51 protein-coding genes, 4 tRNA genes and 1 pseudogene (1 of these 56 only partly in view) are annotated in these 57,671 nt (G+C 38.9%); 40 read left to right on the forward strand and 16 right to left on the reverse strand.

What is annotated here, in order from left to right; translation table 11 throughout:
- Positions 1–1,002 (forward strand): putative pilus assembly protein FilE (gene filE / locus ACT53H_RS17565; RefSeq protein WP_476009767.1); only part of this gene is annotated, 1,002 nt, incomplete at its 5' end.
- Positions 1,003–1,014: 12 nt separating this feature from the next.
- Positions 1,015–3,015 (forward strand): putative pilus system protein FilF, encoded by a 2,001-nt coding sequence (filF, locus tag ACT53H_RS17570; RefSeq protein ID WP_476009768.1) that lies wholly within the window; start codon positions 1,015–1,017, stop codon positions 3,013–3,015.
- A 56-nt stretch (positions 3,016–3,071) separates the two neighbouring features.
- On the opposite strand, the gene ACT53H_RS17575 is transcribed toward filF, so the two are convergent.
- Entirely contained in the window at positions 3,072–3,620 is a 549-nt protein-coding gene (locus ACT53H_RS17575) for an NUDIX hydrolase (RefSeq protein WP_002115876.1), read from the reverse strand.
- A gap of 114 nt (positions 3,621–3,734) precedes the next feature.
- Between ACT53H_RS17575 and ACT53H_RS17580 the strand changes: the two genes are divergently transcribed.
- The 6 genes from ACT53H_RS17580 to fghA all read left to right on the forward strand — a co-directional run bounded on the left by ACT53H_RS17580 (position 3,735) and on the right by fghA (position 8,915).
- Positions 3,735–4,364, forward strand: coding sequence for a CoA pyrophosphatase (locus tag ACT53H_RS17580; RefSeq protein ID WP_476009769.1), 630 nt, complete (start codon positions 3,735–3,737; stop codon positions 4,362–4,364).
- Positions 4,365–4,383: 19 nt separating this feature from the next.
- Entirely contained in the window at positions 4,384–4,911 is a 528-nt protein-coding gene (locus ACT53H_RS17585; RefSeq protein ID WP_476009798.1) for a gamma carbonic anhydrase family protein, read from the forward strand.
- A 135-nt stretch (positions 4,912–5,046) separates the two neighbouring features.
- Positions 5,047–5,712: a tRNA (adenosine(37)-N6)-threonylcarbamoyltransferase complex dimerization subunit type 1 TsaB gene (gene tsaB / locus ACT53H_RS17590; RefSeq protein WP_353157944.1), complete on the forward strand. Its 666-nt coding sequence runs from the start codon at positions 5,047–5,049 to the stop codon at positions 5,710–5,712.
- 9 nt (positions 5,713–5,721) lie between these two features.
- Positions 5,722–6,513 carry a class I SAM-dependent methyltransferase gene (locus ACT53H_RS17595; RefSeq protein WP_353157946.1) on the forward strand — a complete coding sequence of 264 codons (792 nt, stop codon included), beginning with the start codon at positions 5,722–5,724 and terminating at the stop codon, positions 6,511–6,513.
- 136 nt (positions 6,514–6,649) lie between these two features.
- A complete protein-coding gene (locus ACT53H_RS17600; RefSeq protein WP_174758402.1) occupies positions 6,650–8,101 on the forward strand; it encodes a C13 family peptidase in 1,452 nt (483 codons plus the stop codon).
- Positions 8,070–8,915 carry an S-formylglutathione hydrolase gene (gene fghA, locus ACT53H_RS17605; RefSeq protein WP_353157948.1) on the forward strand — a complete coding sequence of 282 codons (846 nt, stop codon included), beginning with the start codon at positions 8,070–8,072 and terminating at the stop codon, positions 8,913–8,915. Before ACT53H_RS17600 ends, fghA begins: the two co-directional genes overlap by 32 nt.
- Here the strand turns inward: fghA and ACT53H_RS17610 are convergent, their stop codons facing one another.
- Positions 8,916–9,188 carry a DUF2218 domain-containing protein gene (locus ACT53H_RS17610; protein ID WP_004794449.1) on the reverse strand — a complete coding sequence of 91 codons (273 nt, stop codon included), beginning with the start codon at positions 9,186–9,188 and terminating at the stop codon, positions 8,916–8,918.
- A gap of 184 nt (positions 9,189–9,372) precedes the next feature.
- On the opposite strand from ACT53H_RS17610, the gene rpe reads away from it, so the two are divergent.
- The 14 genes from rpe (at position 9,373) to ACT53H_RS17680 (ending at position 19,546) form a co-directional block, all read left to right on the forward strand.
- Complete coding sequence (gene rpe / locus ACT53H_RS17615; protein WP_004794447.1) at positions 9,373–10,059, forward strand: ribulose-phosphate 3-epimerase; 687 nt, start codon at positions 9,373–9,375, stop codon at positions 10,057–10,059.
- A 355-nt stretch (positions 10,060–10,414) separates the two neighbouring features.
- The gene (locus tag ACT53H_RS17620) at positions 10,415–11,236 is read left to right on the forward strand and encodes a Cof-type HAD-IIB family hydrolase (RefSeq protein WP_476009770.1); all 822 of its coding nucleotides are present in this window, start codon (positions 10,415–10,417) and stop codon (positions 11,234–11,236) included.
- Between the two features lie 103 nt (positions 11,237–11,339).
- Entirely contained in the window at positions 11,340–11,735 is a 396-nt protein-coding gene (locus ACT53H_RS17625; RefSeq protein ID WP_476009771.1) for a hypothetical protein, read from the forward strand.
- A 41-nt stretch (positions 11,736–11,776) separates the two neighbouring features.
- Positions 11,777–13,714 carry a copper resistance system multicopper oxidase gene (locus ACT53H_RS17630; RefSeq protein ID WP_476009772.1) on the forward strand — a complete coding sequence of 646 codons (1,938 nt, stop codon included), beginning with the start codon at positions 11,777–11,779 and terminating at the stop codon, positions 13,712–13,714.
- Positions 13,701–14,456: a copper resistance protein B gene (locus tag ACT53H_RS17635; protein ID WP_001980129.1), complete on the forward strand. Its 756-nt coding sequence runs from the start codon at positions 13,701–13,703 to the stop codon at positions 14,454–14,456. Before ACT53H_RS17630 ends, ACT53H_RS17635 begins: the two co-directional genes overlap by 14 nt.
- A 28-nt stretch (positions 14,457–14,484) precedes the next feature.
- A complete protein-coding gene (locus ACT53H_RS17640) occupies positions 14,485–15,480 on the forward strand; it encodes a cation efflux transmembrane domain-containing protein (RefSeq protein WP_476009773.1) in 996 nt (331 codons plus the stop codon).
- Between the two features lie 149 nt (positions 15,481–15,629).
- A complete protein-coding gene (locus ACT53H_RS17645; RefSeq protein ID WP_174723966.1) occupies positions 15,630–15,950 on the forward strand; it encodes a DMT family transporter in 321 nt (106 codons plus the stop codon).
- A 12-nt stretch (positions 15,951–15,962) separates the two neighbouring features.
- Positions 15,963–16,442, forward strand: a complete 480-nt coding sequence (locus ACT53H_RS17650) for a methylated-DNA--[protein]-cysteine S-methyltransferase (RefSeq protein ID WP_016139173.1) — start codon at positions 15,963–15,965, stop codon at positions 16,440–16,442.
- A gap of 133 nt (positions 16,443–16,575) precedes the next feature.
- Complete coding sequence (gene argJ, locus ACT53H_RS17655; protein ID WP_476009774.1) at positions 16,576–17,796, forward strand: bifunctional glutamate N-acetyltransferase/amino-acid acetyltransferase ArgJ; 1,221 nt, start codon at positions 16,576–16,578, stop codon at positions 17,794–17,796.
- A gap of 144 nt (positions 17,797–17,940) precedes the next feature.
- Complete coding sequence (nadA, locus tag ACT53H_RS17660; protein ID WP_004794428.1) at positions 17,941–19,005, forward strand: quinolinate synthase NadA; 1,065 nt, start codon at positions 17,941–17,943, stop codon at positions 19,003–19,005.
- 142 nt (positions 19,006–19,147) lie between these two features.
- Positions 19,148–19,224: transfer RNA gene (locus tag ACT53H_RS17665), tRNA-Pro, on the forward strand.
- 56 nt (positions 19,225–19,280) lie between these two features.
- A tRNA-Arg gene (locus ACT53H_RS17670) sits at positions 19,281–19,357 on the forward strand.
- 32 nt (positions 19,358–19,389) lie between these two features.
- Positions 19,390–19,465 (forward strand) — tRNA-His (locus tag ACT53H_RS17675).
- A gap of 4 nt (positions 19,466–19,469) precedes the next feature.
- Positions 19,470–19,546, forward strand: a tRNA-Pro gene (locus ACT53H_RS17680).
- Between the two features lie 195 nt (positions 19,547–19,741).
- Here the strand turns inward: ACT53H_RS17680 and add are convergent.
- The gene (gene add / locus ACT53H_RS17685; protein ID WP_476009775.1) at positions 19,742–20,737 is read right to left on the reverse strand and encodes an adenosine deaminase; all 996 of its coding nucleotides are present in this window, start codon (positions 20,735–20,737) and stop codon (positions 19,742–19,744) included.
- Between the two features lie 402 nt (positions 20,738–21,139).
- Here add and ACT53H_RS17690 point away from each other — a divergent pair, with 402 nt between their 5' ends.
- On the forward strand, positions 21,140–22,315 hold the full coding sequence (locus ACT53H_RS17690) for a zinc-binding dehydrogenase (RefSeq protein ID WP_476009799.1): 1,176 nt from the start codon (positions 21,140–21,142) through the stop codon (positions 22,313–22,315).
- A 103-nt stretch (positions 22,316–22,418) separates the two neighbouring features.
- Here the strand turns inward: ACT53H_RS17690 and ACT53H_RS17695 are convergent, their stop codons facing one another.
- Complete coding sequence (locus ACT53H_RS17695; protein WP_476009776.1) at positions 22,419–23,366, reverse strand: LysR substrate-binding domain-containing protein; 948 nt, start codon at positions 23,364–23,366, stop codon at positions 22,419–22,421.
- Positions 23,367–23,611: 245 nt separating this feature from the next.
- Here ACT53H_RS17695 and ACT53H_RS17700 point away from each other — a divergent pair, with 245 nt between their 5' ends.
- From ACT53H_RS17700 to ACT53H_RS17710, 3 genes are all read left to right on the forward strand, one after another.
- Entirely contained in the window at positions 23,612–24,832 is a 1,221-nt protein-coding gene (locus tag ACT53H_RS17700) for an acyl-CoA dehydrogenase (protein ID WP_009390606.1), read from the forward strand.
- Between the two features lie 226 nt (positions 24,833–25,058).
- The gene (locus ACT53H_RS17705; protein WP_476009777.1) at positions 25,059–26,381 is read left to right on the forward strand and encodes an MFS transporter; all 1,323 of its coding nucleotides are present in this window, start codon (positions 25,059–25,061) and stop codon (positions 26,379–26,381) included.
- Positions 26,382–26,432: 51 nt separating this feature from the next.
- Positions 26,433–27,662 (forward strand): CaiB/BaiF CoA transferase family protein, encoded by a 1,230-nt coding sequence (locus ACT53H_RS17710; RefSeq protein ID WP_476009778.1) that lies wholly within the window; start codon positions 26,433–26,435, stop codon positions 27,660–27,662.
- Positions 27,663–27,702: 40 nt separating this feature from the next.
- On the opposite strand, the gene ACT53H_RS17715 is transcribed toward ACT53H_RS17710, so the two are convergent.
- Positions 27,703–28,254, reverse strand: a complete 552-nt coding sequence (locus tag ACT53H_RS17715) for a TetR/AcrR family transcriptional regulator (protein WP_002061576.1) — start codon at positions 28,252–28,254, stop codon at positions 27,703–27,705.
- Positions 28,255–28,351: 97 nt separating this feature from the next.
- Between ACT53H_RS17715 and ACT53H_RS17720 the strand changes: the two genes are divergently transcribed.
- On the forward strand, positions 28,352–28,885 hold the full coding sequence (locus ACT53H_RS17720) for an HPP family protein (RefSeq protein ID WP_476009779.1): 534 nt from the start codon (positions 28,352–28,354) through the stop codon (positions 28,883–28,885).
- Between the two features lie 77 nt (positions 28,886–28,962).
- Here the strand turns inward: ACT53H_RS17720 and tcuB are convergent, their stop codons facing one another.
- The 6 genes from tcuB to ACT53H_RS17750 all read right to left on the reverse strand — a co-directional run bounded on the left by tcuB (position 28,963) and on the right by ACT53H_RS17750 (position 36,061).
- Positions 28,963–30,096: a tricarballylate utilization 4Fe-4S protein TcuB gene (gene tcuB, locus ACT53H_RS17725; RefSeq protein ID WP_057068002.1), complete on the reverse strand. Its 1,134-nt coding sequence runs from the start codon at positions 30,094–30,096 to the stop codon at positions 28,963–28,965.
- On the reverse strand, positions 30,086–31,492 hold the full coding sequence (gene tcuA / locus ACT53H_RS17730; RefSeq protein ID WP_476009780.1) for an FAD-dependent tricarballylate dehydrogenase TcuA: 1,407 nt from the start codon (positions 31,490–31,492) through the stop codon (positions 30,086–30,088). The genes tcuB and tcuA overlap by 11 nt, the downstream gene beginning before the upstream one ends.
- 103 nt (positions 31,493–31,595) lie before the next feature.
- The gene (locus tag ACT53H_RS17735) at positions 31,596–32,525 is read right to left on the reverse strand and encodes a LysR family transcriptional regulator (protein ID WP_327742481.1); all 930 of its coding nucleotides are present in this window, start codon (positions 32,523–32,525) and stop codon (positions 31,596–31,598) included.
- Positions 32,526–32,657: 132 nt separating this feature from the next.
- Positions 32,658–33,452: a substrate-binding domain-containing protein gene (locus ACT53H_RS17740; RefSeq protein ID WP_476009781.1), complete on the reverse strand. Its 795-nt coding sequence runs from the start codon at positions 33,450–33,452 to the stop codon at positions 32,658–32,660.
- A gap of 91 nt (positions 33,453–33,543) precedes the next feature.
- On the reverse strand, positions 33,544–34,854 hold the full coding sequence (gene tcuC, locus ACT53H_RS17745) for an MFS transporter (protein ID WP_017387501.1): 1,311 nt from the start codon (positions 34,852–34,854) through the stop codon (positions 33,544–33,546).
- Between the two features lie 277 nt (positions 34,855–35,131).
- Positions 35,132–36,061, reverse strand: coding sequence for a LysR family transcriptional regulator (locus ACT53H_RS17750; protein WP_000403821.1), 930 nt, complete (start codon positions 36,059–36,061; stop codon positions 35,132–35,134).
- 791 nt (positions 36,062–36,852) lie between these two features.
- On the opposite strand from ACT53H_RS17750, the pseudogene ACT53H_RS17755 reads away from it, so the two are divergent.
- The 6 genes and pseudogenes from ACT53H_RS17755 to ACT53H_RS17780 all read left to right on the forward strand — a co-directional run bounded on the left by ACT53H_RS17755 (position 36,853) and on the right by ACT53H_RS17780 (position 43,962).
- Positions 36,853–37,904 (forward strand): annotated as a pseudogene (locus tag ACT53H_RS17755) (Bug family tripartite tricarboxylate transporter substrate binding protein).
- Between the two features lie 54 nt (positions 37,905–37,958).
- Positions 37,959–38,405, forward strand: a complete 447-nt coding sequence (locus ACT53H_RS17760; protein WP_005803309.1) for a tripartite tricarboxylate transporter TctB family protein — start codon at positions 37,959–37,961, stop codon at positions 38,403–38,405.
- 12 nt (positions 38,406–38,417) lie between these two features.
- Positions 38,418–39,917, forward strand: coding sequence for a tripartite tricarboxylate transporter permease (locus tag ACT53H_RS17765; protein ID WP_000382837.1), 1,500 nt, complete (start codon positions 38,418–38,420; stop codon positions 39,915–39,917).
- Positions 39,918–39,966: 49 nt separating this feature from the next.
- On the forward strand, positions 39,967–41,013 hold the full coding sequence (locus ACT53H_RS17770) for an AbrB family transcriptional regulator (protein WP_476009782.1): 1,047 nt from the start codon (positions 39,967–39,969) through the stop codon (positions 41,011–41,013).
- Between the two features lie 162 nt (positions 41,014–41,175).
- A complete protein-coding gene (locus ACT53H_RS17775; protein ID WP_476009783.1) occupies positions 41,176–42,561 on the forward strand; it encodes a long-chain fatty acid transporter in 1,386 nt (461 codons plus the stop codon).
- Positions 42,562–42,594: 33 nt separating this feature from the next.
- Positions 42,595–43,962 carry an amidohydrolase gene (locus ACT53H_RS17780; protein WP_476009784.1) on the forward strand — a complete coding sequence of 456 codons (1,368 nt, stop codon included), beginning with the start codon at positions 42,595–42,597 and terminating at the stop codon, positions 43,960–43,962.
- A 58-nt stretch (positions 43,963–44,020) separates the two neighbouring features.
- Here ACT53H_RS17780 and ACT53H_RS17785 read toward each other — a convergent pair whose 3' ends face one another.
- Positions 44,021–45,028 (reverse strand): AraC family transcriptional regulator, encoded by a 1,008-nt coding sequence (locus ACT53H_RS17785; protein WP_476009785.1) that lies wholly within the window; start codon positions 45,026–45,028, stop codon positions 44,021–44,023.
- A gap of 216 nt (positions 45,029–45,244) precedes the next feature.
- Between ACT53H_RS17785 and ACT53H_RS17790 the strand changes: the two genes are divergently transcribed.
- On the forward strand, positions 45,245–46,270 hold the full coding sequence (locus ACT53H_RS17790; RefSeq protein ID WP_476009800.1) for a fatty acid desaturase: 1,026 nt from the start codon (positions 45,245–45,247) through the stop codon (positions 46,268–46,270).
- Positions 46,271–46,371: 101 nt separating this feature from the next.
- Here the strand turns inward: ACT53H_RS17790 and ACT53H_RS17795 are convergent, their stop codons facing one another.
- Positions 46,372–46,980: a LysE family translocator gene (locus ACT53H_RS17795; protein ID WP_476009786.1), complete on the reverse strand. Its 609-nt coding sequence runs from the start codon at positions 46,978–46,980 to the stop codon at positions 46,372–46,374.
- A 255-nt stretch (positions 46,981–47,235) separates the two neighbouring features.
- Between ACT53H_RS17795 and ACT53H_RS17800 the strand changes: the two genes are divergently transcribed.
- From ACT53H_RS17800 to ACT53H_RS17820, 5 genes are all read left to right on the forward strand, one after another.
- Positions 47,236–48,108: a LysR family transcriptional regulator gene (locus ACT53H_RS17800; protein ID WP_476009787.1), complete on the forward strand. Its 873-nt coding sequence runs from the start codon at positions 47,236–47,238 to the stop codon at positions 48,106–48,108.
- A gap of 366 nt (positions 48,109–48,474) precedes the next feature.
- A complete protein-coding gene (locus ACT53H_RS17805) occupies positions 48,475–49,461 on the forward strand; it encodes a DUF1852 domain-containing protein (protein ID WP_238612661.1) in 987 nt (328 codons plus the stop codon).
- 21 nt (positions 49,462–49,482) lie between these two features.
- Positions 49,483–50,526, forward strand: coding sequence for a methionine synthase (locus ACT53H_RS17810; RefSeq protein WP_476009788.1), 1,044 nt, complete (start codon positions 49,483–49,485; stop codon positions 50,524–50,526).
- Positions 50,527–50,713: 187 nt separating this feature from the next.
- Complete coding sequence (locus ACT53H_RS17815; RefSeq protein ID WP_004794389.1) at positions 50,714–51,205, forward strand: flavin reductase; 492 nt, start codon at positions 50,714–50,716, stop codon at positions 51,203–51,205.
- Between the two features lie 692 nt (positions 51,206–51,897).
- Positions 51,898–52,455, forward strand: a complete 558-nt coding sequence (locus ACT53H_RS17820) for a TetR/AcrR family transcriptional regulator (protein WP_476009789.1) — start codon at positions 51,898–51,900, stop codon at positions 52,453–52,455.
- Between the two features lie 126 nt (positions 52,456–52,581).
- Here the strand turns inward: ACT53H_RS17820 and ACT53H_RS17825 are convergent, their stop codons facing one another.
- From ACT53H_RS17825 to ACT53H_RS17835, 3 genes are read right to left on the reverse strand one after another with little or no spacing between them, the layout of a single operon-like run.
- A complete protein-coding gene (locus ACT53H_RS17825) occupies positions 52,582–54,954 on the reverse strand; it encodes an AAA family ATPase (RefSeq protein ID WP_476009790.1) in 2,373 nt (790 codons plus the stop codon).
- A complete protein-coding gene (locus ACT53H_RS17830) occupies positions 54,951–55,664 on the reverse strand; it encodes an ABC-three component system middle component 1 (protein ID WP_476009791.1) in 714 nt (237 codons plus the stop codon). Before ACT53H_RS17830 ends, ACT53H_RS17825 begins: the two co-directional genes overlap by 4 nt.
- Complete coding sequence (locus ACT53H_RS17835) at positions 55,661–57,094, reverse strand: ABC-three component system protein (protein ID WP_476009792.1); 1,434 nt, start codon at positions 57,092–57,094, stop codon at positions 55,661–55,663. The genes ACT53H_RS17830 and ACT53H_RS17835 overlap by 4 nt, the downstream gene beginning before the upstream one ends.
- Positions 57,095–57,355: 261 nt before the next feature.
- On the opposite strand from ACT53H_RS17835, the gene ACT53H_RS17840 reads away from it, so the two are divergent.
- Positions 57,356–57,671, forward strand: the 5' portion of a protein-coding gene (locus tag ACT53H_RS17840; RefSeq protein ID WP_476009793.1) for a PD-(D/E)XK nuclease domain-containing protein. 422 nt of this gene lie beyond the right edge of the window; the window shows 316 of its 738 coding nt (coding positions 1–316); the start codon lies at positions 57,356–57,358; its stop codon lies off the right edge, out of view.

Consider the following 57,671-nt stretch of genomic DNA (forward strand, 5'->3'; position numbering starts at 1 on the left):
GCACCAACTGCACCAACTGCACCAACTGCACCAACTGCACCAACTGCACCAACTGCACCAACTGCACCAACTGCACCAACTGCACCAACTATCTCGATAAATAAACAATCTACAGTTTCAAAACAAGTAAAACTCATTAAAGAAAAATCAGAAGTTATTGGTCAAAAGTCCACTTTAGAAACTAGTAAAGAAAAAACAGTAATAAAGGATTCTGCTTCCCAACAAAAGATTGAAGAAAAAGCAGAATCGAATTCAGTTCAAACCTTGTCTAAGAATGTCGTTACTTCAATAACACCAGTAGCACCAAAAAAGGATGAGACGAAGTACACTACCATTGATGGAGTGGAATACGTCAATAATGAATATTTAGAAAATCAAGAATTTAATCTAGAAGGTAAAAAACGTTTTTATATTATGCCTGATGGGTTAGGCCGAACCGAATCTATTGAGCGCAAAAAAGGTGTTAGTCAGTCTATCCTCGATAATGTATTAAACCGATCACGAGAAGATCAAATTTCCCCTGTTGTATTGGCACCTACATATTTACGACTTTCACAACAAGAATTGGCAAATACTTTTGAAAATGATTTGTGTTTTATTAAAGGTTATAACAAATCAATTAAAAAGCTAAGCCAGAATAAAGAAGTTGGGTTATGGCCGAGAAAACCTCTTAAAGAAAAATTTGAATATGAAGTCGTAAAAGTAGATTCTTCTATTAAGAATATACAGGTAGCTTCCTATGCTACAACCAATGATAAGCCTGTATATTATTGGCCCCTCGCTGTTTTCTTGGACGATAAGGGGTGTGTTATAGAAGGTGCTAGTGGTTTTAAAAGTAAGTCGTATCCTGCGACAATTTTACAACATGCATCGATTTTAGGTGTTTTACAGCTGCCGGAACGTACACACTATATTATGTTAACGCCTTTATCTTCTGCTGTGGATATGCCGGATCAAGAACTATCTAATCAGGGACAAATTAAAATTTCGGTATTACGTTAAAAATAAATAGGAATGATGATGAGTAAAAATTTTTTATTACCTTTTGCATTATCCACATTGGCAATTGTATTAAATGGTTGCGGTGGTGGTGGCTCAACAATTAATGAAGATCCTACCCAAGGTGGTGGTACGATTCCGACCACTAATTTGGATTGTAAAGCAACAGATGAAACCTGTCTGAATTTTGAATTAAATTATCCAATAGCAGGTTTGAATTTCGACTGTAGTTTATCTCCGAATCAGCGTTATATTACTAAATTGGTTGGTAACTCGGTTGGCGGTGCTTGTAGTATTAGTGGCAGTAAATCAGATGAAACAATTACGCTTTATCTACAAGGTAGCAATACTCACAAGATTGCGTTAGGTACGATAAAACTTGATACATTAGGAAAATACGGAACAACACATTTAACAGTTTTGGATATGGCAACGGCATTAACTGGTCAGCCTCCTGCTTCAATGAGTAACGCTGATCCAACTATTAAAGTAGCTATGGCTTTAGTTAAGTTATTCCAAAGTATTGGTGTTGAACGTGGCGATAATGTGGTAGGTGATTTACAACCAACCCAATTTACTCAAGATAAGAAAAATCTGTTGACTAGTTTGACACAAGATATAACTGCAACAGAATGGAAGAATGGGCAATATGTAACCCTTCTAAAACCTTGGTTAGATGTAAGTAAAGTGTCTGATGCTCAAGCTTATGCACTCGTAGCTCAAGTCACAAACTTAGCAAATGCTGCATTATTTCAAGCAAATGAAGCGACTTATGCGGGTATTGTAGATCCTACTAGTTCACCGTTACCGCTGGGTTTTTATGGCTGTAATCAGGCATTAGCAGATTGCTTTAATAAATCTACCACTAATTTACGTCATATGATGGCTAACATGTTCATGTTGACTGACCGTGAAGGTTATGCAATGGGTTACGGTCTGCAATGGCGTGGTGATGCTACTTTATATAAAGATAAGGACGGAAACGTGACTGGTGTTGCTCCACCAGTTTTATTGTGGACTAAAGCAAAACCAATGCAAATGCTTGTTGCTCCCCAACAAAATGGTTGGCTTAACCCAATTTCAAAAGATATTCAATCGACTCAACCCTTACGTTTAAGCGTTGATAGCAATGCAAATAATGATTTGCAAATCTATCAAGGTAAGTTTATGAACGATTATGCTGTTGCGGGAAGTGAAGGTTTTTATAAACAGCTAACACGCTCGACGACAGGAAATATTCAGCATTATGGTTTATGGCGTCAAACAGTAGGCACAGAAAACTATAAGGGTTCACTTGATATTATTAAAGCCAATCCTATTAGTTATCTTGGAAAAGAAATTTTTAAAACAGCAGCTAACGTGAGTTCTGGTCAACGCTATGTCTTCCCATTATATGCGACTTTGACATTCCGATTTGATACTACTGGGATAGCTCCTATCGATTTAGGCATTGTCGTTGATGAAAAAGGAAATATTCGTACGGATATTAAACCAAATGCAACTGCAACCGATATGTCTGGTCAATGTGCAACAGTAACAGACAACAGCTTAATTGATAGTAATGGTGTGCAACAATACCGACTTGGTACTACTGGCGGAACAGAGTCATCGGATAGTGATAGCTCTATTACTGTTCGTATGATTTTATCGAATCCTCAGCTAGGTAACCTTAATGGGATTTTGATGGGGCTTAACTCTGTGGTGAGACAGGATACTAATCCGGATGATAATGTAAATGATTCAATTTCGGTAAATGGAGCCAAGATTAACCTCTATAACTTATTAGCAGGTCAAAACAGCAGTAATAGTATTAATTTAAGTGATTATGAAAACAAGACTGCACGTTGGATTAACCTTTATGCTTTCTATCAAGCTGTTTATAATAATATTAAGGATATTAGCCCAGCACCAACAGATGCAGAAAAAGCTTTGGCTCAACGCTTGTCTGGCACGGTGTCTATTAAACTAGCCAATCAGTCTATTCCAGCTTGTAATGCGATTAAGACCAAGTCTTAAAAATAAAAGACAAATAAAAAAGACCGCTTAGCGGTCTTTTTTATTTGTTTAATTGATTAACCCGTATGGTCTAAACGCGTACCCAAAGTTTCAAGATGTGTTGGGAAAACTTGTTTCTTACGATCTTCAAAATAGTGTCTCAATGTATGTTCGACACTAGGGAAGGCAAGTTCACCCCATGGAATTTCATGCTCTTCAAACAGACGACTCTCGATACTTTCTTCACCTGCACCAAAAATGCCATCTTTCAGCTGTGCTTTGAAAAGTACATAAATTTGACCAATGCGAGGAATATTGTACATACAGTACAGTTGTTCTATTTCTATCTCGGCTTCTGCTTCTTCACGAGTTTCGCGTGCTGCACCTTGTTCCATGGTTTCGAACAATTCCATATAGCCAGCAGGCAAAGTCCATAAACCATAACGGGGTTCAATCGCACGACGACAGAGTAATACTTTGTCTTCCCATAACGCTAAGGCACCGCAGATTACTTTGGGGTTTTCATAGTGAATATTTCCACAATGAGTACAAACACGGCGTACTTTATGATCACCTAAAGGAATTTTTTGTTCGGTTTTATGCCCACACGCTACACAGAAACTCATAATTATCATCGAGTATAGAGATGCCTCAGCATAACTGAATTTTTAGACTTACGCATCAACTCTATTCCCTAAGTTTGATTTTCAGATATGATGCAAAGAGATAGAAAATAATAGGTGAATGGTATGGAAGAGCACTTGCTAACACAAAAGTTACAGCAAAGATTGCGCTTTTCCACCCGCATACAAGAAGCACAAGCAGCAGTGCTGATTGCAATTACGAATGAAAATGATCCAAAGGTACTGCTTACACGCCGTTCAATACATATGAACAACCATGCGGGGGAAGTTTCTTTTCCGGGTGGAAAGCGTGATCCTAGTGATACCAGTAATATTGTTGTAGCGTTAAGAGAAGCTCAGGAAGAGACAGCTTTAAATCCGTTTGATGTGCAGCTGTTAGGTGATTTGCCGATGCAGCGTGCAAGAAGCGGTTTGTCTGTAAAACCGATTGTTGGGCTTATTCCTCCAGAGGTGACTTTAATACCTCAGCCTACCGAAATTGATCGAATTTTCTTTGTCCCGTTACAACAACTTATAGAGACGCGTCCAATACCCTATGAAGTTCGATATGCCCATCAGTCTTTATATTTTCCAAGCTTACAAATTGATAATGAAATCATTTGGGGTTTAACTGCTCGTATGTTAGTTGCTCTGTTTAAATATGGATTGGGTTATCAAAAAGATTGGCCATTTTTACTCAACTCGCCAACCTTTGGAATGCCAAAGTTTTCTCATAAGAATAAGTGATCAGGATTGATAAATTATGATGTATAGCTATCAAGGACAGCACCCAAAAGCCTTACATGAACCATGGGATGGTTGGGTTGCTCCAACAGCAACGCTAATTGGACAAGTAGAGTTAGGGCGTCAAGTCAGCATTTGGTTTGGAGCTGTAGTACGTGCCGATAACTGTGTAGTTCGAATTGGTGATTTCTCCAATATTCAAGAAAATTCTGTACTACATACCGATGCTGGGCTTGAATTAAATATTGGTGAATATGTCACAGTCGGGCATAAAGTCATGCTGCATGGTTGTACGATTGGTGATAATAGTTTAATTGGTATGAACGCCGTAATTTTAAATCGGGTTGTGATTGGTAAAAATTGTATTATCGGTGCTAATGCTTTAATTCCTGAAGGGAAGGTGATTCCAGATAATTCAGTGGTGATGGGTTCACCTGGCAAAATTGTCAAAACTTTAGACGAAGATGGCGCTGCAAAAATACGTTTGAGTGCATTGCATTATGCTGAGCACTTTAAGAACTATGCAGATTTAAAAGAATTCCACTTTTAAGTCTTTTTTAGAAAAATATTTTTATGCCAAGCACAAGCTTGGCATTTTTATTTAGAGAGAGAACAACTCGCCTATCAGAGCCGAGTGGGGTATCATAACCCTCGTTTTTAATCTGAATTAATACTAAGGTTGTGCATGAAATTGCTGGCGTTGGAAACTGCAAATGAGCAGTGTTCTATTTCATTAGTCGATGAAACCCAAGAACTGTTTTTTCAACTCGATACGCGGGCGAAAGCACAAACCCAGACCATTTTGCCCATGATTGAGCAGGGGCTACAACAAACAGGTCTTGAGGTTGCTGGTCTAGATGCGATTGCCTTTAGCCGCGGGCCAGGTTCTTTTAGTGGTGTTCGAATTAATGCAGCTGTGACTCAGGCGTTGGCATGGTCACAAGATTTACCCGTTATTCCTGTTTCGAGTTTGCAAGCTTTAGCTCAAGCGGCATACCGACTTGAAGGTTTGAAACAAGTGACTGCGGTTCTCGATGCTCGTATGAACGAAGTTTACATTGCAAGTTATGTTCTAGATGAGCAAGGGATTATGCAATGTATTGATGAAGAAAAATTAATGGGTTACGAGCCAGCAGCAGCTTACGCAAAACATTGCTTAATTGGTTCTGGCGCAAAACTACTTCAAGCTGATGCAGATCATCAAACAATCACTGCAACTGCACAAGACATTGCTTCTATTGCACGTGTTTATGTAGAAGAAAAGCAGTGGGTTGATGCTGAATATGCTTTGCCAGTTTATTTACGTGATGATGCATGGAAAAAAATAGCAGATCAGGGTAAAGCAAAATAAAGGCTAATCATGCACATATATTTTGAAGTAGATTTTCAAGAACAAGCACAGCACTACCAAGCTGTGCTTTGTTCTAGAGGTGTGACTGTAGATTTGCAGTTAGTTGAAAAGCTGAATGCACGTTTTCTGCGTTTAAATCCTGAGTTGGCACTTTGTGTGGATGAAAATGGGCTATGGTTATCTGCAAATGGCATGAAAATGCAGCCCGACTGGAAGGCCGAAATTTCCCGTTTAAAACGTGCAAGTCTTAAATCAGAAATGATTGCTCGGGCTTGTCAGTTAGGTGAAAAACCAATATTGGTTGATGCTACAGCAGGCTTAGGCCATGACAGCTTACTCATGGCTTATTTAGGCGCACAAATACAATTGGTTGAGCGCCATCCAATTTTATTTACCTTACTTGAAGATGCAAAAGCACAAGCTGAAAAAGACAGCTTTTTAAGCCAGTTTATGGATCGGATTCAACTGATCTTTGCTGACTCTGCAAGTTATTTACAACAGTTACAGCAAACAGCTCAACTGGTTGATGTGGTTTATCTAGATCCGATGTTTCCACAGCGTGACCAGAATCACCAAGCCATCAAAAAACAAGCTCAAGTTAAAAAACAGATGCAGCTTTTACATCTTCTTTTACCCGAAGATGGTGAGATGGATTTGGGGGATAATTTGCTGGTTTTGGCACAGAAAGTTGCTAAACGTGTAGTCGTTAAACGACCGCGCCATGCTATTTTCTTGGCGAATCAAGAGCCAGCTCATCAATGGCAAGGAGATGCTTGTCGTTTTGATGCGTATTTTCAGTAGGCTTATGTAAGGTTAGGTTTTATTGCTTGAATAATGCACAAATATATGTGATATAGTTCAAAAGCATGATTGCTAAAATTCTTAGCAGGCATACACTTAAGATGCCTGACAAAAACGAAATTTTTGAAAACCTTTTATGATTGATCTTAAACCCTCCATTAACTTTTGGCATGATTTTAAAAGCAACCAAATTGCCGGAATGTGGCTGTTTTTGGGATCAAGACGTTCTCTACAAATTGTACATCCATCTATTCTTCAGCTTATTGTTTGGGGAATATTAGGGGGGTGTACTAACTCTCTGTATAGCTGGCTTGTGGCTGGCCAAATCGGTGATTTCAATTCACAAGGTTTAATTGGTTATGCACTTTGGCCGTTTATTGCCTTAATTGTCGGTATTTTCTTATCCCAGCGCACCAACCAACCTCGTTTAATGCTAGTACCTGCTTTACTTTGGTTGGTTCTAGATACAAATATTTTATTAATTCAATGTTTAATTCAGTATTTGGGTTCTAATGGTTATCTCAACTTTATTCCCGATGCTATTTATAACGGAATTTTACCGAGCTTATTTGTAGCTTTGTTTGTGTGGCAAAGTTTAGCGGTGATTTGGGTTTTCTCACGCGAACTTAAGTGGCCTTGGTGGGAACGTGCACTTGTCATGGTTGCAACTATTGCAACGATGGTGGTGTGGCAACTTTCTGTAAAAGACCAACCGATTTGGAAGGTAGAAGATTCTGCTCCAACGTTTGCTGAAGATGCTTTTTATGCTCAAAGTAAACTATTAAATGATTCTTTGGAGCAAGTCCAATATGGTGAGCAGGCAAAAAGTCATTGGTATTTTTTAGGTGTTGCTGGCGATAGTTACCAAGATGTTTTTAAATCGGAAGTGGTCCGTATTAAAGAACAGTTTGATACACGTTTCGGAACGATTGGACGTTCGATGATGCTAGTTAATAACCCAGACACCCGTACAGAAATTCCAATTGCCTCTAAAACCAGTATCGAGTTAGCGTTACGCCGTATGGGGCAGCAAATGAACCGTGATAGTGATGTCCTATTTCTATATATGACTTCACACGGTGAACAGAATCACTTCGAAATTGAAAATGCACCATTAGATTTAGGGCAAGTAGACCCGAAATGGTTGCGTGAAACACTTGATAAATCCGGTATTCGCTGGCGCGTGATTGTTATCTCAGCTTGCTATTCAGGAAGCTTTATTCCTGCTTTACAGTCTCCTGATACTTTAATTATTACTGCATCTGCCGCTGATAAAACTTCTTTTGGATGTAATAACGAAGCTGACTATACCTATTTCGGTCGAGCTTTCTTTGATTTGGCTATGCGAGAGCAATCGTCGATGAAAGATTCGTTTAACACAGCTAAGCAAACAGTAACTAAATGGGAAGTGGCTCAAGGTGTTGAACCTTCTGAGCCTCAGTGGATGATTGGTAAAAATATGGAACTTATGCTACCTCAATTGGAAAAGTATCTATTTCCTCAGCAAAATACAGGTAGTGTAGATATTGCTCAAACAAGAACAGAGGCTAAAAACGATGCAACTCCTGCAAAAAAACCGCTGCTTTGAGGGTGAGCAGCGTATATACCAATTTGAATCTTCTTATTTAAAGGGACCAGCGAAGTTTGGTGTTTATTTACCCCCAGCAGCTTTAGAAGGTAAAGCTTGCTCAACTCTATTTTACTTAGCTGGATTAACGTGTACTGAAGAAACCTTTGCCATAAAAGCACATGCGCAACATATGGCAGCACAACTCAGCTTAATATTGATTACCCCAGACACTTCTCCTCGTGGAGAACAAGTCGCAGCAGGGGATCATTGGGATATTGGGCAAGGTGCAGGCTTTTATATTAATGCTACACAAGTACCGTGGTCTGAGCATTATCAAATGGAAAGTTATTTAATTGATGAGTTATATCCACTCATTTTAAAAAGCTTTCCTGTAAATGCTCAACAAGTCGGTATTTTTGGGCACTCAATGGGTGGTCACGGTGCATTAACTTTAGCGTTTAAATATCCAGAAAAGTTTAAGTCGGTATCTGCATTTGCTCCGATCTGTGCACCAACTGAATGTGCATGGGGAGACAAAGCCTTTAGCCATTATTTAGGTGCAGACCGCGAAAGCTGGTTGGCTCATGATGCCACAGCGTTGGTCTCAAAAAATGGGGCAGTATTTGACGAAATTTTGGTTGATCAGGGATCAGATGACCAATTTTATGAACAACTTCACCCTGAAAAATTTAAGCAAGCATGTTTAAAAGCGGGACAGCCTTTAACTTTAAGACAACATGCTGGCTATGATCATGGTTATTACTTTATTCAAACCTTTATGGATGAGCACTTACAGTTTCATGCAATCCAGTTAGAAAAGGTTGGTGGCTAATTAGTGCTGCCACTCCACCTGAAATTCTTGTTGAGCCATACGGTTTAGATGATCAAGGACAACTTTTTCTAAGTGGTCGTGGTCATCTAACTGGCTATCAATAGCAACATTTAACTGCTCTGTTTCTGGTGCAAGTGTAATCGTTGCTGTAGGCATTAAGATTTTAAAGTCTTGTTCCGTTTCTTGTACTTCGAACTTGTGTTTCCAATGATTAACCAGACGTTTTGCAATGCGTTTTCCATCGTTTGTTAATAGATAGGTTGTGCTTTTCATTATCAATCCTCACATTGGTTTAATGTACCTTAACAAATTCGTTTAGACGTTAGCATTCTATTGTTGCAACGTTACGTTGCAAGTTTGAAATGTTGTCATTTAAGCAAGCAAGGGCAGGTCAAATAGGTTCTTTTTTGTTATAATTTCCAGCCTCTCCTTAAATTTTTAGCCAGGTCATCCACCTATGTCCAAGCCTTACTTGATTGCTCCTTCTATTTTATCTGCCGATTTTGCTCGTTTAGGTGAAGATGTAGACAAAGTGTTAGCCGCAGGTGCCGATGTAGTACATTTTGATGTGATGGATAATCACTATGTTCCAAATTTAACTTTTGGTGCTGGTGTATGTAAGGCTTTAAAAAATTATGGGATTACAGCTCCTGTTGATGTGCATCTGATGGTATCTCCAGTTGACCGAATTATTGGAGACTTTTTGGAAGCGGGTGCAGATATTATTACGTTCCATCCAGAAGCATCGCACCACATCGATCGTTCATTACAGTTGATTAAGTCAGGTGGTGCTAAAGCAGGTTTAGTCTTTAACCCAGCAACGCCGTTGCACTATTTGGATTATGTACTTGATAAAGTTGATCAAATTTTAATAATGAGTGTAAACCCAGGTTTTGGTGGACAAAAGTTCATTCCAATGACATTAGAAAAGTTGCGTGAAGCTCGTAAAATTATCGATGCAAGTGGTCGTGATATTCGTTTAGAAGTGGATGGTGGTGTTGGTCCTGCAAATATCCGTGAAATTGCAGAAGCTGGGGCAGATATGTTTGTTGCAGGTTCAGCAATTTTTGGCCAACCAGATTATAAAGTTGTGATTGATCAAATGCGTGCAGAACTTGCAAAAGTAGGTAGCGTAGACGCTTAAAAAAGATATTGATCTGAGAATAAGCTTGTGGATAACTTTGTTTATAACTGTATGGATAACTGTGTTGATAACCGTATGGATAAGATGTTGGTAAAATAAACAAAATTAGATCAACCGTTTATTCTCTAGACAAAAATGATGAAAAAAGAACGTTTTGGCGTTCTTTTTTTATGCGCACTGTATATTTTATTATCTGTTTTTTTATTAAGCTTTACTAAAAACTAACCTGTGTAAAAAACGATATGGCTCTGTGTAAAACTTTTTGTGAATAGTTCGGTATAAAACTGTAAAAGTGTCATGAAAAATAAAGCTAAATTTGTTTTAATAAGATTTTAGTCAGAGATTTAGATAATTAATGTCGATAAAAATTTTAGCGGTAGATATGGATGGGACTTTTCTTAATTCTAAGAAGCAGTACAACAAAACACGTTTTTTAAATCAGTACGAACAATTAAAACGAAATAATATTCATTTTGTGGTCGCAAGTGGAAACCAACTCGCAAAGCTTATTACCTATTTCCCAGAAATTAGTCATGAAATTACTTTTATTGCAGAAAATGGTGCGCACGTTGTAGATGCAGGACAAGAGTTAGCATTTGCTCATTTAAGCCAAGAACAATTTACTGAAATTTTAAAAGCGATTGACTCTACATATATTTCTAAAATGGTCATTTGTGGGAAACAAAGTGCTTATGTACATCGCAGTATGAACGCAGAGGACTATGCCAAAGTCGCTCGATATTTTGAAAAGCTGGCAGTTGTAGATGACTTTTATGCACTAGATGACTTGGTATGTAAAATTACCTTTACTGCTGATGAAAATGAAAGTTTTGCAATTTTTGAACATTTCCAGAAGCAAAGTTTTGTGAAAGATAAAGTCTTAGTACCTGTTTCAAGTGGTTTTAATTTTATTGATTTAATCCTTCCAGACCAACATAAAGCCCATGGTTTAAAGCTATTACTACAAAAATGGCAGGTTGAACCTGATCAGGTAGTCGCGATTGGTGATAACAATAATGATATTCAGATGATTAAAGCTGTGGGGTATGGGTTTGCAGTTGAAAATGCAGTAGAAGCTTTGAAAGCAGTAGCCCCTTATACCACTGTAAGTAATGAGCAAGAAGGTGCATTACAGGTAATTGATTTAGTGCTTCAGCATCAATCACCATTTGCTTAATTACTTTAAAACAAACAGTTAAGATTGAAAATTGTATCTGTTTGAAAACTTGGTTATGCTAATGGGGTTAAGATGACTCATCGGCTCTAGGCGATAAACCACAATGGCTCTACAACACTTACGCAAGTATGCTTGGTTTGTGTTCCTAATGACTTTGGTCATTGGGTGGAGTGGTGTGTCTATTGCACAGACGCCTATGCAACATGATCTTCATACTATGCCGTGTCATAGTGAAAAATCTTCGCATAACAATATGCATACTCAAGCAAATGATCAGACCGTATGTCATCAAAAGATGACCCAGTCTCTTCATTCGCATGGTGAGCATTGTCAGGACTGTAACCCAGTCCATTGCCAAATGGTAAATTTGGCTCTGCAGCAAGCTGTACCTGACGTTGAATCCCCACTTATTCCTATTTCATATCAATTTAGCAGTATTTATCAGGCTCAACATTTAGCCGGATACTGGCAAGAAATTTTACGTCCTCCCAAAGCTTGATCCTTATTTACTTATTTTTTTAATTAAAAAGGATTACAGCAATGTCTCATAAAACGATTAGCAGCTTAGTCGCTGTATTTGGGCTATTGGTTTCACCATGGTCACTCGCAGCAATTAAGGAATATCACCTTAATATTAATGAACAACCGGTCAATGTTACGGGCCAACCGTTAAAACGAATTACCGTAAATGGAAAATTTACAGCACCACTCCTTGAGTTTGAGGAGGGGGATGAAGCTGTTATTCATGTTCATAATCAGCTAAAGAATCAAGATACGTCTTTGCATTGGCATGGATTGTTACTACCAGGGTTAATGGATGGCGTACCTGGTTTTAATAATTTCAAAGGAATTGCGCCAAACGGAGATTTTGTTTACCGCTTTAAGGTGAAACAAAACGGCACTTATTGGTATCACGCCCATAGCAAAGGCCAAGAGCAAGATGGTTTATATGGGCCACTTGTGATTTACCCGAAAGGGAAAATACCCGTAGCTGCACATGAAAAAACGGATCGTGATTATGTGGTGATGCTTTCAGATTTTCATAATTCTTCTAGCGATAGCATTATGAAGAATTTGAAGAAATCTGCTGAGTATTATCAAAACCGCCGTGAAACCGTATCTGATGTTTTGAAGCAAGTTAAAACACAAGGCTTAAAAGCAACTTGGCAAGATCGTTCGATGTGGAATCAAATGCGGATGTTAAAAACCGATATGTCTGATGTGACGGGCTATACCTTCTTAGTCAACGGCAAAACACCGCAGCAAAACTGGACAGCTAACTTTAAAGCTGGTGATAAGGTTCGATTACGATTTATTAATGCATCAGCGATGTCATTTTTTGATGTCAGAATTCCAAATTTGAAAATGACTGTTGTGAGTGCAGACGGGCAGCCAGTTAAGCCAGTTGCAATTGACGAGTTCCGTATTGGTACAGCCGAAACCTACGATGTCATTGTAGAACCTACGCAATCAAATTATCAGATTGAAGCAGAGTCTATTGACCGCAGTGGTTTTGCCATTGGGACTTTGCATAATGAAAATGCGCAGGCTGTAGGGCCAATTCAAATACCGCAGCCACGTCCACGTGCTTTGTTAACTATGGATGATATGGGCATGAGTCATGGTGATGGGGGCGTTGATGAACATGTTGGCCATCAAATGAACACGCAACATGACATGTCGGCTATGCCTGAAATGAAAAAAGAGGCGAGCCATGCTAATCATGATTCTACAATGATGAACATGGATCATGACATGAAAAATATGGCATCTGGCGAACATGATCATTCCATGATGCAAATGAAGCATGACATGTCAGCGATGCCTGAAATGAAGCATGATATGCAGGCAATGTCAGCTAGCGAGCATGACCACGCTATGATGAATATGAATCATGAGAGGCCTGCGCAATCTGAGAATAAGCCTAAAAAGGATGAACCCGTTTATGGCTGGGCAAATGCTTCGACACCAGCGGGTATGAAAGCACTGCAATATAGTGATTTGCAATCCTTAACACCTCAGCCAGACACGCGTGCACCAGAACGTGAATTAGTTATTCGTTTAGGTGGCAACATGGAGCGTTATATCTGGACCATTAATGGCAAAAAATTTAGCGAAGCTGAGCCATTACAAGTTAAGTATGGCGAACGTATTCGCTTGAAGTTTGTGAATGACAGCATGATGGCCCACCCAATGCATTTACATGGCATGTTTATGCAATTAGAAAATGGCCAACAAGCTGAAAACTTACCAAATAAACATACTCTTATTGTTCCACCAGGAAAAACCGTTACTGCGTTATTGACAGCTGATGCCTTAGGCGAATGGGCGATTCATTGCCATCTGCTTTATCACATGAGTGCTGGAATGATGAATAAGTTGATTGTGGCTCAAGTGAATGATGGACAACAACCTGCTCAAGCTCAATCACCTGTTCAATCTGAAAATGAGAAAGGAGCTAGTCATGCGCATCACTAAGTTATTTTCTCAAATGTTATATTGCGGTGCTTTTTCGAGCATATCAGTATTTACTTTTGCTCAAGAGCCTTTAACTCATGATCATTTACGTGAACATGGCGGACAGGTTTATCAAGCAACAAAAATTGATACTGGCTGGACTCAAAATGAAGAAGGAGAAGGTAGTTTTTCTTCTGAATTAGAAACTTGGGTGGGAACGGATGAAAATAAATTGTTCATTAAAGCCCACGTTGAAAAAGCCGAGTCAGAAGATGCCAATTATGGCGGTTCAGTACTTTATAGTCGAAATGTAGCTGACTATTGGGATGTACAGGCCGGTGTAAACTACGAACGTTTGCAACGGGAAGATGAAAAGCAAGATCGTTGGGCTGGTGTTGTGGGTTTACATGGCATGGCACCTTACTTTTTTGAAACCGATGCATATCTTTATGCAGGTGAAGACCAGCTATGGAAGTTAAGTTTAGAAACGGAAAGGGACTTGCTCTTTACCCAAAAGTTAATTGGTAAACCTTATTTAAAAGCAGATGTCGTTTTGCAAGATGAATCTCGCTATGCAAGTAAAACAGGTTTATCAAGTTTACAAGCTGGTTTTCAAACCCGTTATGAAATCAACAAAAAGGTCATGCCATTTGTTGATGTTGGTTACCGTTATGAAAAAGGTTTAAAACAAACTGCTTGGCAAACTGGAACCGACTCCGAACATGGTTGGTATTATGGAGCTGGGTTAACACTAAAATTCTAATTGCCGAACAAAAAGTAAGCTTAAACATATGCCATTGGTTTATACTAATGGCATTGTTTTTTGTGTCAGTTATGGTGCAAAGATGGCTTTAGAAAAACAAGAGAATCAAATACATTTAAGTAAAAATAGCTCTAACTGCGGATGCTCAAGCATGTCATCTCAGGAGTGTTTCACGCCTAGTGAACCTGTGACTAAAAAGAGTCAATGGGTAAGTTATTATCATATTCCCCGCATGGATTGTGCAGCCGAAGAGCAAATGGTGCGGATGGCTTTAGCCTCTTACACTGACGATATTCAAGAACTTCATTTTGATTTGCCTGCACGCCATTTAGCGATTTATCACAGTCTTCAAGCTGAAAGGATTACTCAAAGTTTACAGCGTTTAGGATTAGGAGCCGAGTTACAACAAACACAGCCACATTATGAACCTGTTGAAAAACCTAAAAAGGTTCGACCAAGTACTTCAACGAATGCAGCACAAAAACAAGTTTTACAATGGTTGTTACTGATTAATGGGGTCATGTTTGTTATTGAGTTAATGGCAGGTATTATTGCTTCATCGACAGGATTAATCGCTGATTCACTCGATATGTTTGCCGATGCTGCAATTTATGGCATTGCTTTATTTGTGGTAGGTAAAAATCTAAATGCACAATTAAAGGCTGCGCATCTTTCTGGATGGTTCCAGTTCGGCTTAGCCATAATTGTGTTAATTGATGTGTTGCGCCGTTTTATTTACGGCAGTGAACCCGTTTCAATTCTCATGATTTTAATTGGTGGATTGGCTCTTGCAGCCAATATTAGTTGCCTTTATTTAATGAGAGACCATAAAGAGAGTGGGGCACATATGAAGGCGAGTTATATCTTTTCTGCAAATGATGTCATTGTAAACTTAGGTGTCATTGTCGCGGGAATATTGGTTGCCATTACTGGCTCTCCTTATCCTGATTTAATGATTGGATTAATTATTGTTTTGTTCGTTTTAAATGGCGCACGAAAAATTTTACAGTTAAAAAACGAATAATATTTTCTAAAACAGGCAAGCTTTAGATAGGGTTTGCCTTCATTTTTTATTTTAAAGTAAACTGAGTCCTCACATAAAGGAGGAACGGCCTCCCCCATATTGGGTAATCATGTCGGGACGACCTGACACTATAAAAATTAGTGAATGTTATGGCTTGGGCTATTTTAATTTTAGCAGGTGTATTTGAAATCATTTGGGCATATTCTATGAAAATGTCCGAAGGTTTTACCCGTTTAACCCCTAGTATTATTACCGTAGTTTTTATGATTTTGAGTGTAGTTCTACTTTCAATTTCAATGAAAACGTTACCCCTTGGCACTGCCTATACGGTTTGGACAGGCATTGGCGCAATTGGGTCATTTTTAGTCGGTATTTTCTTTCTTCATGAGCCTGTTGGTGCTATGCGAATGATTGCCGCTGTCTTGATTGTGTCTGGTTTGGTTTTAATGAAAATTTCATCTCCGTCCTAAGAGAATAAAACTATGTTGCTGTCTTATAAGTATATCAATTCGCCTGTTGGGCAATTAAAGCTGGTTGCGAATGAAAATGCTTTGGTGGCAATACTCTGGGACAATGAAAATCCAAAACGTGTTCGACTGGCCGAGCTAGTCGAACAACTTGAACATCCAGTTTTATTAAAGACCGAACAACAATTAAAAGAATATTTTGAAGGTAAACGCCGTGAGTTTACATTACCACTAGATTTCGAGGGGACTGCATTTCAAAAGCAGGTCTGGTCTGCTTTATTGACCATTCCTTATGGTGAAACAAGAAGTTATAAAGATATTGCTGTTCAAATTGGTAATGAAAAAGCGGTGAGAGCAGTTGGCGCGGCAAATGGCAAAAACCCAATTTCAATTATTGCACCTTGTCACAGAGTCATTGGTGCGGGCGGTGCTTTAGTGGGTTTTGCTGGCGGACTTGATAAGAAAGATATTTTATTAAAACTAGAGCAACAATGAGCCTTTTTTGCGCTCGATTTTTTTAGACTTTTCTACTAAGCTGTCCTCTATGATATTTCATGAAGAAAGTGCTGCATTGCATCGCTTTTTTTGAAATATTGATCTTATTCAACAAACTTTGGATGTTCTAAAAATGGCTGTCGGTGACGTAACAATGCCACAAATGCATGTGGTAAAAGGTGTAAAAATTGGCTCAACAGAAGCATATGTACGTTACCAAAACCGACGAGATTTAGTCATTTTTGAGTTTGCAGAAGGTTCAAATGTTGCTGGTGTATTTACTCAAAATGCATTTTGTGCAGCTCCTGTTCATGTTTCTAAAGCCCATCTTGCCGAAGGTAATCCTCGTTATTTAGTGATTAATACAGGTAATGCCAATGCAGGAACAGGACCTACGGGTTTGAAAAATGCTCAGGATACTTGTGCAAAATTGGCGGAGATTGCTGGGGTAAATAGCTCAGAAATTTTGCCCTTTTCTACAGGTGTGATTGGTGAACAGCTTCCGATGGAACGTTTACTTGCTGGTCTTCAGCCTGCATTAAATAGCGTACAAGAAGCGGCTTGGAATGATGCTGCATCTGGCATTATGACCACAGACACAGTACCTAAAGGTGCATCTGAACAATTTGAACTTGATGGCATTACTTATACCATGACAGGTATTAGTAAAGGCGCCGGAATGATCCGCCCGAACATGGCAACCATGTTGAGCTTTGTGGCAACAGATGCACCTATTCGCCGTGATTTAGTACAAAAGTTACTAAAAACCACGGTTGAGCATTCATTTAACCGTATTACGATTGATGGTGATACCTCAACCAATGACTCTTGTATTTTTGTTGCAACAGGTCAGGCGGGTGGCGCTGAAATTACAACAGACAGTGATGCACGCTACACCAAAGTGTTAGAAGTACTTGCTCGTGTAATGAATCGTTTAGCACAGTTAATTGTTCGTGATGGCGAAGGCGCGACGAAGTTTATTACTGTGGCTGTAGAGGGTGGCGGTAACATTCAGGAGTGTTGTGACATTGCTTATAGCATTGCGCATTCACCACTCGTCAAAACTGCACTTTTTGCATCGGACCCGAACTGGGGACGTATTTTAGCTGCGATTGGCTATGCAGGAGTTAAAGACTTAGATGTGTCTAAAATTCAAGTATGGTTAGATGACGTACAAATCTGTAAAGACGGCGGCGCAGCTGAGGACTATACCGAAGAAGCGGGCGCGCGCGTTATGGCTCAAACCGAAATTACCATTCGTGTTGATTTAGGACGTGGTCAAGCCAAAGACACGGTATATACCTGTGACTTATCTTACGACTATGTCAAAATTAATGCTGATTACCGTTCTTAAATATCAGTTATAATCAAGCCTCCACAAAGAGGCTTTTTTATTAGCCCCAACTTTTGATATTAAATGATTCAATCCGTAAATCATTTAAGCAGTAACGTTATATGCGAGCAGGTATGCCAGCATGAAGGATAGAGAAGACGTTTTATGAGTGATGCGACTTTAATTGCCAACGATGCAAAAAACATTGTACAAGCGCATTTAGACCGTTTAGGTGAGCCAAAAGACAATCGCTTAAGTGAAGAAGCAAAACAACAAAAGTTTGCACAGATCGAAGCAGAGCTCAAAAAACGTGATGCTGTCCTTGTTGCTCATTACTATTGCGACCCTGAAGTACAGGAGCTTGCCGAAAAAACAGGTGGATGCGTTTCTGACTCTTTAGAAATGGCCCGTTTCGGACGAGATCATGCTGCCTCAACACTGGTTGTTGCTGGGGTCAAATTTATGGGAGAAACAGCAAAAATTCTGTCTCCTGAAAAAACAATTTTAATGCCGACGCTTGAGGCAACCTGTTCACTCGATTTGGGCTGTCCAGTTGACGAGTTCACAGCATTTTGTGATCAGCACCCTGACCACACTGTAGTTGTTTATGCCAACACATCGGCTGCTGTTAAAGCACGTGCAGATTGGGTGGTGACTTCAAGCTGTGCTGTTGAAATTGTTGAACACCTAGATAGCTTAGGCGAAAAAATTATTTGGGCACCAGATCAGCACTTGGGTCGCTATATTCAAAAGAAAACCGGTGCAGATATGTTGCTTTGGGATGGCGCATGTATTGTGCATGAAGAATTCCGTGCACGTGGTATTGCTAACATGAAAGCACTCTACCCAGATGCGGCTGTATTGGTACATCCAGAGTCACCAGAGTCGGTTGTAGACATTGCAGATGCAGTAGGTAGTACTTCTCAACTGATTAAAGCTGCGCAGACTTTGCCAAATGAAAGACTCATTGTGGCAACTGACCGTGGTATTTTCTACAAAATGCAGCAAGCGGTACCGAATAAGATTTTAGTTGAAGCGCCAACAGCAGGTGAGGGAGCAACTTGTCGTTCATGTGCTCACTGTCCTTGGATGGCAATGAATGAACTCGACGGAATTTTAGAAGTTTTACAAAAAGGTGATCAGGAAATACACGTTGATCCAGCGCTTGCTGAACGTGCCAAAATGCCTTTAGATCGAATGTTAGCCTTTAGTGCATCGTTAAAGCGTTAAAAAACCTCAAAATGCTTGTTAAATATACATTTGATAAGGATTTTTAACTTTTTTTGACAATAGGTGTTGACGTCTGAGGGCGTCGCGCCTAGAATGCACACCGTACCGCACGATGTGCGATACAGCAAAAGCTGAGATAGATCGGAGCATAGCACAGCCTGGTAGTGCACCTGGTTTGGGACCAGGGGGTCGTAGGTTCGAATCCTACTGCTCCGACCACTTAAAATAATATTTTAAGATCGGCGAAGTATCGCATGATAAGCATCATCGGTTAAGCGCCTGTAGCTCAGTTGGATAGAGCATCCGCCTTCTAAGCGGATGGTCACAGGTTCGAATCCTGTCAGGCGCGCCACTCGGTAGCTTGGTACATAGAACTATTTGATGGTGGATGTAGCTCAGTTGGTAGAGCCCTGGATTGTGATTCCAGTTGTCGCGGGTTCGAATCCCGTCATTCACCCCAATTTCGGAGCATAGCACAGCCTGGTAGTGCACCTGGTTTGGGACCAGGGGGTCGTAGGTTCGAATCCTACTGCTCCGACCATATTTAAAAGCATTAAAGCTTTAAAAATATCCCAAAGATTAAAAAATTTCTTCATATCTTACCGATAGAAGAAATTTTTTTGTTTTCTAGTTCGAAATTTTAATTCAAACGTACTCCAATATTTGAACGTGTTTATATAAGCTCTGTTCTCTGTTCTCTGTTCTCTGTTCTCTGTTCTCTGTTCTCTGTTCTCTGTTATTGATATTTCTGCTTTAACTCATCTTTTTCTTGATCAGATAAAAATGCGATTTTAAGTCCATTTTCTTGAGCTGTATAAATTTGCTCAGGGCTTAAACCAGCTAATGGGGCAGCAGTTAAATATTCATGTTGTATCTCAATACCTTCTACTGCTGGGTCATCTGTATTAATGGTGGCAAGTACACCATGTTCTAAAAAAGTCTTTAATGGGTGTTCTGCTAAAGAAGGCACTGTGTTGGTTTGAATGTTTGAGGTTAAGCAAGACTCAATACCAATCTCATGTTTAGCTAAATAATCTAAAAGTTTTAAATCTTGAACTGCTTTAACACCATGTCCAATTCGTTCAGCACCTAATTCTTCAATAGCTTGCCAAATACTTTCTGGGCCGGCAGCTTCTCCTGCATGTACCGTAATGTGCCAACCTGCATCACGTGCTTTTTTAAAGTGATCAATAAATAAATTGCCCGGAAAACCAAGCTCATCTCCAGCGAGATCCAACGCTTTAATATCATTTTTATGGGCAATAAGGGCATTTAACTCTTTTTCGCAGGCTTCTTGACCAAAAGTACGGCTCATAATGCCAATTAAATTCGCTTTTACCCCGTAAGCTTGACTGCCTTCTTTCACACCAGCAATAACTGCTTCAACAACACCTTCAAGGGGAAGTTGATGTGTCATTCCCATATAACCCGGTGAAAAACGCAGCTCTACATAGTCTAGCCCTTGCTGTGCTGCATCTTGCATATTTTCAAAAGCAATACGTTTACAGGCATCTAAACTCGCTAATACTTTTACGCCCCAATCGAGCTTGGATAAGAAACTTAATAAGTCAGGTTGGTTATCCATCACTTGTACGTGTGGTCGTAACGTTTCAATGTCGTAGGCGGGTAAATCTAAATGGTATTGTTGCCCCAGTTCTAAAATGGTTTGAATGCGGATGTTGCCATCAAGATGACGGTGTATATCAGTAAGCGGAAGGGTTTTTGTAATCATAGACTTCTTCTTATCTATTGCTATTAATTCATCATGCCTGTTTAGGACTGCTGATAAAAGTTTGGATTTGCTATGTTTTTGTGAAAAGCGTTGAATTGAGTTTTTTGAACTTACTATATTTGTATTAGTTTTAATTTTGATGACATTGTTCTGGCCTAAGAAGACAACACAGTCTGTGTAAGATACAAGCACCAAGATTTTTATTGTTTTTAATTTCGCTGAGTTTATCTATTGTTGACTATTCAACAATAGATTGACTAAAGAATGGTCATTGGTATTTTGGCTTTTCCTTGTAAATATGGGCAAAGGCTTGCTAAAGACCAAACTGATAAAGCGATTAATTTATCTGTAGAAATCTATTTCTGGCAAGTAAATGAAAAAGAAGAAATAGGAAGCGCTCAAATGAAGTCGGTACTTTGTCATCAAGCAAAATTACAAGTGGTGGACCAACCGAAATTAACGCCTGCAAAAGGACAGGTGTTATTGGAGGTAGTGCGATGTGGGATTTGTGGCTCTGATTTACATATGCAGCACCACTGTGACCACATGCATGATTTGGCTGCACGTGTTGGATTTAATGGTTTAGCGAAGTCCACAGATCCGTTTGTACTGGGACATGAATTTTGTGGCAAGGTTTTAGACTACGGTCCAAAAACACGTCATAAATTTAAAGCCTACACACTTGTTTGTGCAATGCCTCTTTTAAATGTAGATCAGCATGGTTATTTGTCTACAGGGCTTTCTCCAAATGCATCTGGTGGCTATGCTGAGCAAGTATTGGCTCAATCGAGCTTGATGTTTGAAGTACCCAATGGCTTAGATGCCGATAGCGCCGCCATGACTGAACCTATGGCGGTTGCATTGCATGCCGTTCGCCGTAGCCGTGTGAAAACCAGTGAGCCTGCTATTGTGATTGGCTGTGGTCCTGTTGGGCTAGGTGTCATATTAATGCTTAAAGCGGCTGGCGTTAAAACCGTAGTTGCCAGTGACTTTTCACCTAACCGCCGTAAGCTTGCCGAGCAATGCGGTGCCGATATTGTGGTAGACCCTAAAGAGACATCACCATTTGCCAACTGGAAAGAGTTTGGTTTGCTTGGCAATGTTTCTGATGCCATTAACATGGGTATGGGGCTGTTTGATAAATTGCAAGCGACTCGCTTACCGTGGTGGCATGGATGGCGCATGATTGATAAGTTAGGTGCTCTGCCAAAACGTCCTGTTATTTTTGAATGTGTGGGCGTACCGGGTGTTTTACAGCAGATTATTGAAGGGGCGCCTTTATTTTCCCGAATTGTTGGGGTTGGGGTGTGCATGCAAAGTGACAAAATAGAACCCGCACTTGCGATTAATAAAGAGTTAGAAATTCAGTTCGTGTTAGGTTATACACCGCTTGAGTTTCGAGATGCGCTACATATGATTGCAGAAGGTAAAGTGAATTGTTCACCGCTCATTACCGGTGTTGTCGGTTTAGAGGGTGTTACGAGCGCATTTGAAGCATTACGTGATCCTGAACAGCATGCCAAAATCTTGATTGATCCGAAACGTAGTGGTACAGACATTCAATTGATGAATCATTAATTCAAAGTCATTTATGCATAACTAAAAGGTTGTGATCTCATCAATCACAATCTTTTTTTATGTTTATAGATCGCAATATTGAGCATAAATCAGAGCTGTTCAGCTAATTGGTACTACTTTTTAGTTGCTCTAACTCTTGGTAAATCCACTCAACAAATTTTTGAATAGTCGGTGAGATATCTTGGCTCGAATGAATGAGATAGTACTTTCGGCTGCCTTTTAATTTTTTATTGGAAACAATCACCAGTTCTTTTTTTTGTAATTCAGATTCAATCAGCATTTGCGGAATTAGAGCCATTCCCATGTCATGACTGGCGGCAACCGCAAGCATTGAAAATAACTCATGGCGTTGTCCATCAAAAGGTTTCGGGTGCTGCATCAGATGGGTTAGAAACCATTCTTGCCAAATGCTAGGCCGAGTGGTTTGTTGTAGCAGGGGAATTTTTAGCAAATCTTCAGAGCTTAGATCATAGGTATTTTCATTGATCATGACTGCATCTGGAAAATACTTCTCGATCAGCCTTGGTGAGCACACAGGTACGATTTCTTCATCCATTAAATAATGTGCTTGTATGCCGGGCCAATGGTCAATTTGCTGCTGCGTTCCTGCAAAAATGGCAGCGTCAAAAATATTGTCGTTAAATAAAAAAGGTTTAGTACTGGTTTCTAAGTGAACCGTAATTTCAGGGTGTTTTTGATTTAAAAGATGGAGCTTGGGTAACAGCCAACGCGTTGCAAAGGTAGGAACGACACCTAACTTTAATGTTCCACCTAAACCTTTATGAGAAATCACGTCGGCCGTACATTTCTCTAAACCTAATAAATAGGGCTTAATACTTTTAAAATACTGCTGACCTGCAATGGTCAGCTCGACGCCATGCCGAGTACGTATAAAGAGTTCAACGCCTAGGAAATCTTCTAACTGCTGAATTTGGCGAGAGACTGCGCTTTGGGTAATGCATAACTCTTGCGCAGCATAGGTATAACTTAGATGTTTTGCTGCACTTTCAAAGCAAATCAGGCCCTGAATAGACGGGATGCTTCTTCGCATAGATAAATCCTTTTATTTGTCGTCATATTTCGAAAAAGCATATGAGCTAAATGCAGATATCAAAGTTTAGTATAAAAATAAGCCATTTTTAATGAGATACAACGAATTAAATATCTAAATTTAATACGTCATATTTTAAATATGCGTAAGTCGCATATCTGCATGAACATTTATCGTTTGATTACTGCATTTTTCACGCATAACATCGAGTTAAATAAAGAAGATCAAATCAAGCAGAGGATGCGATGAATCACATGGTGACAACAAAAAAAGCAAAAGTTCAATTTAACTGGCAAGACCCTTTTTTAATTGAGCAACAGCTTACCGAAGATGAGCGCATGATTCGTGATGCGGCTCATGCCTATTGCCAAGAACGTTTGCAACCGCGTGTACTTGAACAATTCCGTCATGAAAAAACAGATCCATCTATTTTCCGTGAAATGGGAGAGCTTGGCTTACTGGGTCCAACCATTCCTGAGCAATATGGCGGTGCGGGTTTGAACTATGTGAGTTATGGCTTGGTTGCGCGTGAAATTGAATATGTCGATTCGGGCTACCGCTCTATGGCGAGCGTGCAAAGCTCATTGGTGATGGTTCCGATTCATGAATTTGGTACCGAAGAACAAAAGCAAAAGTACTTACCTAAACTGGCCACTGGTGAATATATTGGTTGTTTTGGTTTGACCGAACCTGATCATGGCTCAGACCCGGGCAGTATGATTACCCGTGCTAAAAAAGTTGACGGTGGTTACCGTTTAAGTGGCGCAAAAATGTGGATTACCAACAGTCCGATTGCCGATGTATTTGTCGTCTGGGCAAAAGAAGTTTCTGCTGAAGGTAATGTCGGTGATATTCGCGGCTTTATTTTAGAAAAGGGCTGGGAAGGTCTATCTGCACCTGCCATTCATGGCAAGGTCGGTTTACGTGCCTCAATTACAGGTGAAATTGTAATGGATAACGTTTTTGTACCTGAAGAAAATGCATTCCCTGAAATTCGAGGTTTAAAAGGTCCATTTACCTGTTTGAACAGTGCGCGTTATGGTATTGCATGGGGCGCGATGGGGGCTGCCGAGTTCTGCTGGCATACCGCACATCAATACACCATGGACCGTAAACAATTTGGTCGTCCGTTGGCTGCAAATCAGTTGATTCAAAAGAAACTCGCAGATATGCAAACTGAAATTGCATTAGGCTTGCAAGTAGCTTTACGTTTTGGCCGTATGAAAGATGAAGGTATTGCATCAGTTGAAGGGACATCTTTAATTAAGCGTAATAACTGTGGAAAGGCGCTTGATATCGCTCGTATGGCGCGCGACATGATGGGTGGAAACGGCATTAGTGACGAGTTTGGCGTAGCACGTCATTTGGTTAACCTTGAAGTCGTGAATACCTATGAAGGCACACATGATGTTCATGCTTTGATTTTAGGTCGTGCTCAAACAGGCATTGCCGCATTTAGTAACTAACTCATTCATTTTTAACAGATCGAGGTGTTCTTTCGGGAGCACCTTTTAGGATTTTTACGCAAAAATTTATGGAAAATGACAAGATTCATCGTAAGGATACTCATGTAAAGATGTGCCTCTGTGTACTTAAAAATAAACGTAAGATGATGAAAATATAGAAGATTAAGTCATGCAGAAAACATAAGTAGGCTACCGATGACTCATTTGGGAAAATGAGGAACTAAATATGAACAATGACGTTCAAGTAATATCGAAAGAATTAAGAAATACATTTCCAAGTAACCTTGGAACATACGAAAGGATTGGACCTCATACATGGAAATGGGCCTTGTTATTTGCCTATTTTGCAATGGTAGTCGATGGCATAGATATTATGCTGTTGTCTTATAGCTTGACCAGTTTAAAGGCAGAGTTTGGTTTAAGTACCTTTCAAGCGGGTGCATTAGGCAGTGCTTCTTTGGCTGGGATGGGTATTGGCGGTATTTTGGGTGGTTGGGCATGTGATAAGTTTGGTCGCGTACGAACCATTGCCAACTCAGTAACCTTCTTTTCTGTAGCGACTTGCTTATTGGGTTTTACGCAAAGCTTCGAGCAATTTATGGCATTACGTTTTATTGGTGCTTTAGGAATTGGAGCACTCTATATGGCCTGCAATACCTTAATGGCTGAATATGTGCCAACCACGTACCGTACAACGGTATTGGGCACGCTACAGACGGGTCAGACCGTAGGTTATATTGCTGCGACCCTCTTAGCTGGCGCAATTATTCCAGATCATGGCTGGCGTGTTTTGTTCTTCCTGACCGTGGTGCCTGCTTTTGTTAATATTTTCCTGCAACGATTTGTGCCAGAGCCAAAATCTTGGCAGCTCACTAAAATTGAAAGCTTGCAAGGCAACAGACAACCTAAAGAAAGAGTGGTGGCTGAAAAGCCGAAAAGTGGCAGTATTTATAAGCAAATTTTTAATAACTTTAAGCACCGTAAAATGTTTCTGTTGTGGATGACCACAGCATTCTTCTTACAGTTTGGTTATTACGGCATTAACAACTGGATGCCAAGTTATTTAGAAACAGAAGTGCATATGAACTTTAAAAACTTAACTAGTTATATGGTGGGTTCATATACCGCAATGATTCTAGGCAAAATTTTAGCAGGTTATCTTGCTGACAAATTTAACCGACGTGCTGTTTTTGTGTTTGGAACAATAGCCAGCGCCGTATTTTTGCCAATCATTATTTTCTTTAATACCCCTGACAATATTTTGTATTTATTGATCACTTTTGGTTTCTTATATGGCATCCCATACGGTGTGAACGCCACTTATATGGCTGAAAGTTTTTCAACCGATGTACGCGGAACAGCGATTGGTGGTGCTTATAACATTGGTCGTGTCGGGGCAGCTATTGCACCAGCCACGATTGGATTCTTGGCGTCGGGCGGTACGTTTAGCATGGCTTTTATTGTGATGGGCGCTGCGTATTTTGTTGCAGGTGTATTGCCAGGCTTATTTATTAAAGATCGTCAGTACGATCCGCAAAAAAAATCATAAACAATGACAAGAAGGTGCTTTGGGCGTCTTCTCAAAGATAAGGGTAGCGTTATGGGTGCATTACAAGGAATTCGAGTTTTAGATTTAAGTCGTGTGCTTGCGGGGCCATGGTGTGGGCAAATCTTGGCAGACCTTGGCGCAGAAGTGATTAAAATTGAACGTCCTCGAGTCGGTGATGACACCCGTATGTGGGGGCCACCATGGATGCCCGATCAAGATGGAAACATGACCCGTGAATCTGGTTATTTCCAGTGTACGAATCGCAATAAATATTCGGTTGCGGTAGACATAACCACATCCGAAGGTCAGGCCTTAATTTATGAAATCGCCAAGACTGCCGACGTGGTAATTGAAAATTATAAGACAGGGTCTTTGGCTAAATATGGTTTGGACTACGCGTCATTAAGTGAGTTAAATCCAAATATTGTTTATTGCTCGATAACTGGGTTTGGGCAAGATGGCCCACGGGCAGAAGAACCCGGTTATGATTTTATTATTCAGGGTATGTCTGGCTTAATGAGCATTACTGGCGAGCCTGATGATGCGGCAGGTGGTGGGGCGCAAAAGGTTGGTGTGGCTGTGGTCGATATTCAAACTGGGTTGTATTCAACCATTGCCATTCAAGCGGCCTTGATTGCACGCTCGCACACCGGACGTGGTCAATATATTGATATGTCACTCCTTGATGTACAGGTCGCGGCACTGGCAAATCAGGGAATGAACTATTTAGCTTCAGGGAAAGCCCCACAACGCATGGGTAATCAACACCCAAGTATTGTGCCGTATCAAACTTTTAAGGCTAAAGATAAAGAATTTATTATTGCTTGCGGTAACGACAAACAGTTTAAAGATTTGTGTATTGCGATTGGTTATCCAGAGTTGCTCGAAAATGAAAAGTTTGTGCGCAACCAAGACCGCGTAAAATATCGAAATGAACTGATTCCTTTATTGTCCGAGCACTTTTTGCAAAAGACCGCTACAGAATGGGTTGATATGATTCATGCGCTTAAAGTACCCGTAGGTGTTATCAACTCTATTGAAGATGCTTTGGCTGAACCACAAATCGTACATCGCAACTTGGTGGTGAATATTCCTCATCGTTTAAATGAAAACTTCCAAACCATTGGCTCACCAATCAAGCTGTCTGATACTCCAGTTGAATATCATCATGCACCACCAGAGCTTGGTGAGCATACGGCTCAAATCTTATCCAGATTTAAAACAGCAGAAGAACTGGCTACGTTAAAAGAGAAAGGCATTATTGATGGGAAGATTGCTTAATCAAAATCTCATCTATTCAATTGCAGCTCTAGGGCTGCAATTATAAATTTTGGTTAATATTAAATAATTGATTAATAGAATTTTTCATGTTTATTGCAAGTGTTTCATCGAAACCATCGACTAAAAAGCGGCTAATGAGCCCTTCAATCACCGTATAGATCAGCTCAGATAAAGCTTCACCATTTGGCATATTGCAGTTTGCGGCGATGAGTTCTTTAATCCATTGTTTATGGGCTTTAGAAATAGAAATAATGTCTTGATCATCTTGGTTAGATTCCGCAACTGCTCTTACAAATAAACAGCCTTTAAAAAAATCTTGCCTAAACCAGTTGGTGTGCCAATCCAGAATCTTATTGATGGCTTCTAACCCTGTTGCATCTCCAACATAGCCCAAAAGGCTTTGCTTAAACCGTTCATCACGTGCAACGAGCACAGACTTAACCAGTTGATTTTTATTTTTATAGTACGTGTACATGGTGGTTTTAGAGCAGCCAGATTCATCCCGAATCAGGTCAACACCAACCCCGACAAAACTATTTTCATTAAATAACTTCTCGGCTGTATCTAATATTTTCAAGGCAGATTTTGACATGTGTCTTTTCCAAAAAATAAAATAGTACAGATCTGTACTATTTGAAATTTTATCTATATGCTTTTTAAAAAGCAAATTTTTGTTTGAGGAAAAAACCATGTTCTCGATCTTTTATGGCAAAGAAAAACTGGCTCCATCGCCCAATAAAATTGATATTTTAAGAAGCCTTGTTGGGGGGACGCTCAGTATTTTTATACTTCTGTGGTTGAGTAAGCTCACACATAATATCTTTATCATGGCGCCGTTTGGTGCAACCTGTGTATTGCTCTATACCGTGTCGCAGTCACCTTTGGCACAGCCCAGAAATATTATATTTGGGCATCTTATTTCGGCTTTTGTAGGTTTGTTTTTTCTAAAATTTATCGGTGTTTCCATTTTTACAATTGCTTTTTCAGTGGGCTGCGCAATTGCGCTCATGCAAGTGTTTAAATGCGTTCATCCACCTGCTGGGGCCAATCCTTTGATTATTTTACTCACCGCAAGCAGCATACATTATCAGTGGAGTTTCTTAATTTTCCCTGTTTTGGTGGGCGCAGTGTCTTTAGTTTTGGTGGCGATGCTGATTAATAATATTAAAGCGAGTACCAAGTGGCCGATGTATGGTTTAGGAATTTTAAATAGTAAAAAGTAGGGATGGCATGAAGTGTTTTGAGCTTAAAATAATGAAAGTATTCACTACGCCAAGATAGTGAATACTTTTGAATGAAATTATGACTTCTTAGAAATACGTTCTTCGATGGCAAATTTGAGTAAAGAAGCACTGCGGTAAAAACCATGTGCGAACTTTCCAAATGGCATGGTAATAAAGAAAGTCATGACAGTGGCTAAATGGAAAATCAGTAAAAGTGCCATGTAAGGGGTATTGCGAAATGCCATAAGTGCTAGCCCTGAAGCACTAACGATAAGTAGAAGGAAAATAAAGCCTCGATCTACAGGTTTTTGCTCACGATCACCATGCAACGGATGACGTTTAAGATTTAAATAGAGTAAGCCAGCAGGCCCGACAACTAAGCCAATTCCACCTAAAGTGCCTAAAATTACAGGCAAACTTAGGTAAGGATAAGGTGCATGTAGGTCAAGAAAATAGTGATATAAAGTCGCTACACCTGTAGCTGCAAAGCAGAGCATAAAGCCATAAAAAGTTAGGTGATGGAACACACGGCGGATTTGTGTGTAACGGTCATCTTGCTCATTACAGCCTTTACCATGACCGCCATCTAAATATTTAAGCGTTAATACATTTTGAGTGGCTTGAACCAGATCGGGTTTCTCAACTTTGCCATGAATGACTTTAGAGGTTTGTCGCCAGAATTTGCTAATTCCAATGCCGAGCAAAACAATCGCAACTGTAAAGGTCGCTCCAAACAATAGTGCTAAAAAGTTATGCGGGAAAATCGCATAAAAATTGCCTTGATAGCCTGCAAACAGGTCGGTGCCTTTGTACCACACCACCGCTAACATGCACAAAAAGAAAATGAGTGTTAAAGCCGAGACAAAAGGAATACCTACAGACTTATAAAGTCGACCTAAAGGCTGAGGGGTCGCAAATTCTTGATAAGTTTCTAAACGTACTTGTGCCATCGCTTTTGGAATGTTTACGCCAAACTCATGCGGTGGGGCATATTGGCAAGCGTGTAAACAAGCACCACAGTTATGGCACAGGTTTGCGAGGTAATGAATATCGGCTTGGTTAAACTCAAGGCGTTTAGTCATGGCCGCAAATACAGCACAAAAAGACTCACAGTAGCGACAAGCATTACAAATCTGTAGGGCTCTTTGAACTTCTTGCTCATGGTCAGAGAGCTGAACAACTGGAATTAGGGCTTTGCTATTAGCATTCATGTTCAACTCCTTGTGAAAGTGCATAGTGGGCGGCATTTTTTCCGGCAATTCGCCCAAACGTCGTTCCGATCGACATACCAACGCCTGCGGTATAACCCTGACCGAGTACGTTACCTGCCATCATTTCACCTGCGACAAACAGGTTGCTGCTTGGCTTATTGTTAAAACGCACAGCAGCATCGTCTTCTACTTTTAAGCCTAAATAGGTAAAAGTAATGCCAGGTTTAAGCGCATAGGCATAGAAGGGTGGCTGGTCGAGAGGAACGGCCCAGTGGGTTTTGTTGGGAACAATATTTTCGGTGGTGCAGTCATCTAAAACGGTATGATTAAAGGTGCCTTGCACACAGGCTTGATTAAATTCTTCTACGGTATGGCATAAGGTTTTTGCATCCAGCCCGATTTTTTCGGCTAACTCTTGAATGCTATTTGCTTTTACACCAGCAAATACAGGTGGCATAAAGCGACCAATCGCTTTTGAATCAATAATCGAATAAGCAATTTGCTGTGGCTGTTTGGCAACAAGACGGCCCCAAATCGCATAACGTTTTGGCCAGAAGTCTTCGCCTTCATCATAAAAACGTTCGGCTTTATTATTGACCACAATCCCCAATGAAACGCAGTCAATACGAGTACAAATACCGCCATCATATAAGGGTGCGCGTGCGTCTACGGCGACGCAATGTGATTGTGATGGGTCACCAATAATATCGGCGCCTTGATCTATCATAAATTTAAGCAAGTTGCCTTGATTAAAGCGGGTACCACGAATAATGAAGTTATCGGCAGGCCATTCGCCGTTTTCATTTTGCCCCCATGCTTCTCTTAACCATTCAAGATTTGACTCAAAACCACCTGCGGCCAAGACACAACTTTTTGCTTTAAATACACGTCCATCTTCAGCAATTGCAGCTTCAAAATGTTCTTGATTTAACTTTAGATCTTTAATTTTTGTGTTGTATAAAATTTCGATACCAAGTTCTTGGGCACTGCGGTAGTACGCATTAATGAGGGCTTTACCACCACCCATAAAAAAGGCATTGGTACGTGCAACATGCAAAGCACCCGATAGCGGTGGCTGAAAATTCACACCATGTTTACGCATCCAGTCACGACAGGTCGCCGTGCTACGAATCACTAGACGAGCTAAATGTTCATTGGTTTTGCCCCCAGTCACTTTAAGTAGGTCTTGCCAATATTCTTCTTCGGGGTAGGCATCAACCAATACATCTTGAGGAGCATCATGCATGCAGCGAAGGTTACGAGTGTGTTGTGAGTTACCACCACGCCATTCTTTAGGTGCTGCTTCTATGACAAGCACAGAAGCGCCACTTTCTTTTGCCGTGAGCGCGGCACACAGTGCGGCATTCCCACCACCAATTACAATCACATCATGCATGGATTTCTCCCTTTCTCAGCTAGGGCTAATGTAGCTTTAAAAGGGAAGATAAAGTGAGAGGCTAGTCTTGAATGGGTGTTTAGTAAAAATAAACACTAAGTGCTTAAGTATTTATGAGTTCCGCACCGGGCCAGCGCTTTTCATTAATCAGGTTGGTCACACAGGCGCGAATCACTACTTTCGTGGCTAAAGTAGCTGGCGAGAGTTCTTCTTCAGAGAGGCTAATTAAATAGTTAATGCGTTCAATTGCAGGTTCTACAATGCGCAGTAAACATAAGTCTTGCCGTGAGTTTAATGATGCGCCCGCAGGTTGAATGGTTGCCATTTCCAGTTGGCTGATGCTTTCCATTAACAAATGTAGTCCATCAATTTCATAAGCCACTTTAAGCTGATGAATTTTCTGTTCGAGCAATAAACGTAGTCCATGTCGTTGACTCGGTAAAATCAGAGGAAGTTCTTTAAGCTGCGAATGAGTAATAGTCTGAGTATCGATACAGCTTTCAAGATGGTACTCACTCATCACTTCTTTAGGCGAGATTAAAAACATCTGTTCTTTGACTAAAGGCTGTATGGCCCACTGTGGGTCGACATCGTCACTAAAGATGATGGCAACATCGAGCTGCCTTGCATTAACCAAGGCTTTGAGATCACCCGATAACCCTTCAATTAAACGGACTTTAATGTCAGGGTAGCGATTTCTCATCAGTTTTAAAAAGTGCGTGCCAATAACTGCTGCAACACTCGGCGAAAAACCGACGGTGACGTGGCCACTTAAACGTGAAGAATGCGCAGAGTCTACGGCATGGTCTAGGTGTCTAAGTGCCAGTTGCACTTGTTGAAAAAAAGCTAAACCCGCTGGGGTGGGAACCGTACCCAAGGCAGTACGTTGTAAAAGGCGAATGGAAAGTTCACTTTCTAATTTTGAGATTTGCTGGCTTAATGCAGAAGTTCCAATGTCGAGATTTTTTGCAGCTTTACCCAAGCTTCCTGACTCGATCACTGCAATAAAATACTTTAATTGTTTCAGTTCCACGGCAAATACTACATTAACCTTTATGGATTAATTCTACACTGGTTTATCGCTATAGTTTTTGTTCTATTGCTTTGAGTAAACCACTAAAAGAGAAAAGGCAACATCACCTCAAGACGTTGCCTTTTAGAGCTTTTATTGTTTAACCTGCTCAAGACCCTGTTCTTCAATAATTTGTGTTGCTTGTGGCGATTTCACAAATTTAATTAACTCTTTTGCGACTTTTGCATGTTCCGAGTTTTTACCAATGCCTGCCGCAAATACCGTCACTTTTTGATAAGGTGCAGGGATTGGGCCGACTAATTCAACTTGACCATATTTGCCAGTAAAAGGTTTGATTTCACTAATTTGCTGGAAACCAATATCAAACTGGCCTTCGGCAATACGTTTTGCAACGCGGTCACCGACCACTTTTTCTGCTTTACTCGAAATTACTTTGTACTCGACAGGAGGGAAGCTTGGGAAAACATCTTTTTCAAGATGTGTACCGCTCGCACTTGCTGAATAGCCGATGTGCTTGGCATTTAATAAAACTTTTTCGAATTTTGCCGCAGAGCTAATATCTGGCTTTGGTGCACCTTTAGACACAGCCATGCCAATGCTTGAATTCACTAATGCACTTTGTGAATTTGGGTCTACATAACCCTTTTCTGCGAGCTTGTTGAGTTCAGGAGCAGCCAAGACTACCACGTCAAAACGTTCACCACGATCGAGTCGATTTGGAATTGCAGTTGGTGATGCACCCATTGATGAACCAGACGAGAGGTGAACCGTGTGACCAGTTTGCTTTTCAAATAATGGAATGAGTTTTTCCATAGATGAATAAAAACCACCTGAGCTAATTACTTCGATTGTATCTGCGTTAGTAAGAGTTGAGCCTAAGCCAGCACCAGCTAGGCAAATGGTCATGAAGATAGGGGACTTTTTCATAGTATCTCGCTTTAATGACAGGAGAACACAGTACGGAGATTTAAGATCTGCCGTACTGTTCATTAAAATTTCAGGTTAAGTAGTAGTTGTTTTAAGCGCTAATTTTTGCAGGTTCAGCAATCGCGTCAGTATTTTTCTGTTTAGAACCGCGGCATAGATACAAGCTTGAGATGAGGCTACAGACCGCAGCAAGCATGAGCCAGAAAGCAGGGGTACTTGGGTTGCCTGTGTTTTCGACAAGGAAGGTACAAGCCATTGGTGTCATACCACCAAAAATAGCGGCTGCAAGGCTAAACGCTAAAGAGAAACCAACTGTACGTACACGTTTCGGCATCACTTCTGCAAGGGTTGCGACCATGGTTCCGTTGTACATACCAAAGAAGAACGAGAAGTAAGCAAGCGTAATTAGAAGGTTTGAGAAGCTAATGTTGCTCACTAACCAACTTAAAACCGGATAACTTGTAAAGAGAGCAAGTGTGGTAATGCCGACTAGAACTGGGCGGCGACCAATTTTGTCTGAAAGCAAACCACCCATTGGTAACCAGAAGAAATTAGACAAACCAACAAACACGGTTGCTAAAAGGCTATCTGTTACTGACATTTCTAAAGTACGTTTTGCATATACTGTGGTGTAAACCGTAATGAAATAGAACGTGGTTGTAGTCATGGCACTCATCATCATACCTGCAAGTACGATGCGCCAATTGCTTGCCAGTGTGCTAAAAATTTCTTTTGTTGAAGGATGAGTCTTTTGCGATTTAAAGTCTTCAGTTTCCTCTAAAGTACGACGGAACAAGAAGATTAACGGAATAATCAAACAACCGATTAAGAATGGAATACGCCAGCCCCATTCACCCACTTGAGCAGTAGTTAAGATGGTGTTGAGCCAGTAGCCAAGTAATGCGGCAAACACAACAGCAACTTGTTGGCTGCCAGACTGCCAGCTTGTGATAAATCCACGATTTTTATCCGTTGCGATCTCTGCTAGATAAATAGAAACACCGCCAGATTCAACACCTGCCGAGAAGCCTTGTAATAGACGTCCAATTACCACCAAAATCGGCGCAATAATACCTATGGTTTCATAACCCGGTACAAAGGTAATTAAGATTGTTCCGATGGCCATAAGGCTTAAAGTAACAATGAGACCTTTGCGTCGACCAACTCTATCGACATAAGCGCCCAAGAAAATAGCGCCGAGAGGACGCATAAGAAAGCCCGCAGCAAACACGGTAAATGTCATCATTAAAGAGACATATTCATTTTCAGAGTGGAAAAATTTTGCCGCGATATAAGTGGCATAGAAACCAAAAAGAAAAAAGTCGTACTGCTCTAAAAAGTTGCCACTCGTTACATTTAATATTTTTTTAAAAGTAGCCCTACGGTTATTCACGACATCCATTGGAGACCTCCTTGGCCTGACAAAATGGAAACATTCACGATTTTCGAGGCTGGACCTAAATTGATTCAATCAATAAATCTAAAGAGCAAATGGGTTAGAGATGAGATTTAGCGAGGTCCTTTACAGAAAATGTGATGCCTTGTTTCCAGTTCAAACTACACATCTATATTTCGATAAGCGGAAAACCACTTATCATTCGGACGAAAATGTAATCTCAAAAAGCAGGAGGGAGTGAGAGGGCAAAATTAATTAGGTATTTAATAAAATTAATGACTCTTTATAAAATAATTTCCGAACATGGCCAAATCTGGTTTTGAATCAAATCTTTCACGCAAGCCTTAATGGCTGACTTTGCAGCAAGTGCAGCAGGTGATAATTCTTCTTCGGCAAGGCTTACCAAGTAATTGATTCGTTCAACTTCAGGTTCTACTAACTTGAGTAATTGAAGCTTATGTTTGTACTCTTGCAGACAAGCGCTGCCTGGGCGGACGCTGGCAAGGTCGAGGTGAATTAGACTGTCCATAAGTAAGTGTAGGCCATCAATTTCATAGACGACATTAAGCTGACCAATCTTGTGCTCAAGCAACTTTCTTAGACTATGGCGCTGACGTGGCAGTACTAAAGGAAGGTCTCCAATTTGTTGAGACTGAATGACACCACTTTTGATGCAATCGGCAAGACCATATTTTTCTAGTACTTCCTTGCGTGCCATTAAATACATTTGCTCGCGTACTAAAGGTTGAATCGACCACTGTTTATCAATTTCATTGGTAAAAATAATCGCGATATCGAGCTGACGCGAGTTAATAGATTGAATTAGATTGCCTGATAGCGTTTCCACAATCTCTAAACGAATGTCTGGGTAACGTTCAGACATTAGTTTCATTAAAGGGATGCCAATCAAAGCAGTAATCGTCGGTGGGAAACCAAGGCTGACATGTCCAGACAGTCGTGCAGAATGAGCAGCATCTACCGCGAAGTTCACTTGACGTAAAATAAGTTGAGAATGTTTTAAAAAGGCGAGACCTGCTGGAGTAGGAGTGACACCAAAGGCATTACGCTGTAATAGGCGAATGCTTAGCTCTTGTTCTAATTTACTAATTTGCTGGCTAATTGCAGAAGCACCCACATCAAGTTTTTGGGCAGCTTTACCAATACTACCTGCTTCAACCACCGTCAAAAAATACTTTATTTGTTTGATTTCCATAATAAATGTGTTCGCTCATCATCCTTGATTTAATTTGTACAGATATAAAGGATTGGGAAATCTATCATGCGCTTTAATATTAACAGCAATCCATAAAAAAGATCTTTAATTTGATATTCTAAAAATAATAAAACGATCTTTTTCAACTTTAATATTAAAATTTCTCCTCTAACTTTTATTTATTATTACGATAAATTGACCCTTAAATTTTTAGTCTTTCATATTCTCTTTTCTTAAATTTTCCACCTATTTAATTTTACTAATGCCCCCTTTAATTTATTGGTATCACGATGTTTTCTTGATCTGTGCTTTAATCTTTTCAAATGAAAAAAGGAGCACATTAAATGCATGATGCATTAGAAAATATGATGGATTTTCAAATTATGAAGAAGCGTAACTGATTAAATAACTATTGGAAAAATATATGAGTATTTAGCTCATTTGATCAGAAGGGAAGATTGGGTAAACAGGTTTATTTATTTAAATATTAACGTTACCCATAGCATGGATATGCAAAAGACAACTCAATAGATTACGTTTTTACTATCTTGTTGTTATTCATCAGTATTATTTAACCGGAGCATTTTTGGATGTTTTGCAAAGGTTTTAATTCTCATTATAGATCTGGTGATTGCCCTAACTTTCCCTCTACTTAGCTATTTTTTTCAGTCGATTGATTCGTAATTTTTATAGTAACGCTGCATTACTGAAGTTCGCTGTGAAAAGCGCATTTCAAAACATAAGACCAAAACTAAAAACCAATAAGCATGATCGTGCCAAGGAGGTCGATTATGGAGATTGGTAAAAATCAAAATATGAATAGAGCAAACGTTATAAGGATGTATGTAACATGAAAAATTTAACTTTACTCGCATTAACATGCGTCAGTGTGACAATGGCTGGGTGTGGTTCAGGAAATGCTTCTAAAGAGGCGGGTCAGCCAAAACGGCCGGAATGTATAGCCCCAGCTAAGCCGGGTGGCGGGTTTGATATGACCTGTAAATTAATTCAATCTGGCTTTAAACAAACAGACCAGCTCAAAGATCCAATACGCGTAACCTATATGCCGGGTGGGGTAGGTGCCGTAGCCTATAACAAAATCGTAAACAGTGATCCTGCGAATAATAATGCCGTGGTTGCATTTTCCACCGGTTCACTCTTGAACTTAGCACAAGGAAAATTCGGACACTTCACAGAAAAAGATGTGAAATGGTTGTCTGGGGTCGCCGTCGATTATGGTTTGGTTTCGGTACATAAAGACTCACCATTGAAAAACCTCGATGACTTGATGAAAGCACTCCGAGAAAACCCAAAAGCACTTAGCTTTGGTGGTGCCGGAAGTGTGGGTGGTCAAGACTGGATGCAAACAGCAATGTTGGCAAAAAAAGCAGGTATTAGTCCTGCCGATTTAAGATTTGTTGCACTTGAAGGCGGTGGGGAAGTGCTGACTTCATTACTGGGGCAGCATATTCAAGTTGGGGTGGGCAATATTAGTGAAGTCAGTTCATACCTAGAGTCTGGTGATATTCGGGTTTTGGCAGTTTTTGCTAACAAACGTTTGGACGGGAAGTTCTCAAAATTACCTACTGCAAAAGAACAAGGCTATGACATTGAGTGGCCAGTCATCCGTGGTTTCTATATGGGACCAAAGGTCAGTGATGAAGCTTATGGTTGGTGGAAAAATGCCTTCGATAAAATGATGGCTAACCAGAAATTTGATGCAGTCCGTGAAAATCAGGATCTACTCCCATTTCAGCTGACAGGTGAAGAACTCAAAGCTTATGTTTATAAACAAACCGAGGAAATGCGGCAGTTATCGCAAGAATATAAATTATCACAATAACAAATCGGCTGGGTTGAGAAGCTATTTTTCAGCTCAGTTTTTTTCTGAGGATAGATGATGAAATCTGAACGGATTCTTACCGCCATTATTACGGTTTGTGGGTTATTTTTGTTGATTTATGCGAGCAATTTTGAAGCCCCAATTTCCTACGATCCAGTGGGTCCTAAAGCTTTTCCTATTTTATTAATGGGCTTAATTACAGCGAGTGCAGCTTATCTCACTATTCGACCGGCCATTATGTTCGAACCCGTTGAGTTGGGGTGGACAAAACATCTAGTCGTTAAGTTAGCGTTATGTGCGGTGGCTTTAACGCTATATGCATTAGTTTTTGAATGGTTAGGCTTTATTGTTGCAACCCTGTTGATGACCATTGCAGTGGGCAAACTTTTCCATGGCAAAACCATACCGGTTTTGGTGACAGGTTTGGTACTTAGCATGAGTACCTACTATATGTTTGACCGTTTCTTGGATGTGCCATTACCACTTGGATTTTTTGGTTAAGGATGACCCGATATGGATGTATTAAGTTTTTTAATGATGGGGTTTGAGGTTGCCTTGCAGCCGCAGAATCTTTTAATTGCTTTGATTGGCGCATTTATTGGAACGATTGTTGGCTTATTACCGGGTTTAGGTCCAATTAATGGGGTGGCAATTTTATTGCCGTTTGCTTATGCCTTGGGTTTACCTGTAGATAGCGCCTTGATTTTATTGGCAGCAGTTTATTTGGGCTGTGAATATGGCGGACGTATTTCAGCGATTCTGTTAAACGTACCCGGAGATGCTGGGGCCATTATGACCACGTTAGATGGTTATCCATTGGCACAGCAAGGAAAAGCAGGAATTGCATTGTCTTTGTCATCGGTCAGTTCCTTTGTTGGGAGTACTGTCGCCTTTATTGGGATTGTGTTGTTTGCTCCTATATTAGCGAAATGGGCAATTGCGTTTGGTCCCGCTGAATATTTTGCTTTGATGGTCTTTGCAATTGTTTGTTTAACTGGTCTGGTCAGTACGCAGCCTTTTAAAACTTTAATTATGGCACTCATGGGCCTAGCACTTTCAACTGTGGGAATGGATGCAATTACAGGCGTATATCGCTTTACCTTTAACAGTGTCGGTTTAAGTGATGGAATTGCTTTTACTACTTTGGTTATTGGCCTATTTAGTGTAAGCGAAATCCTATTAATGCTCGAACGTACGACAATTGGTCAAGTTGCCTTAAAACAAGGAAAGCGTTCTCTTTTTAATCTTAAAGAGTTCTTTTTCTCGTTAGTTGCGATTATTCGCAGTTCAGTGATTGGTTTCTTCTTGGGCATTCTTCCTGGAGCAGGCGCAACCGTTGCAAGTGCCATGGCCTATACCACTGAACGGAAGATGGCAAAGGATAGTAGCAAGTTTGGTAAAGGTGACTTACGTGGGCTTGCTGCACCAGAAAGTGCGAATAACGCAGCGGCTTGTGGTTCATTTGTACCCATGCTGACATTAGGTGTGCCAGGTTCGGGAACGACTGCGGTCATGATGGGCGCGTTGCTTATGTACAACATTGCACCAGGTCCACAGTTATTTGTTCAGCAACCTGTACTTGTATGGTCACTGATTGCATCGCTTATGGTAGGCAATATCATTCTGTTGGTATTAAACTTGCCATTGGTAGGCTTCTTTGCCCGCATGTTGAGTATTCCTAATTATATTTTGATCCCGATCATCGCAAGCGTGAGTTTTGTTGGTGTGTATGCTATTCATAGCAATATCTTTGACTTGCTGTTATGTATGGGCTTGGGGGTGTGTGGATATATTCTCAGAAAATTTGATTTTCCCTTAGCACCACTGATTCTTGGTTTTGTACTTGGCGAATTAATGGAATCGAATCTGCGCCGTGCACTTTCAATTTCTCAAGGGGAACTTGATGTCTTATGGAGCAGTAACATTAGTATAGGACTTTGGATCATGTCAGGATTATTATTGATCTTGCCGATCGTTCGTAAATACTTGTTTATCAAAAAACAGCAAGCTTAATAGGACAGCAATAATAGTCAGCATTAGTTGGCTATTATTGCTCTGAATTATGGAAAAAATAAGCTCAAATCTCAAAGGATTAGCAATTGCTCTGGTCGGAGCTTTAATTGCCAAATCTTTGCATATTCCCTTACCTTGGTTGCTTGGACCTCTATTGACGGCCTTATTGTTCGGTAGTGTTGGTCATCCACTTGCCTGTGATCCCCAGTGGCGACGCATAGGGCAGGTTATTATTGGTATGGCTTTAGGCCTATACTTTTCACCAGCTTTGGTACAGGCAGTGGCAGCATATTGGGGTTTTATCCTCATAGGTTTGGCATGGTCACTTGTGTTGGGTACGTTGCTGGCTGGATTGCAATATCGAGTTAATGCCTTGGATTGGGCTACTGCATGGTTTTCTTCGGCCATTGGTAGCGCCAGTGAAATGGTGAATATTGCAGAGCGACACCAAGCTCAAGTCGATAAAGTCGTTGCCGCTCATAGCCTAAGAATTGTGATTCTGGTTGTGCTGGTCCCAATTTTTATGGAGCTTTATTTTCATGTCGAATGGACTGGTTTAAAGATACCAGTGTCGGATCAATTTAGCTTTTTTCAGGTTGTATTGCTGTTTTGTCTAGCTCTGTTTGTTGGTCAGGTTTTTCAATTTTTTAATCTTTTGAATGCTTGGATTTTGGGGCCACTCGCCATTATTGGGTTATTGTCATTTTGCGGAATACTTCAGATGAAATTACCTGAATGGTTTACTGCCTTTGGTCAAGTCTGTATTGGTTGGTCACTAGGTAGCAAATTTCCATTTAGCTTTTTAAGAAAGAATAAAAAATTTATTGGAATCACACTGATATTCAATTTACTGGCTTTAGTTTTATCGATCAGCGTTGCTTTATTACTGGTTAATTTAAGTCATACAGAAAAACAAATCTTGATTTTAGGCCTTTCACCCGGAGGCATCGCAGAAATGTCACTGATGGCTAAAGCTCTAGGACTCGCAGTACCCATCGTCGTTTCCTTTCAACTCTCAAGATTAATTTTTGTAATTCTCACTACACGCTTTTTTTATCAATACAGTCTGCAATTGTTTTTTAAATCTAAAAAGTAAGACCCTTTTTTAATATAAAAACTTTGTTGTGCTTACCGCTACACAAACCATAACTTTTCAATATGGCATCTACGGTCAAATCATTGGCGTTTGGAGCTAAGCAGAAGCATTCAAATCTACATAAAGTGAGGAATCAAAATAAAAAATATTCAGGATGGATCCATGAGTTTTGTTGTGAATAAAAAAATATTGATCTTAGGAATAACTTCAATTTGCACAAGCACCTTACATGCGGCTGCATTTGATAAAACAGGGCAGTCTGTAGCGGCATTTTTACAACCGGGCAATTATTTTGAAGCAAGTTTAGGAATCACAGATGCCGATTTAAGTGGTGTAGAGTCGGGTACCAACCCTTCACATCATTCCATTTCAGATATCGCCAACACAGATTATCGACCTACAGCGGCCTTAAAACTTCAGTTGGCGCCGCAGTATTCATTTGGCTTGCTGTATGATCAACCTTTTGGTGCCGACACCGAGTATTCAGGTCTAAATGGCTTTGTCGCAACGCCAAAAGACATGGTGATGTTACCCGGCATTACAACAGCAGGACTTGCCAATGCTACTTCTGGTCAGACTCCTACAGGAAATGCAAAATCAGAATTTGATATACAAAATTTAAGCTTTATTTTGGGGTATCAACCCACAAAAAACTGGAATCTTTATGCGGGACCAGTCTATCAAACCTTTAAAAGTCAGGTTGAATTAAGGGGTAATGTATTTAGTCTTTACAACGGCTATGACTTTCACACCAAAACTGTAGGTGACTTGGGATGGTTAGCAGGGCTTGCCTACCAGATTCCTGAAAAAGCTGTGAAAGTCTCATTAACCTACCGTTCAGCTATTACTCACAAACTAAACGCGACTGAAAATGCCCCACTCATTGAGATGCTAAGCACGCAGCAAGGTCGTGATTTAGTAAATCAGCACCTAGATTATATGATTTCTATTGGACAAATGACTGAGCAGAAAAAAGCTTATTTAAATCGTATTGTTGCCGAGTTACCAAATGTAGAAGAGTCAGGCACAACCAAGTTTAAATCTCCAGATTCAGTCAATTTAGAGTTTCAAACAGGCCTTCGTCAGGGGACTTTATTGTTCGGGAGCGTGCGCTGGGTAAATTGGAGTGATCTTGCTCTACAGCCTTACCGCTTTGGTGAAATCTCAAAAGTTGTTGGTGGATTATCGACTCCAAGTCGCCCGGAAGGTTTCAACTTGGTTCGTTATTACGATGATCAATGGACTCTTAATTTAGGGTTAGGGCAACGCTTTTCACCTAAATGGTTAGGCTCGGTGTCAGTCGGTTGGGACTCGGGAGCAGGTGATAAGGTCTCGACGGGTGGGCCAAGCAAAGGGTATTACAACTTAGGCGTGGGTGCTCAATATAGCCCAACATCGCAATATTTTATTTCAGGTGGCGTGAAGTATTACTGGTTAGGCGATGCAAAAGCTCAGCTTGGCGCACAGGCGGGTAGTGACTATTATGTGGGTGAGTTTAAGGATAATCACTCAGTCAGCTATGGCTTAAAAATTGGATATAAATTTTAAAATTAAATCATACATTTATAAGGTTTTTACTATATGAATAAAATCATCAAAAACAGTCTATTTTTAGGTTTGTCGACTTTTATTGCAGGTTATGGAACGGTTCTGCATGCAGAAGCAAGTCCAACAACTTTACCCGTAGTTTCACAAAAAGCGTTAACGATTATTGATGGGCAAACAGAGTGGTTAAATAAAGTCTATAAAGACATTCATGAACACCCTGAACTCGGGTTTATGGAAACGCGAACCTCTGCCATTGTTGCCAAAGAGCTTAAGTCATTAGGTTTCGACGTTAAAACGGGAATAGCCAAAACAGGTGTGGTCGGCATTTTAAAAAACGGTGAGGGGCCAACGGTCATGTACCGTGCCGATATGGATGCCAACACAGTTCAAGAAGCCACAGGTTTACCCTACGCAAGTAAAGTAAGGGTAAAACTCGACGATGGAACTGAAACACCTGTAGCACATATGTGTGGTCATGATGCCCATGTGACATGGATGCTAAGTATGGCAAAAACCCTAGTTGCTTTAAAAAAGGAATGGAGTGGAACTATTATTTTAGTCGCGCAACCTGCTGAAGAACCTGTAACGGGGGCAAAAGCTATGGTGAGCGATGGTTTATGGACCAAATATAACTTACCGAAACCTGATTATTTCTTTGCAGTGCACACTACCCCTGCACCTGTAGGTACGATAATTAACGCACCGGGTCCACGAATGGCAGGAACCGATCAACTTGATATTCTATTTAAAGGGGTGGGTGGGCATGGGTCACTTCCATATTTAACCAAGAACCCGATTAGCATGGCGGCCAATGCCATTACCCAATATCAAACCATTATGGGTAACGCAGTAAATACTCAGCAACCTGCTGCTTTATCTATTGGGTCAGTTCAAGCTGGAAACTCAAATAACGTGATTCCTTCAACCGCGTTAGTCAAAATGAATATGCGCTGGTTTGACCCGAAAGTGCGTGAAACCATGTTAAATAATATTAAGCTCATGAGTGAGGGGGCGGCCGAAATGCAGGGGATGGGTAAAGATCAATTACCTACTTTAACGCTCAAAGGCTCGACCAATCCGGTCATTAATAACAAAGAGTTTTCTGCACGTCTAAATGGGCCGTTAAAAGCATTGTTAGGTGATAAGCAAGTTTTAACCGACTTTCCTCCATTTATGGGTTCAGAAGATGTTCATCACCTATTAGGTGACCAAAAAGACATTCCTTTTAACTTTATGTTTATTGGGGTAGCGGACCCAGTTGTATTTGCCAATGCAGTAAAACAAGGAAAGCCTGTGCCTTATATTCCACATAGTCCAAACTACATTGTGGATTTAAAGGCCTTACCAGTGGGAGCCAAAGTCACAACGGTTTCCATGTTGGAGTTGCTCACTAAAAAGTAAATTGACCATAAAAAAGATGCATTCATATGCATCTTTTTTTGCTTAAAGTTTTAAAAAACTAAGAGCAAGCCAGATGTTTTTCTCGATAGTGGACGGGTGATAAATTAGTCCAGCGACGGAACGCACGTGTAAAGCTACTCACATCGGTAAAGCCAAGAATATAAGCAATTTCAGTAATATTGTGGCTTGAGTTTTTAATATACGACAAAGCCAGTTCATGCCGAGTTTGATCAAGTAGCTCACTATAAGACGTGTTTTCTGCAGAGAGTTTCCTTTGCAAGCTACGAATACTTAAACCTAAGCTTTTCGCAATTTCTTGCTGTTGAAAATCCCCCGTCGATAATTTTTCAATAAGTTTCACTTTCACCCGCGCCAATATATTTTCTTTATCGAATCGAGCCAGATAACGATTAATAATCTCATCATATTCTTGGGTGAGGGTTGGATTTGCACCTTCTAGTGGCTGTTCAATGGTAGCTGTATCAAACACAATCATGTCTTTGGGTGCATTAAACACGATCGGGGCCTTTAAAATACTCTGGAATGTTTCTAAATCTTCGGGCTCTGAACGTCTAAGTTCAATGCGTAACGGTGAAAAAACAGATCCTTGCAAGGCACGACTTGAGCGAATAAAAACGGAAATAAAAGCATCTATTGATTCGGGCTGAACTTCGTCGGGAACATGAATAACGAAATAATGGTTATTTCCTTGCCCATAAAACTCTAGCTCTGGAATATCTGTTACCACACGAAAATAGCGAATAATTCTTAAGAACATTTCTTTTAAGGTAGTGCTGGTAATCAGTGAATGCCCTAACACATGAAAAGTATTTTGGTTGACTTGGCTGGCAACTTTAAGGCCAAAACATGAATCTTGAGTTTTGTGAACTGCTAATTTCCATAAATTTGCTGTCTGTTTTAATGAATATCGTGCATCAGGATTACCGAGAGCCTGAATATCTAAACCCGCTTGTTCTAATAAAGATTGACTATCAACACCGGCTTTTTCGAGCGCTTTTTGAATCGCTTTCACCCAGCTAGCCAGTGCCGTTGCTGTCTGTGGCATGTTATGTCCTATAACTTGTGATTCATATTCCTCGGAACAGTATAAAAGATTCAAAACTAAAAAATCTTTGGTTTGTTTTGAATCTTTTTATTTTGGCATCCATAGCCAATAGATTGGCGTTTCGAGCTAAGCGCACCTAAAGCGATCTAAATAAAGTAGGGACATGAAAAAACTGAGGAATAACGGATGACCTACATTTATAAAAATCCTGCCGGAATGACCGATAGCGAAAAAACAGAACATATTAAAAAAGTAGTAACCGCAGAAGGTGTGGCTTTACGCAAACGCCATCCTATTTTGAACCATCAAAATGCTATTGGAGCGATGATTTTATTGATATCTTTGGTGGGCATGATCACGGCTGCCATGCTCTATATAAATCATCAACTTTCAGCTTGGTTTGCAATTCCGATTATTGCTTTTTTTGCATCCTTAACTCATGAGTTAGAGCACGATTTGATTCACTGGATGTATTTTAGAAAAAAGCCATGGGCACATCATTTAATGATGGGATTAGTCTGGTTAGCTCGACCAAGTACCATTAACCCGTGGAAACGCCGCGAACTGCACTTTAACCATCATAAGAACTCAGGCACTGAAGTCGATTTAGAAGAAAGAGCTTTAACCAATGGCGAAAAATGGAACATACGTCGACTTATCGCGATTGGTGATAATGGTTTTGCAGTTTTACTACGCATTATTGCCTCAAACAATTGGGCGGTTAGAAAAGTCATTTTTAAACGTGCTTTTTTAGCTTATTTCCCGCTTGGAATTATTCATTGGTCTCTTTGGTATATATTCTTAGGGTTCCATGCAGTTGATATGGTTTCAAGCTTGGCAAATGCACCGATTGCTTGGTCGGCGACCACTTTAAATATCATGCATGTAATTAATATTCTGACTGTGGTTTGGATTGCACCAAATGTGCTGCGTACCTTCTGCTTGCACTTTGTGACCAGCAATATGCATTACTATGGAGACGTCGAATTGGGCAATGTCATTCAACAAACTCAAGTATTAACACCGTGGTGGATGATGCCGTTCCAATTGTTTTGCTTTAACTTTGGCTCAACGCATGCCATCCATCATTTTGTAGTGAAAGAACCATTCTACATTCGCCAAATGACGGCACCAGTTGCCCATAAAGTCATGCGTGATATGGGCGTACGGTTTAACGATGTCGGTACTTTTAAAAGAGCAAACCGTTGGAACGTAAATGATTTATCAGAGTCAAAAAGTTAAGAAATAGCTGTTTATCTCATTCAAATGGACTAAGTTCTCTATGAAGGCCTTAGTCCATTTATCATAATTTCACTATACAGTTTCTTAAAAATTAACAAGCTCTACTGAAACTTGGTGAAAAGCAAAATCACACCTAATACACATAAAATTGAACCAATCACCTTATTAATCTGCACTTGTTTGGCTAACATTTTTTGTCTTAACAACATGGATGAAAACAGCACGGCCACCAATGAAAACCATACGAAATGGGCAAATGACATAAAAAAGCCATAAGCCAAAAGAATGGTTTTAGGCGTGGTTAAGCTCACAATTTGCGTATAGGTACTAATCACAAATAGTGTGGTTTTAGGGTTCAGGGCGTTAGTAAAAAAGCCGTATTTTATCGCTTGAAGAGTACCTATAGAATTTAAAGCAGCAGAGTCTAAAACTGGTTTTTGAATAAAGGTTTTATAGCCAATATAGATCAGGTAAAGCGCGCCAATGTACTTAAAAATATTCAAAATTTGCGGCGTATAAGTCATCACAAACGCAACGGCGACTAACGTATAAGTCACATGCACCAACACGCCAAGTGATATTCCCAATGAAGTGAACACACCTATTTTTCTGCCGTACAGATAACTGTTTTTAGTCACAATCGCAAAGTCAGCGCCGGGGCTAACCACCGCCAAAATCGTAATGAGAATAACCGCAATAAACTCTGCCATTATCTTGTGCCCTCACTGAAAACGAGGGGATTGATCTGTACTTTTTGGAATGTATGTAAGAAGGTAAAAGTACTCCTTAATGTTGCTATTCTTTTCGTGAGAAAGGTTGGGGCTTTACATTTATGAAGACAGATATAGATATTCAATATGTTTTTCATCATCTAAAATAGGTTTTAATAAAGATGATTTTTATTTTGAACAGAAATCTATAAATAAAAATCGATAAAAACGACTACATATCTATGAGTTTTTGGAATGATCGAAAGAATATCGCTGAATTCATTAAAATTTTTCTATTTCGTGGCGAAGTATGGCAGCGTTACTTTAGCTGCAAAGAAATTATTTGTGACGCAAAGTGCGGTGAGTAAACAAATTTATAACTTAGAAGAAGCTTTAAATACGGTTTTATTCGACCGTAAAAATAAAACGCTTGTGATGACTGAGCAAGGCGAAATTTTATTGAGTTGTTGCCATCAAGTTTTTGGTCAACTTGATGAATGTTTGATTCAACTCAGCCAGCCTAAAGCTGAAAACAAGCAACTGGTCTTGTCCTGTGAACCGACCCTTTCCATGAAATGGCTCATTCCACGGTTATCAAAATTTAAAAAGCTCGGGCACGATTTTGAAGTCGTGCTACTCACCGCAGGCGGCGTGGTCGATTTTGAAAAAGACAATATTGATATCGCGATACGCCGAAATGACTTTGCTTGGGGAGAGCATATCTATAGCGAGAAAATTGCCGATGAATATATTGCTTTAGTTCAAGCAACCAAGCTATCGGAAACCAACGACGTACTTATTTCGACCTCTAGGCCGAATTTTTTCAAAAGCATGAGTCGCATTACTGAGTTAAAGCAAAGTTTGAAAGGCTACACCAAAGTTGAACTAGAGCATTTTTATCTATGTTTAGAAGGTTGTTTGGCTGGACTCGGCGCGACAGTCATCTCAATTTATATGATTGAAAAAGAGCTTGAGTGGAACTTACTGAAAAAAATTTCACCTGTTGTACAAGATAATTCGGCCTATTATTTACTTTCTCATAGCGCTTTTGAAGAAGATCCACGCAAAACTATATTTTTAGAATGGCTAAAAGCAGAGATGAATGAAAGTCAGCACACATTACTTTAGGTTGATTCTTTTTAACTTAAATTTTTACTATTAAATATTTGAAAATTATAATAAATATTTAAAATAATTAAGGTGCAGTGTGAGCGCCGTATATTGATTTTTTGCTGTCTAAAATTCCCTAAGATGAAAAATATTTAACTTCATACTTACTTATTAAACTCACAACATGAATTTCACTCAGTTTTGAATGAGACTAAATCATTTTTATTCATGTTGTGATTGCGGTATAAATCTATTCACGCTTTGAAGCGTTCTAGTCATTCACTTTTGGTAAGACCATAAGGCACAAATCTGACAAGGCAGGAAAGTTTAAAAAGAGCTCGAAATATTTTTAGGTTTATCTCAGAAATTAGGGTACTGATCAAAATGAGTAAAGAATTTACATTTACGATTAAGAGTATTTGTTTCGATGAAAACTATCGTCCAGCAGACAATACGCGTATTACAACCAACTTTGCTAACTTAGCAAGAGGGATGAGCCGTCAAGAGAATCTGCGCAACACATTACAGATGATCGATAATCGTTTTAATGCCTTAGCTCATTGGGACAACCCTAAAGGCGACCGCTACGGCGTTGAACTTGAAATCATTTCAGTTGAAATGAATGTTGATGCGGCAAGCCAAAACAGTGCGCTTCCTTTAATCGAAATATTGAAAACCAATATTGTTGATAAAAAGACCAATGAACGTATTGAAGGCATTGTAGGGAACAACTTCTCATCTTATGTACGTGACTATGACTTTAGTGTGCTGTTGCTAGACCACAATAAAAATCAGTCTACCTTTAGCACGCCAGAGAAGTTTGGTGAATTGCACGGTAATTTGTTTAAGAGCTTTATTAACTCTGAAACTTACAAAGCCAACTTTAAAAAAGCGCCAGTGATTTGCTTAAGTGTTTCAACCACTAAAGTGTACCACCGTACTGAAAACGAACATCCAGTTTTGGGTGTCGAATACAAGCAAGAAGACTATTCACTCACTGATGAATATTTCCAAAAAATGGGCTTAAAAGTTCGCTACTTCATGCCTAAAAACAGTGCTGCACCTTTGGCGTTCTATTTTACAGGTGATTTGCTGAGTGATTACACCAACCTTGAGTTGATCAGCACTATCAGCACCATGGAATCGTTCCAAAAGATTTACCGCCCTGAAATTTACAACGCAAATTCAGTGGCTGGAAAATCTTATCAGCCAAGCTTGAAGAACGAAGATTACTCACTTACTCGAATTGTGTATGACCGTGAAGAACGTAGCCGCCTCGCTATTGAGCAAGGGAAGTTTGTTGAAGAGCAATTTATCAAACCATACCAAGCGATTCTTGAGCAGTGGTCTGCTAATTACGCTCTTAATTAATCAACATATAGGTCATTGATCATGAAAAAATTACTACCGACTTCAACTGCTGGCAGCTTACCTAAACCGTCTTGGCTTGCAGAACCAGAAAAGCTTTGGTCGCCTTGGAAACTCGAAAACGAAGGCTTAGCAGAAGGTAAAAAAGACGCGCTACGTTTAGCGTTGCACGAACAGCGCCTTGCTGGCATCGACATTGTGAGCGATGGTGAACAAACCCGCCAACACTTTGTGACCACGTTTATTGAACACTTAAATGGCGTAGATTTTGAGAAGCGCGAAACAGTTCGAATTCGTGACCGTTACGATGCAAGCGTGCCATCTGTTGTAGGTGCGGTGTCTCGTCAAAAGCCTGTGTTTGTTGAAGATGCTAAGTTTTTACGTCAGCAAACTGATCAACCAATTAAGTGGGCATTACCTGGCCCAATGACCATGATTGATACGCTTTACGATGGTCACTACAAGAGCCGTGAAAAACTTGCTTGGGAATTTGCTAAAATTTTGAACCAAGAAGCGCGTGAGTTAGAAGCTGCTGGTGTAGACATCATTCAGTTTGACGAACCTGCATTTAACGTATTCTTTGACGAAGTAAATGATTGGGGCGTTGCGACTTTAGAGCGTGCAATTGAAGGTCTTAAGTGTGAAACTGCGGTTCACATTTGCTATGGTTACGGCATTAAAGCTAACACTGACTGGAAAAAGACATTAGGTTCTGAATGGCGCCAGTACGAAGAAGCTTTCCCGAAACTGCAAAAATCTAACATCGATATCATCTCGTTAGAATGTCACAACTCACATGTGCCTATCGATTTACTCGAGCTCATTCGTGGTAAAAAAGTGATGGTCGGCGCAATTGATGTTGCATCTAACCAGATTGAAACACCAGAAGAAGTGGCGAACACACTTCGTAAAGCGCTTCAGTTTGTAGATGCTGACAAGCTTTACCCTTGCACAAACTGTGGTATGGCGCCTCTTTCTCGTGAAGTGGCACGTGGCAAGTTAAATGCTTTAACGGCAGGTGCAGAAATCGTTCGCAGAGAACTTACTGGTTATGATCTTACTGCTTAATATTTACCAATAAGTGGTATAAAGGGTTACTTTTTTGATGGCAGTTGATAATCAAACAAGTAACCCTCATTTTATTTACTACGTGTAGTTCTAATTAGGACTCATGTTGATAAAGTACCTTCCTGATGGAGTTGGGCGGTATAGCAAACACTCAGGACAAGGTACGATTCAATTTAGGAATAATGTCATGGTTCAAGCAACAGACTTTAGAAATGCAATGTCTTTACTCACAAGTGCGGTTAGTGTTGTGACTACGGCAGGCATGTCTGGCCGTTTTGGATTCACTGCCTCTGCTGTTTGTAGTGTGACTGACACACCTCCGACATTATTGGTATGTATGAACCAATCTGCGAGTTCACATGCCCATTTCCTTGATAACAAAATCTTAACTGTGAATGTTTTAGGCGCGCACCACGAACATATTTCAAAAGCATTTTCATCTAAGCTCACGCCAGAAGAACGCTTTAAACATGGCGAATGGATTGAGTTAGAAACGGGTTCACCTGTGTTAGATGATGCTTTGGTGAGTTTCGATTGCGAGATTGAACAAATTCAACAAGTCGGCACACACACTATTCTTATTTGTCCGATTGTTGCGATTAAACAAAGCCAACATGACCAAAGCTTGGTTTATTTTAATCGTGCTTATCACCAAGTGGGGCAGACCGAGATTGTCTAAACCGACTTTTCGCTATGTACTCGCACAATAAAAGTAAAAAGATAGAAATAAATAAGCATGGATCGCTTTGTTTAAATTAACAATACAATCACATATAATATCTAAAATAATAGTTAAGTTAATCTAATGAAAAATAATAATAAATTTAAATACTTGTCATAAAAGCTACATTGACACCTCTAAACTCTCGGATTATTCTTTGCGTGCTGGCCTACATTGCCAGCTGGCTTTGACAGGCCAGAACCTAAGTACATTGAAAAAACTTGTTTTTTTAATGTAGACTCGTTCGTCCCCCTTTTTTGTTGCGGTAGGACGGAAGGGGGACACCCTCGGGTGTGCTGATTCTTAGGTTCAGTCTGTCAACCCTCTTTCGTTCTACCACCATTATTTGACAGTAATGCGGTAGGACTTCTTTTACCTAAGGAGTCGCTCATGCGCAACATTTCTATTTTATTGGCAACCATTGCCAAGCCTTTTATTCCGATATCCTTTAGCTCATCTTTAAAACTGTTTAATTGAAAATACGTTTTAAAGCTTTAGCTCGTCACGACTAAAAACTTATATCAACAATAAAACTTGAGATGCGCTAAGCACCGTCTTGCGGCTTTGCTGTGCCTTTTTTTTCTCCCAGAAAGGGCACAGGCTTTTTATCTAAGCCAGACATAACAACTTATTTTTATAACGGTAAAAATATGCCAACTTTAGAAACGGCTTCAAAAAAATTAAAAGCACTCCATACCGCAATAGATCTATTCAATATCTATGGATTTCACAATACGGGCGTAGACCTAATTGCCAAAGAAACAAAAATTCCGAAAGCCACGCTTTATAACTACTTTCACTCAAAAGAACGCCTCGTTGAAACATGCATAAGCTTTCAAAAAAGTATACTGAAAGAAGAAGTACTGGCAATTGTCTACTCACACCGCTACTCCAAACCAAGCGATAAACTTAAAGAAATTGTGCGTTTACATGTCGATGTGAATAGCCTTTATCACCTTTTGTTTAAGGCCATATTTGAAATAAAACAGCTTTATCCAACGGCTTACCGCATGGCTGTTGAATATCGGAAATGGCTACTTCGAGAGCTTTTTGATTTGGTCTTTAGTCTGGAAACCAATGCATTTCATCCCGATGCCAACATGGTTTTAAACCTAATTGATGGCTTGATGCTACATGTTTTAAGTTCAAATAGTGTGGATGAAAGGGATGTAGTGTTGGAGAAGTTTTGGGGGAGGATAAGGGATTGAGAGTTTTTTTGTTTAAAAAATCTTGTATTAAATCCAATTCTTTATTATTCATATTTAAATATTAATTTTAAGGGAATGATACATTGCTATCATCCCCTTAAAATATGAAATTTATAAGTTTTAAGCTTAATATACATAATTGTTGTTTAAAATATATTCGGCTCTTTCCATTAAGTTTACTGATTTCACACTTTTATTATATTTTAAAAACTTATAAGAAAAGTATCTTGCTACTTTATTTTCATGAGTAGATAAAATAATTTGTTTCTTACAGAAATCATTACGTAAAACTTCAACTAGTGAGGACATGTTTACATCATCCATTGTTTGTACTGGATCATCGATGAGAATAGTAGAAAATTTTGTAGAGTAAACTCGATGTAAAGCTAAAGTTAAAGAAATTACTACAGCTGATATTTGTCCAGAGCTCATTGTATTTAATATATCATGATCGCTTTCCCAATTAGAAACTAGACGTATGTTTTTGAGTTCATCTTCACTCGTTGGATCTTTGATTGCTGGATCTTTAATAAATACACCATACCCTAAACCTGCTTGATGAGTTTGTAATATTTTTCCTGAATAAATATAAAAAGGTATTTCAATTTCAGTTATTAATTTTTGTCTATATAATCTAATTTTCTTTCGTATAGTTATAATTAAACTATTAATATCCTGAAGGGCTATATTCATATGATTAAGTTGATTCTTTAGTGTTTTAATCTTTTCATTAACTTCTGCTAGAGAATTAAAATATAAGTTATGTATATAGTTCTCTTTGTGCTCAAGTAGACTAGAATTTATTAAATTTAAATTTTGGGAGGTATTATTGAAGTAATCTCGATAAACCCGATTAAATATATCAGAACCATTAGATTCTGAATATCCTTCAGGAGGAGTTCCTACTGCAGATAAAATACGTAAAATTAATTGATTAGCTGCTTCATCTAAATTATAAATATCATTCTGTTTCGGAAAAACTTTAGCTATTAAATCTTGATATTCAAATTTCTGGTTCTCTAACCATCCATTTATTCTATCAAGGAAATCTTTATAATTTAGTGCTTTAGATAGAGATTGTAAGTCCTCATTAGAAATAACTATATTTTTTTCTAAAAAATCTTTACATGCATTTATAAGAGGTAAAAGATGAATATTATTAAATTCTTCTTTTAATTGGGCTAAAAATTTATCTTTATCAGTTAGTTCTAATTCAATTACAAGTTTGTGTTGAGCTATGGCATTCGCTAAGGCATCATGATTTTGATGATCGTGACCACATAGTAAACAAGATGATTCAGTCGGTAAATTTTGTAGCTTTGAAGACATTTCATTGTGATATTGAAGAAGTTCAGTATAAATAGAACTTAGACCATGATTTTTTGCTTCTTGATCAATAAGAAGTTGAAGTGAATCTTGAAAGGAAGAATAGTTTTTTAAACCTAGTAACTCATAAACACGTTCAAGATTAGTTAGTGTTTGTATTGATTTATAATCATTATTATTTAATCTATTATAATTGTTTCTAATAAACTGGTAATTTTTCTCTTCATTGATATAAAAATCATATTGATCAATAAATTGGTAATATCCAAGATAGAGCTTGAGCTGTTCTCGCTGTTGAGTAACACTTTCAAAACTACGGTTTTTGATAAAAAAATCTTGATATTTAATAAGGTTTTTTATATGAGAAATTTCTTCTAGAGCGTTATTGAGCTTTTCTTGGCTGAAATCCTTAATAGAAGCCATATCCCAAAAAGGGACTTTATCAATTTCAGTAAGCCATGGGAAAAGAAAGAAATGTTGTTCAGATTTTTCTGATATCAAATTGAAATCATTAATCTTATATAGCTCATTGATATTATTTATTTGTGTTTCTATTTTATTTTTTTCAGTGCTTATCTTATTTTGAATATCTTTTAATTTATCTAGTTTTTCATCAGCTTCTAATGTATTACCAAAAAGTTGTGCTAATTCTTCAGCTCTTTTTACTTCATTTTTAGTCTTAAGAAATTGTGAGGTTTCTTCTTGCTGGACATAGTGAAAAAGTAAAAAATCTCTCGCAAGATCCTGACTACCTAAGTACTCCTCTAATTTATGTTGAGAAGATTCAATTAATTTTCCATCTACTATTTCATATAATTCCCATAATTCTGCAAATTTAGATATTTTTTTTAAGGCTTTGGGTGGATTACTTTTGAGCTTCCTTTGAAAAGTTTTTATTTGATAATTTTGATCCATTAGTTCAATTGTAATCTCAACATTTTCGTTCCCTTTATGAGCGACTACGACATCTGTAGGAACTTGTCTGTTCTCAACAGAAATTAAACGAGAAATATTTCCAGTAAGACTTAATTCAATAGCATCAAATACCGATGTTTTACCATAGCCATTTGGCCCATCTAAAAGGATAAGGTTGTTATGGTCTAAATTTATTGTATAAGGATCATTTCCAAAAATTTTAAAGTTCTTGAATGTAATTTTTTTTAGCTGAATCATATTAAGTTCCCCCATATTTTTTCAATATTTTGATAAATATTATTGTTATTCCAATCTATTTCAGGTTCCATTAAGTTTTTAAAAAGTACAGATTCTTTGCCTTCAAGAGATTTTTCAATCTCCAAACTCAAATTTATTAATTCTTTCTTTTGAGGGATATAGGTAATAAATGGTAGTTTTAGAGCTATTTTTAAGATAAGAGAGTAATAGTTTTGGATATTATTATGATTCTTTTTAAAGTTTAAAAAAAGTTGTCCGTTCTGACTGTTAATAATTTCACTAATAGTTAAATTTGAAATTTCATTGATATTATTTTTTTCTAAATAATTTTTTAAATCATTTAATTCAGAAGGGAAGTAAGTAATTACATTTTTTTTGAAATTGTATGGATCCTCTTCTAACGTGAATATTGTTTCTTTGTTTATATGAGCCTCATCGTGACAAATAAATAAAGTACAATTTTTTATGAAATATGACTCAACTTTTCCAGAATTTCTTATAATTTCAAATAATTCCTCAGCTGAATTTTGTAATAACTCTTTTGCGAGCTCATCCGATTCATTATTTAGTTGAAGAGTAACAAAATATTCTTCTTTTGCATGATCCTTTCGAGGACAAAAAAGAAAAATATCATGTTTATCATCTGGTAATTGTATATCAACTATTTCATATCCATTATTTGAAAGAATATTATTAATAATTTTAATCATTTAAGCAATTGATCCTTGGCATCGGTTAAAGGAATAAGATTGATGATATTTAAGGGTTCATTTCGTTTAGATCTATGGTCTAAATCTTGAGAAACGGGAGCTTCAGTATGCCTTGATGCTATTGCTGAAATAGGATGAATGATATCTCCATGATAAATAAGATTCTCTACTTCATACAAAATTTCAATAATGCTTGGATTTAAACTAATTTGTCTCTCAACTTGTGTAATTCGGCGAAAAGAATTAGTAATAGTCGTAGGTAAATAATATTGGTAGGGTGGAGTAGTATTGCGGTAAAGTAATTTATATTTAATTGGTTTGTGAATTGCTAAATTAAAATCAATTTCATGGAAAATACGTATAAGCATGTAACGAATTCCGTCAGAATTAGTCTCAAAAGCGTCATCAATATTATTATTTTGTAGATTAATTTGTGGAGAAAAATGGCGGTAATGTTCCCAAAGTTCATAAGGTGTAAGACTTAATAGTCTTTTACGTATTTCTTGTAAATTACAAGGGAATCCTGGTTCTGGTAACTGATAGTCTTCATCTGGGTCTTCCATATAATGATCAATATGAAAGAAAAAACGCTCTTTAAACTTATAAGCTATATATTCTTTGCTTACATTCTCATGATCTATATTGAGAATATTAATTATCTCAGTAAATTCTATTGGGGCCTTTATTAGACCTTTTTTATGTTCATGGCGATAAATAATATATTTATCCATCATGCCTAGAAAGTGCAAAAAAGCTCTATCTAATTGGCTTTCAGTTATAGGAACGCTTCTATTTTCAAGGGCTAAAGATAGTTGCATTTTAATCTTTTCATTAATTGTATTAATATCACAAAATAAATTTTCATCCTCATATTCATATGCAGAAATTCTAGATAAAGCATCATTTTGTTCAGTCAAAATACATAGTAATAATTGAGCTATATCTTCAGCTGATTTTTTTTTAAAAGCATTTCTAATAATTAAAGCAGTTTTAGAACAACCTTTCACAGCAGATGCTGCTTTATGGATAGTCGAAGTTGCTTCAGTTGATAGATTGTATTCTTCTAGAATACTTTCTATATCACTTTTAATTGATGATTTTAAATCATAACAGTCTGATTTATAATTTATTTCTTTCCACGTGTGAATTTTTCCTATTACATTTAAATTCTTTGAAAGTTCTAAAGTTATTTCTAAAAGTGCATCAGAATATTTGCTGTAACTAGATTCATTATATGCTTTTACTTGGTGGAACGAGATAGGTTTTTCATTAATAACAATTTCAAAATCTTCATTATCTTCAAGCATTAAATTATAGTTAGAGAAATCTTTTTCAACAGATTCCGAATTAATACATTTTAAAGCATAGTAGAGAGCTACTTTGCCTTGATAATTGAAACCACTCCAAGAGGGTGATGCATCGAAAGCCATTTAGGAACTCCCATGCACAGAAAAGGGTGAAAAGTGTTTGTAATTTTCTGTGCTAATTTTTTAAATTTATGTTAATGATTTTTACCATTTTTTAATTTTAATTTCTACTCTCTTTTTTGGTAATTTAATGAAATATATAAAATGTGGTATTGAGATAAAAAAGATGTAATATCAATAGGATCTATATTTAAAAAAATATCAATATAAACCCTAGAATAGCTTAACATCCATATGATAGCTATGTTAAAGGACTGAAAATTAGTGAAAGAAATTAAGTTGAAAGAGATACGTGATCAATGTATAGCTTTACAAAAAGCTATGGATGCTTCAAGAAAATCAAAGGTAGATGATGTCTGGTTGCATTCGAGTTTTAAAACTTTTATGCGTAAATATAATGAAATATTAGTAAAAGCTCAGGAAGTAATTAATATTAGAGCTCCCGTAGATATGTATAACTTAGAAAAAGTTCCTTCAGCTTTTGATACAGTTACGATTGAACAAAGAATATATTTTGATGAAGTCTATACTAATCTTTTAATTTTAAAAGCATTCGTTGAAACTACTGGTGGTTTGGATG

Source organism: Acinetobacter sp. DMC2 (assembly GCF_056314305.1).

What these genes read in the sequence shown, in the direction of transcription:
- filF (WP_476009768.1), top strand. Translation starts at nt 1,015, where the DNA reads ATGATGATGAGTAAAAATTTTTTATTACCTTTTGCATTATCCACATTG.
- ACT53H_RS17575 (WP_002115876.1), bottom strand. Translation starts at nt 3,620, where the DNA reads ATGAGTTTCTGTGTAGCGTGTGGGCATAAAACCGAACAAAAAATTCCT.
- ACT53H_RS17585 (WP_476009798.1), top strand. Translation starts at nt 4,384, where the DNA reads ATGTATAGCTATCAAGGACAGCACCCAAAAGCCTTACATGAACCATGG.
- tsaB (WP_353157944.1), top strand. Translation starts at nt 5,047, where the DNA reads ATGAAATTGCTGGCGTTGGAAACTGCAAATGAGCAGTGTTCTATTTCA.
- ACT53H_RS17595 (WP_353157946.1), top strand. Translation starts at nt 5,722, where the DNA reads ATGCACATATATTTTGAAGTAGATTTTCAAGAACAAGCACAGCACTAC.
- ACT53H_RS17600 (WP_174758402.1), top strand. Translation starts at nt 6,650, where the DNA reads ATGATTGATCTTAAACCCTCCATTAACTTTTGGCATGATTTTAAAAGC.
- fghA (WP_353157948.1), top strand. Translation starts at nt 8,070, where the DNA reads ATGCAACTCCTGCAAAAAAACCGCTGCTTTGAGGGTGAGCAGCGTATA.
- ACT53H_RS17610 (WP_004794449.1), bottom strand. Translation starts at nt 9,188, where the DNA reads ATGAAAAGCACAACCTATCTATTAACAAACGATGGAAAACGCATTGCA.
- rpe (WP_004794447.1), top strand. Translation starts at nt 9,373, where the DNA reads ATGTCCAAGCCTTACTTGATTGCTCCTTCTATTTTATCTGCCGATTTT.
- ACT53H_RS17620 (WP_476009770.1), top strand. Translation starts at nt 10,415, where the DNA reads ATGTCGATAAAAATTTTAGCGGTAGATATGGATGGGACTTTTCTTAAT.
- ACT53H_RS17625 (WP_476009771.1), top strand. Translation starts at nt 11,340, where the DNA reads ATGGCTCTACAACACTTACGCAAGTATGCTTGGTTTGTGTTCCTAATG.
- ACT53H_RS17630 (WP_476009772.1), top strand. Translation starts at nt 11,777, where the DNA reads ATGTCTCATAAAACGATTAGCAGCTTAGTCGCTGTATTTGGGCTATTG.
- ACT53H_RS17635 (WP_001980129.1), top strand. Translation starts at nt 13,701, where the DNA reads ATGCGCATCACTAAGTTATTTTCTCAAATGTTATATTGCGGTGCTTTT.
- ACT53H_RS17640 (WP_476009773.1), top strand. Translation starts at nt 14,485, where the DNA reads ATGCCATTGGTTTATACTAATGGCATTGTTTTTTGTGTCAGTTATGGT.
- ACT53H_RS17645 (WP_174723966.1), top strand. Translation starts at nt 15,630, where the DNA reads ATGGCTTGGGCTATTTTAATTTTAGCAGGTGTATTTGAAATCATTTGG.
- ACT53H_RS17650 (WP_016139173.1), top strand. Translation starts at nt 15,963, where the DNA reads ATGTTGCTGTCTTATAAGTATATCAATTCGCCTGTTGGGCAATTAAAG.
- argJ (WP_476009774.1), top strand. Translation starts at nt 16,576, where the DNA reads ATGGCTGTCGGTGACGTAACAATGCCACAAATGCATGTGGTAAAAGGT.
- nadA (WP_004794428.1), top strand. Translation starts at nt 17,941, where the DNA reads ATGAGTGATGCGACTTTAATTGCCAACGATGCAAAAAACATTGTACAA.
- add (WP_476009775.1), bottom strand. Translation starts at nt 20,737, where the DNA reads ATGATTACAAAAACCCTTCCGCTTACTGATATACACCGTCATCTTGAT.
- ACT53H_RS17690 (WP_476009799.1), top strand. Translation starts at nt 21,140, where the DNA reads ATGAAGTCGGTACTTTGTCATCAAGCAAAATTACAAGTGGTGGACCAA.
- ACT53H_RS17695 (WP_476009776.1), bottom strand. Translation starts at nt 23,366, where the DNA reads ATGCGAAGAAGCATCCCGTCTATTCAGGGCCTGATTTGCTTTGAAAGT.
- ACT53H_RS17700 (WP_009390606.1), top strand. Translation starts at nt 23,612, where the DNA reads ATGAATCACATGGTGACAACAAAAAAAGCAAAAGTTCAATTTAACTGG.
- ACT53H_RS17705 (WP_476009777.1), top strand. Translation starts at nt 25,059, where the DNA reads ATGAACAATGACGTTCAAGTAATATCGAAAGAATTAAGAAATACATTT.
- ACT53H_RS17710 (WP_476009778.1), top strand. Translation starts at nt 26,433, where the DNA reads ATGGGTGCATTACAAGGAATTCGAGTTTTAGATTTAAGTCGTGTGCTT.
- ACT53H_RS17715 (WP_002061576.1), bottom strand. Translation starts at nt 28,254, where the DNA reads ATGTCAAAATCTGCCTTGAAAATATTAGATACAGCCGAGAAGTTATTT.
- ACT53H_RS17720 (WP_476009779.1), top strand. Translation starts at nt 28,352, where the DNA reads ATGTTCTCGATCTTTTATGGCAAAGAAAAACTGGCTCCATCGCCCAAT.
- tcuB (WP_057068002.1), bottom strand. Translation starts at nt 30,096, where the DNA reads ATGAATGCTAATAGCAAAGCCCTAATTCCAGTTGTTCAGCTCTCTGAC.
- tcuA (WP_476009780.1), bottom strand. Translation starts at nt 31,492, where the DNA reads ATGCATGATGTGATTGTAATTGGTGGTGGGAATGCCGCACTGTGTGCC.
- ACT53H_RS17740 (WP_476009781.1), bottom strand. Translation starts at nt 33,452, where the DNA reads ATGAAAAAGTCCCCTATCTTCATGACCATTTGCCTAGCTGGTGCTGGC.
- tcuC (WP_017387501.1), bottom strand. Translation starts at nt 34,854, where the DNA reads ATGGATGTCGTGAATAACCGTAGGGCTACTTTTAAAAAAATATTAAAT.
- ACT53H_RS17750 (WP_000403821.1), bottom strand. Translation starts at nt 36,061, where the DNA reads ATGGAAATCAAACAAATAAAGTATTTTTTGACGGTGGTTGAAGCAGGT.
- ACT53H_RS17760 (WP_005803309.1), top strand. Translation starts at nt 37,959, where the DNA reads ATGATGAAATCTGAACGGATTCTTACCGCCATTATTACGGTTTGTGGG.
- ACT53H_RS17765 (WP_000382837.1), top strand. Translation starts at nt 38,418, where the DNA reads ATGGATGTATTAAGTTTTTTAATGATGGGGTTTGAGGTTGCCTTGCAG.
- ACT53H_RS17770 (WP_476009782.1), top strand. Translation starts at nt 39,967, where the DNA reads ATGGAAAAAATAAGCTCAAATCTCAAAGGATTAGCAATTGCTCTGGTC.
- ACT53H_RS17775 (WP_476009783.1), top strand. Translation starts at nt 41,176, where the DNA reads ATGAGTTTTGTTGTGAATAAAAAAATATTGATCTTAGGAATAACTTCA.
- ACT53H_RS17780 (WP_476009784.1), top strand. Translation starts at nt 42,595, where the DNA reads ATGAATAAAATCATCAAAAACAGTCTATTTTTAGGTTTGTCGACTTTT.
- ACT53H_RS17785 (WP_476009785.1), bottom strand. Translation starts at nt 45,028, where the DNA reads ATGCCACAGACAGCAACGGCACTGGCTAGCTGGGTGAAAGCGATTCAA.
- ACT53H_RS17790 (WP_476009800.1), top strand. Translation starts at nt 45,245, where the DNA reads ATGACCGATAGCGAAAAAACAGAACATATTAAAAAAGTAGTAACCGCA.
- ACT53H_RS17795 (WP_476009786.1), bottom strand. Translation starts at nt 46,980, where the DNA reads ATGGCAGAGTTTATTGCGGTTATTCTCATTACGATTTTGGCGGTGGTT.
- ACT53H_RS17800 (WP_476009787.1), top strand. Translation starts at nt 47,236, where the DNA reads ATGATCGAAAGAATATCGCTGAATTCATTAAAATTTTTCTATTTCGTG.
- ACT53H_RS17805 (WP_238612661.1), top strand. Translation starts at nt 48,475, where the DNA reads ATGAGTAAAGAATTTACATTTACGATTAAGAGTATTTGTTTCGATGAA.
- ACT53H_RS17810 (WP_476009788.1), top strand. Translation starts at nt 49,483, where the DNA reads ATGAAAAAATTACTACCGACTTCAACTGCTGGCAGCTTACCTAAACCG.
- ACT53H_RS17815 (WP_004794389.1), top strand. Translation starts at nt 50,714, where the DNA reads ATGGTTCAAGCAACAGACTTTAGAAATGCAATGTCTTTACTCACAAGT.
- ACT53H_RS17820 (WP_476009789.1), top strand. Translation starts at nt 51,898, where the DNA reads ATGCCAACTTTAGAAACGGCTTCAAAAAAATTAAAAGCACTCCATACC.
- ACT53H_RS17825 (WP_476009790.1), bottom strand. Translation starts at nt 54,954, where the DNA reads ATGATTCAGCTAAAAAAAATTACATTCAAGAACTTTAAAATTTTTGGA.
- ACT53H_RS17830 (WP_476009791.1), bottom strand. Translation starts at nt 55,664, where the DNA reads ATGATTAAAATTATTAATAATATTCTTTCAAATAATGGATATGAAATA.
- ACT53H_RS17835 (WP_476009792.1), bottom strand. Translation starts at nt 57,094, where the DNA reads ATGGCTTTCGATGCATCACCCTCTTGGAGTGGTTTCAATTATCAAGGC.